A 56731-nucleotide genomic window follows, 5' to 3' on the forward strand; every position below is an offset into this window, starting at 1 on the left:
CGGCGGCTTGTCAGTCGTTGTTCCCGGTCAGTGGAGGCGCATTATAGGGAGTTCTCGGCGGGCCGCAACCCCTAATTTCAATATTTTTTCCGACCGTTGAATGTTTGACCAAAACGCCGTTAAAGCGGCAGTTTTTTCAACGATTTAAAGCCGTAGCCCTGCAAAACGGGCAATAAAGCGTCAGTATCTTCATTTAACGCCATGCAATACGCCAGATTCTCTTCCTGGCTCGAAACCAGATTTTCCTGCGTCGAGATGAGCCAGGCGGTACGGCGGGCTATCGCCGCACCGGAATCCACCAGCCGGGTGCCTTCCGGCAACACCTGCATCAGCTCTTCCGCTAATAGAGGGAAATGGGTGCAGCCCAGCACGACGGTATCCGGCGGCTCACGCATGCTCAGCCACGGATGCAGGATCTTCTTCAGCACCGGCAGCGGCACGGCTTCGCCGTGCAGCTTGGCTTCCGCCAGCTCCACCAGCTCCGAAGAACCCAACAGTTCAATCTTGCAGTCGGTGGCAAAACGGGAAATCAGTTCGTGGGTGTAGCTGCGCTGTACGGTTCCGCGGGTCGCCAACAGGCCGACAATGCCGTTAACGGTAAGACGGGCGGCCGGTTTGATGGCGGGCACCACGCCCACGACCGGGAAGCTGAAACGCTCGCGCAGGGCCGGCAAGGAAACAGTGCTGGCGGTGTTGCAGGCAATGACGACAATCGCCAGAGGATGACGCTGCTGCACCGCGCCAACTATCTCCAGCACGCGCTCAACGATAAACTCTTCGGACTTCTCGCCGTAGGGGAACGCCACGTTGTCGAAAGCGTATATATAGTGGAGATCCGGCAGCAACTGCCGAATCTCCTGATATACCGACAACCCGCCGACGCCGGAATCGAAAACCAGCACCGTCGGGCGAGGTGTGGCGGTGCTGTTAGAAGGTATAGCTTCCAGTGAGGTAGTATTCTCTTCCTGGAGTAGCGTAGCCATAGGCCGTCTCATAATCTTTATCAAACAGGTTGGCAATTCTACCACGAACTGTCAGATGAGATGTGACCGGATACGAAACTGCGAGATCCCACAGACTCACGCCGCCAAGTTTAACGCTTTGTTCCGGATAGGTACTGTAATCCTTGTCATAACGTTGACCCAGATATTGATAAGTCACCGCCCAGTCAAAGTCATACAGCTGCCAGTCCAGCTCATATTTCACCTGCTGCTTGGCGCGCCGCAGCAGCACTTCATTGGTCTTGGCGTTGCGAGGATCGACATAGTCATAACCAATCTGATGCGTCAATGGGCCGGTATCAAACGAGGCCGTAGCTTCAATCCCTTTGATGGTCGCCTTACCCACGTTGTAATAGACGTAGTTGGTTTCCCCCGTGGAATCGATCAAATTGTCGATGTCGTTGCGATAACCGGAGATGCGCCAGGTCACCGGGCCGGTCAGCCCTTCAAAGCCACCTTCCCACTGCTTGCTTTCTTCCGGTTTCAGATCGGTGTTGTTACCGAAGTTGCCGTATAGCTGGCTCATATTCGGTGCTTTGAACGCCGTGCCATACGACGCGATAAAACGGTATCCCTCGACGAACTCCCAGGCCGCGCTGGTTTGCCAGGTGCCATGCCAGCCAAACTCGGAATGATCGTCACCTCGAACCGCGCCTTCCAGCGTTACCGGGCCAACCAGTTGCTGCGCGGTCAGATAAATGCCTGCATCACGTTGGCTTTTTTCACCCTTCACGGTGGTGGAATCCGGTTTGATTTTCTGTTGCTGCCAGTCGACGCCAGAGCTTACGGTACCCTGTCCAACCTGCAGCGTATTGCCCCACTGCAGGTTGTACTGTTCGGAATCCACCAGGCTGGCCGAGCTGTCATGCATGCCGAGGCGAGGATCGTAATCGTAATCCTTGCTATGGCTGTAGCTGCCAATCACTTGTGTTGCGTAAATGCCTTCTTTATAGCGCAATCCGGTATCCCAGGTTTGGCTATACAGTTTGCGCGTATCCAGCAGAGAGCTGGTCGGTGAGGAATAATAACTATCATACGCCGTGCGGTTGTCGTAACCATACCCGCGCACAAAACCGCTGACCGATTCGCTGAACTGGTGCTCAAGCGCACCATACAGCAACTTACTCATAAAGCCATCGCGATCCTGTTGGCTTTGCATGCCGGTGCTGCCGTAGGCCACCACGTCATACCCTTTGGTGTAGGTGTAGTCACCCGCCACCGTCGCCACGGTGCTGTCGCCCAACTGCTGTTGAGTCGACGCGTCATAGGATTGGTAGCCGTTGGAGCCGACGCCGGCTGAGAGCGTAGTACCGTTCTTTTCGCGGGTAGTAATAATGTTGACCACGCCGCCGATGGCGTCGGAACCGTATACCGCCGAGCGCGGGCCGCGGATGTATTCGACTTTCTGCACCAACGAAATCGGGATTTGGCTCAGGTCAGAAGAGCCGCTGACGCCCGCCTGATTAAGGCGAATGCCGTCAATTAGCACCAGCACGTGGCTGGAGTTGGTGCCGCGAATAAACAGCGAGCTCTTTTGCCCCAACCCGCCGTTTTGGCCAACGTCCACGCCCGGCAAACGGCGCATCACGTCGGTCAGGCTCTTGGCCTGCCAGCGATCGATATCGTTACGGGTGACGACGGAGGTCGGCGCCAGCACGGAAGAAACCGGCTGCGGGAAACGGTTGGCGGTCACCACCAGGTTATCGCCATTCGTGGCTGTAGTGTTGTCTTGCGCCCATCCAGAAAAAGCCGTGACGGAGGAGACCACCGCCAGCAGCGTATTTTTTGTAATTGTCATGAGAAAAGCATCCAAACTTAATTGGCGGATGCCGCAGGATCATGGCCGGTAGTTCGCGACGGCCACGGATATTGCGACGTAACACCGGCAGGTCTTCGGGCTTGGGATTTGCGGGCCGCGGGGCGCGACCGGCAACGGGCGATGACTTCCCATCCTGCAGTGGACAGTGTCTGCGTCAAAACGCTATCGCCGTGACTTCCCCTTACCGCTGCGCGTCAGCTCCGGATTCACACCGGATTCCCTTTTCACTCGCTGCTTGAGGCCGGACGGCAATGCTACGATCAATGCAAATAGATGTCTAGACTGCTACTAATGTTACAAATAATAAACGCGACAAAACTGGACTTCACGGGCTGATTCCCTACAATCCCCGCTGATCAAATTTGCCTGACGAGAAGAAACACATGACGCCCGAGAATTTGCCTATTGAACGTTACGATGACCAACTGGCGGAGAAAGTCGCCCGCCTGAAGACGTTGATGTCACCGTTCGCGGCGCCCGAGCCGGAAGTGTTCCGCTCGCCAGTCGACCACTACCGCATGCGCGCCGAATTCCGCATCTGGCACGACGCGGAAGACATGTATCACATCATGTTCGATCAGCAGACCAAGCAGCGTATTCGCGTCGATCAATTCCCGGCCGCCAGCGAACTGATCAACCGCCTGATGAGCGCCCTGATCGCCGCGCTGAAACCGGAGCCGATCCTGCGCCACAAGCTGTTCCAGATCGATTATCTGTCGACGCAAAGCGGTAAAATCATCGCCTCGCTGCTGTACCACCGCAAGCTGGATGACGCTTGGCAGCAGCGCGCCGAGCAACTGCGCGACGAGCTGCGGGCGCAGGGTTTTGACCTGCAGCTGATCGGCCGAGCGTCGAAGACCAAGATCATGCTCGACCAGGATTATGTTGACGAAGTGCTGCCGGTCGCCGGCCGCGATATGATCTACCGCCAGGTGGAAAACAGCTTTACTCAACCCAACGCGGCCATGAACGTGCAGATGCTGGAATGGGCGCTGGCGGTCACCGCCGGTTCCAAAGGCGATTTACTGGAGCTGTACTGCGGCAACGGCAACTTCTCGCTGGCGTTGGCGCGCAATTTCGAGCGCGTGCTGGCGACCGAGATCGCCAAGCCGTCGGTGGCGGCGGCGCAGTACAACATCGCCGCCAACCATATCGACAACGTGCAGATCATCCGCATGGCGGCGGAAGACTTCACCCAGGCGATGAACGGAGTACGCGAATTCAACCGGTTGAAAGGCATCGATCTGAGCGGCTACAACTGCGAGACGATTTTCGTCGATCCGCCGCGCAGCGGGCTGGACGCGGAAACGGTGAAGATGGTGCAGGCTTACCCGCGCATTCTGTATATTTCATGCAATCCGGAAACGCTGTGCGCCAACCTGGAAACGCTGCAGGCCACGCACCGGGTCAGCCGCCTGGCGCTGTTCGACCAGTTCCCGTATACCCATCACATGGAATGCGGCGTGTTGCTGGAAAAACACCGCTGATATGACAGGGGCGCCATGATGGCGCCCCGTTTCATTGCGGCTCTTGAGTCGGCGCATCCAGCGCCTTGCGCGCCTTTAGCTTGACCCCGATCCACAGCACCAGCGCCACACAGATCACCGACGGCAGGAAGTTGGAGCCGATCTGCGGGTATTCGGCGCGCACGATGGCGCTGTACATCAACAGCCCCAGCAGGAAGCAGGCCGCCGCCAGCTTCGGCATGCCGTCCGGCATGGCGCGGTTCAGGTAACGCTGATGCAGACAGTACACCGCCAGCACCAACGCAATCAGCGGGAAGATCGAAAACGGCACCACCGAGCTGAACAGCGCGGCAAAGGAACCGTTGATCGAAAGGCCGGCAATCAACGCCAGCAGTAAGGTGCCATTTTCACGGCCTGGTTTTTCCATCATTTTTTACCTTTTTTATACGTGGGACACAGAAGCTTTTTCTTGTTCGCGACGATACCAGTAATACGCCCCTTTGGAGATCATCCGCAGCTGCAGCACCAGCCGTTCTTCCAGCTGCTGCCGCTGCTCGACGTCGATATCCAGCGCTTCCGCGCCGGCGCTGAACACGATGGTGACCATCGCTTCCGCCTGCGCTTCGGTAAAGCTGCGCGGCATGTGGTTTTCCAACTCGAGGTAGTCCGCCAGTTCGGCGATGAAATGCTGGATCTCGCGCGCCACCGCCGCACGAAATGCCGCCGACGTGCCGGAGCGCTCGCGCAGCAGCAGGCGGAAGGCGTTCGGGTTGTTGCCGATAAATTCCATAAAGGTGGACACCGAGGTGCGGATCACGCTGCCGCCCTTGGCGATGCGTTGGCGCGCCTGGCGCATCAACTGACGCAGCATCAGGCCGCTTTCGTCCACCATGGTCAGCCCCAGCTCGTCCACATCGCGGAAATGGCGATAAAACGACGTGGGCGCGATGCCCGCCTCGCGTGAAACTTCCCGCAGGCTCAGGCTGGCGAAGCTGCGTTCGGCGCTCAGCTGGCTGAATGCGGCTTCGATCAGGGAACGACGAGTCCGTTCTTTTTGTTGTGCTCTGACGCCCATATGCATATCCGGATAGGTTCCATTCTCTCAGTCTAACGCCCTAGACTCGGCAATATAGCAAATTTTATTGCAACAGCATTTATACTAACGCGCTCTATCACACTTCCGCCCTGAGCCGATTGTGCTTTGACTCAAAAAGCCTAATGGTGATTGGGTGAGCAGCGCTATGATGTTAAGATACCGTTGTAATCTTGTATAAAAAAACAGGTCTCTCCTACATGCAACAGCACTATCAATTTGATGCCATAGTGATTGGCTCGGGCCCTGGTGGTGAAGGTGCCGCCATGGGGCTGGTGAAACAGGGCGCCCGTGTGGCCGTTATCGAACGGTACAACAACGTAGGCGGCGGATGTACCCATTGGGGCACCATTCCTTCCAAAGCCCTCCGCCACGCCGTCAGCCGCATTATCGAATTCAACCAGAACCCGCTTTACAACAATTCGCGCACGCTTAGCGCGACCTTCCCTGACATTTTACGCCACGCCGATAACGTCATCAGCCAGCAGACCCGCATGCGCCAAGGGTTCTATGAGCGGAATCAGTGCAAGCTGTTCGCCGGCGACGCGCGCTTCATCGACGCCAACACCGTCAGCGTCAGCTACATGGACGGCACCCAGGACACCATCCGCGCCGACCACATCGTGATCGCCTGCGGCTCGCGCCCTTACCATCCGGCCAGCGTCGATTTCAATCACCCGCGCATCTACGACAGCGACTCCATTCTCGAGCTGAGCCATGAACCGCGCCACGTGATCATTTACGGCGCCGGGGTGATCGGCTGCGAATATGCGTCCATCTTCCGCGGCCTGAACGTCAAGGTGGATCTGATCAACACCCGCGATCGGCTGCTGGCGTTCCTCGATCAGGAGATGTCGGATTCGCTCTCTTACCACTTCTGGAACAACGGCGTGGTGATCCGCCACAACGAAGAATTCGAGAAGATCGAAGGCACCGAAGACGGCGTGATCGTGCACCTGAAGTCCGGCAAGAAGGTGAAAGCGGACTGCCTGCTGTACGCCAACGGCCGTACCGGCAACACCGATTCGTTGGGGTTGGAGAACGTTGGTCTGGAGTCGGACAGCCGCGGGCTGCTGAAAGTGAACAGCATGTATCAAACCGCGCTGTCGCACATTTATGCGGTCGGTGACGTGATCGGCTATCCGAGCCTGGCTTCCGCCGCCTACGATCAGGGCCGCATCGCCGCGCAAGCGATCGCCTCCGGCGAAGCCAGCGGTCACTTAATCGAAGATATCCCGACCGGCATCTACACCATTCCGGAAATCAGCTCCGTCGGCAAAACCGAGCAGGAACTGACCGCGATGAAGGTGCCGTATGAAGTGGGCCGCGCCCAGTTCAAGCATCTGGCGCGCGCGCAGATAGCCGGGATGAACGTCGGCAGCCTGAAAATCCTGTTCCATCGCGACACCCTGCAGATCCTTGGGATCCACTGCTTCGGCGAGCGTGCGGCGGAGATCATCCACATCGGCCAGGCGATCATGGAACAGAAAGGTGAAGGCAATACCATCGAGTATTTCGTTAATACGACCTTCAACTATCCGACCATGGCCGAAGCCTACCGGGTGGCGGCGCTTAACGGCTTAAACCGCCTGTTTTAACGCGCTGTCGATGTAGCCCTGCATGTGCTCGCGGATCGCTTCGGCCAACTGCTCATAACGGCTGCGCAGTGGGGAACCGGGGCGATACACCAACGCGATGGTGCGCTTCGGTTCCGGCTTGTAGCAATCCAGATAGCACACGCCGTCGCGTTCGCGCTGCGGCGGCACCGCCAGTGACGGCAGCAGGGTAATGCCGCTGCCGGCAGCGACCATATTGCGCAACGTTTCCAGACTGGTGGCGCGGAAGTGAGTATCTTCGTCCGCGCCCGCCTGGAAGCAGAAGCCCATCGCCTGATCGCGCAGGCAGTGGCCATCTTCCAGCATCAGCAGTTTCTCTCCCGCTAAATCCGGCATCGCCACGCGCTCGCGCTGCGCCCACGGGTGATCGGAATACACCGCCAGCTTCATCGGCTCATCGAACAGAGGCACTTCAATAAACGCCTCGGTCTCCTTCACCAGCGCCAGAATGGCGCAGTCCAGTTTGCCGCTGTCGAGCTGCGCCAGAAGTTGATGGGTTTGCGCTTCGTGCAGATACATTTCCAGCTTCGGAAAAGTTTTGTGCAGCGTCGGGATGATCTGCGGCAGCAGATAAGGCCCCACGGTCGGGATCAGGCCGATGTGCAGCGGCCCGGACATGGCTTCGCCCTGTTGGCTGGCCATCTCCTTCAACACTTTCACTTCGCGCAGCACGGTACGCGCCTGCTCCACCAGCAACAGGCCCGCCTGGGTGAACAGCACCTTGCGGCTGGTGCGTTCGAGCAGCATGACGCCCAACTCGTCTTCCAGCTTGCGGATCTGCCCGCTGAGCGTCGGCTGGCTCACATGGCATGAATCGGCCGCGCGGCGGAAGTGCCGGTGCTCGGCCAAGGCGACCAGATACTCTAAATCACGAATGTTCATTGTTTCCCTCCAATCCATGATAGCTCATGGCGATAGATAAGATAGCAATGAGCGATTAGATCTATCAAGCCCCAACGACAATAATGTGTCCCAACGAAGCGATATTGCGCTAAATACCAAAAATTACTTTTCCTAATTAAGGGGTTAATCAATGTTTACCAGTCAAGAAGGCAAGAAAGTTCCGCAGGTTACTTTCCACACCCGTCAGGGCGACCAATGGATTGATGTGACCACTGATGACCTGTTCAAAAACAAAACCGTTATCGTATTCTCGCTGCCGGGCGCGTTCACGCCGACCTGCTCTTCGAGCCATCTGCCGCGCTACAACGAGCTGTCCAGCGTGTTCAAACAGCACGGCGTCGACGGCATTCTGTGCGTCTCGGTGAACGACACCTTCGTGATGAACGCCTGGAAAGCCGACCAACATGCAGAAAACATCACCTTCGTGCCGGACGGCAACGGTGAATTCACCAAGGGCATGAACATGCTGGTCGAGAAAGCGGATCTGGGCTTTGGCCCGCGTTCATGGCGTTACTCGATGCTGGTGCGCGACGGCGTGGTCGAGAAAATGTTCGTCGAACCGAACAAGCCGGGCGACCCGTTTGAAGTGTCCGACGCCGATACCATGCTGAAATACCTGGCACCGGAATTCAAAGTGCAGGAATCGGTCTCCCTGTTCACCAAACCGGGCTGCCCGTTCTGCGCCAAAGCCAAGCAGATGCTGCAAGAGCGCGGCATTCAGTATGAAGAGATCGTACTAGGCAAAGACGCCACCACCGTCAGCCTGCGCGCCGTCAGCGGCCGCGCCACGGTGCCGCAGGTGTTCATCGGCGGCCGTCACATCGGCGGCAGCGACGATCTGGAAACTTTCCTGTCAGCTTAATAAGTAATAACAAAGCCAACGTGAACTTTGGCGGGCTACGGCCCGCCCTTTTTTTACCTTTCAGGAGCGGATATGAAACTGTTGAACGTTGATGTCGCGGTCATCGGCGGCGGCACCGCAGGGCTCGGCGCCTATCGCGCGGCCAAACTGTCTACCCCCAGCGTGGTGATGATCGAAGGCGGGCCTTACGGCACCACCTGTGCGCGCGTTGGCTGCATGCCATCCAAGTTATTGATAGCCGCCGCCGAAGCGGTGCATCAAATCGAACGTGCGCCTGGTTTTGGCGTGCATCCAACCGGCAAGACGCGCATCGACGGGCGCGAGGTGATGGATCGCGTCAAGCGCGAACGCGATCGCTTCGTCGGCTTCGTGCTGGAAGGCGTGGACGAGATCCCGGCCGCCGACAAAATTCAGGGCTATGCCCGCTTTATCGACGACAACACGCTGCAGGTCGATGACCATACACGCATCGTGGCACAGCGCATCGTGATCGCCACCGGTTCTCGTCCCAGTTGGCCGGCGCCGTGGAACGAGCTGGGCGACCGCCTGGTCGTCAACGACGATCTGTTCAATTGGGATGATTTGCCGCAGTCCGTAGCGGTATTCGGCCCCGGCGTCATTGGGCTGGAACTGGGGCAAGCGCTGCACCGCCTCGGCGTCGACACCAAGGTCTTTGGCATCGGTGGCGCCGTCGGGCCGCTGACCGACAGCGCCGTGCGCGACTACGCCGCCAAAGCGCTGGGGGACGAGTTCTATCTCGATGCCGACGTGAAGGTAGAGATGATGCAGCGCGAGGGCGATAAAGTATTTATCCGCTATCAAGATCTGCAGGGCCAACCGCAAGAGATCCTGGTGGACTACGTGCTGGCCGCTACCGGCCGCCGCCCCAATGTCGATCGGCTGGGCCTCGAGAACACCGGCCTGCAGCTCGACGCCCGAGGCGTGCCGCTGGCCGACCGCCTGACGATGCAAACCAGCGTGCCGCATATCTTCATCGCCGGCGACGCCAGCAATCAGCTGCCGCTGCTGCATGAAGCCAGCGATCAGGCGCGTATCGCCGGCGCCAACGCCGGCAGTTTCCCGGAGATCAATCCGGGCCTGCGCCGCAGCGCGATTTCGGTGGTGTTTTCCGATCCGCAGATCGCCATGGTCGGCTCAACCTTCCGCGAGCTGAGCGAGAAGTTTAGCGCCTGCGGCTGCTTTGAAGTGGGCAAAGTCTCGTTTGAGAATCAGGGGCGCTCACGGGTGATGCTGCGCAACAAGGGCATTCTGCACGTTTACGGCGAGCAAGGCACCGGCCGTTTCCTCGGTGCGGAAATAATCGGCCCGGACGCCGAACACATTGCGCATCTGTTGGCCTGGGCGCACCAGCAGCAGATGACCGTCGATCAGATGCTGGACATGCCGTTCTATCATCCAGTGATCGAAGAAGGCTTGCGCACCGCGCTGCGCGACCTGCAGGCGAAGCTCAAACTCGGCGCGGCCGAAATCGAGCGCTGCCAGCGCTGCCCGGGCGAATAACCCCTCATTCTCCATTCATACCCACCGGGCCTTCAGGCCCGGTTTTTTTGCGCAGCACTTTCCACATTTGCCTCCCTCCTCTTGCCTCACGCCCCTCCTGCACGCATTTTTTATGCTTTGGCATTGAAGTGATATCAATAATGACACTGAAATGGAGGGCAGAACCAGAATGGAGGAAGAGCATGGAAAAGCATGAACACTATACCTATCGCATCACCTGGTCAGCGGAAGATCGTGAATATGTCGGGCTGTGCGCCGAATTCCCCTCTCTGTCCTGGCTGGCCGCCACGCGTACTGGCGCACTGGAGGGCATCGAAAGAGTGGTGAGCGAAACGATCGCCGATATGCTGGCGCAAGGCGAAACGCCGCCGCAGGCGCTGGCGGAAAAGAACTTCAGCGGCAAACTGGTACTGCGCATGACGCCGGAACAGCATCGCCGGCTGGCGATTGGCGCGATGGAGGAAGGCGTGAGCCTGAACCGTTATCTGTGCGCCCGCCTGGCGGGGTAGAGGTTCAAGGGCGGCGCCAGGCCGCCCTTGTCGTCGTCAAGCCAAACGCTGTTTCGCTGCGGCGATTGCCGCGGCGACCTGCTGCGGCGCAACGCCGCCTTTGGCCGCACGTTTGTCCAGGCAGGATTGCAACGCCAGGATCGGGTAGACATCGTCAGCGATCGTCGCGCTGAACTGCTGCAAATCCGCCAGCGGCAGCGCTTCCAGCGGTTTGCCCTGGCGAATCGCTTCTACCACTGCCTCACCGACGATATGGTGCGCTTCGCGGAACGGCACGCCCTTGGCGACCAGGTAATCCGCCAGCTCGGTGGCGTTGGCATAGCCCTGCTCCGCCGCTTCCTGGCAGCGCGGGCGCTTCACCTGAATGCCGTCCAGCACCAGCGCCGCCATCTGCAGGCAGTCCATCCAGGTGTCGAGCGCGTCGAACAACCCTTCTTTGTCTTCCTGCATGTCTTTGTTGTACGCCAGCGGCAGGCCTTTCAGCGTCATCATCATGCCGGTCAGCGCGCCCTGTACGCGGCCGCACTTGCCGCGGATCAGCTCCAGCGCGTCCGGGTTTTTCTTCTGCGGCATCAACGAAGAGCCGGAGGTCACGCGATCGGACAGCTCGACAAACGCCGCCTCGCCGCTGTTGAAGAAGATCAGATCTTCGGCGAAGCGCGACAGGTGCACCATGCTGATGGCGGCGTTGGACAACAGCTCCAGCACGTGGTCGCGATCGGATACGCTGTCCAGGCTGTTGCGGGTCGCCGAGGCGAAGCCCAGCCAGCCGGCCAGCTGCTCGCGATCGATAGGATAAGCGGTGCCGGCCAGCGCGCCGCTGCCCAGCGGGCTGACGTCCAGCCGTTTCAGGGTGTCCTGCAGACGGCTTTCATCGCGCGCCAGCATCTCGACATAGGCCAGGCACCAGTGCGCGAAAGTCACCGGCTGCGCGCGTTGCAGGTGGGTATACCCCGGCATCACCGCATCCTGGTTGGCCTCGGCGGTCTCCACCAGCGCCTGCTGCAGCTGGACGATCGCCTGATGCAGATCGCCGATCTGCTGTTTGCACCACAGCTTCAGATCGGTCGCCACCTGATCGTTGCGGCTGCGGCCGGTGTGCAGCTTCTTGCCCAAATCGCCGACCTTCTCGATCAGCTTCTGCTCCACCCAGCTGTGGATGTCTTCGGCATCGCTTTGCACGATCGCCAAAGGATCGGCCTGGACTTCCGTCAGCAAGGCATTCAGCGCCTGCTCCAGCTGCTGTTGCTCCGTTGCCGTCAACACGTTAACGGTCACCAGCGCCTTCGACCAGGCCACCGAGCCCACGATATCTTGCTCCGCCAGGCGATAATCGAACCGCAGCGAATCGTTGAGTTGTTTGAACCGCTGATCCGCCGCCTGAGTGAACCGTCCGCCCCAAAGTGCCATACCTTTACTCCTGAATTTTTATGCGAAAGGGCGCAGCATGCTGCGCCCTTGCAGAGTCACGCCAATCGGTTATTTATTCTTTTTCTCGTTCAACGCGCGGATGCGTGAAGACAGAGAGAACAGGCGGATAAAGCCGCCCGCGTGGCTGTGATCGTAAACTTCGTCTTCGCCGAAGGTGGCGAACTCTTCGGAGTACAGGCTGTTGGCGGATTTTTTCTGGGTCGCCGTCACCTGGCCTTTGTACAGCTGCAGTACCACTTCACCGTTCACCTCTTCAGCCAATGCTTCGGCAGAGGCCTGCAGCGAGCGGCGCAGCGGCGCGAACCAACGGCCGTCGTACACCACATAGGACATCTCCAGGCCCAGCTGCTCGCGCCATTTGAAGCTGTCGCGATCCAGCACCAGCTGCTCGATGGCGCGCAGCGCCGCCACCATGATGGTGCCCCCTGGGGTCTCATAGCAGCCGCGGGATTTGATGCCCACCAGACGGTTTTCCACGATGTCGATACGGCCGACGCCGTGCTTGGCGCCCAGCGCGTTCAGGGTTTCCAGGCACTGGTACGGCGACAGTGCTTTACCGTTAACCGCCACAACGCGGCCTTTCTCAACGGTGACGGTCACCTGCTCAGGCTGATCCGGCGCTTCCTGCGGATCGACGGTCCATACCCAGCAATCCTTGTTCGGCGCATTCCACGGGCTTTCCAGCACGCCGCCTTCGGTGGAAATGTGCCAGGCGTTCTCATCGCGGCTGTAGATTTTCTCCAGCGATGCGGTGGTCGGGATATTGCGCTCTTTCAGGTAATCCAGCAGCGCTTCACGGGAACGCAGGTTCCACTCACGCCACGGCGCTACCACTTTCAGCTGCGGCGCCAGCGCGGTGTAGGTGGTTTCGAAACGCACCTGATCGTTGCCTTTGCCGGTCGCGCCGTGGCACAGCGCGTCTGCGCCCACTTTCAACGCCAGCTCGACCTGCGCCTTGGCGATGATCGGCCGCGCCATCGAGGTGCCCAGCAGGTAGCTGCCCTCGTACAGGGCGCCGGTCTGCAGCACCGGATAAACGTAATCGCGGATAAATTCTTCACGCAGATCGACCACGTGACATTCAGAGGCACCGGACTGCAGGGCTTTTTGCTCCACGCCTTCCAGATCGCTGCGCTCCTGGCCGATGTCCGCCACGAACGCCACCACTTCACAGCCGCCGTAGTTCTCTTTCAGCCATGGAATGATGGCCGAGGTATCCAGGCCGCCGGAGTACGCCAGAACGATTTTTTTGATGCCTTGGTTTTGCATGATCTATTCCTTTCTAATTCTAAAATTAAGCGAGGATCCGGGTGCCAATCGACACGCCGTTAAACAAAGCAGGAAGCTGATCGGCATGGCGCCAGCTGGCGATATCCACCGGGCGGCCGAGGGTGCGGGCGGCGTCGAGTGCCGCATTCACCTTCACCACCATACCATCGGTGATGATGCCTTGCGCGATCAGTTGTTCCGCTTTTTGCGCCGTCATTTCCGCAATGCGTTGGCCCTTGCCGTCGAGGATGCCGCTGACGTCCGACAGCAGGATCAGATCCGCCCCCAGCGTCGCCGCCAGCGCCGTCGCCGCCTGATCGGCGTTCACGTTCATTAACTGCCCTTCGGCGGTGATGCCGATGGAGCTGATAACCGGCAGGTAGCCGGCGCCCAGCAGGGTATTAAGCAGCGCGGGCGAACCGGGCTGCGCGTTGCCGACGTGGCCCAATGCCGGATCGAGCTGGGTCACGACTGCGCTGCCGCCGTCCGCCAGGCTCAGGCCAACGGCGTTGATTTGGTGTTTAATCGCCCACGCCAGCAGCGTTTTGTTGGCGGTGCCGGCCAGCGCGCCGGTGATGATGTCGATCTGATCGGCCGGCGTGACGCGCAGGCCGTTCTTTTTCACCACCGGTAAAGCGAGCTGCTTCATCAGCTCGTCCACCACGCAGCCGCCGCCGTGCACGATCACCAGCGGACGCTGATGCTGCTGCCGGTAGCTGTCCAACGCGGTAAACAGACGCTCCAGCGCTTCTTCACTGTCTAATAACACGCCACCTAACTTGATAATTAACGGGTTCATTGCTGTTTACTCACGCTGGTTTAAAGGAGTGATTGGGTTTCCGGGAAGCCGAAACGGATATTCAGGCATTGCACCGCCTGCGCCGCCGCGCCTTTCAGCAGGTTATCTTCCGCCGCCACGGCGATCAGATGCTCGCCCTGCACCGCAAAACCGATGTCGCAGAACGGCAGCCCCACCACCGCTTTCAGCGCCGGCACGCCCTGGTCGTACAGCCGCACCAGCGGCTTGTCGTCATAGGCGGCATGATAGGCGGCGGCCACGTCCTGCGCGGTTACGCCGGCTTTCAGGCGGCAGGTGATGGTTTCAAGAATGCCGCGCGGGAAATTGCCCAGGTGCGGCGTAAAGATGACCGGCACGCCCAGGTGCGCGGCGATCTCCGGCTGGTGCCGGTGAGTGAAAATACCGTACGGCTGCAGGCTCACTTCGCAGAAACTGGTGGTCATGCTGGCCTTGCGCCCGGCGCCGCTGACGCCGCTGGTGGCGTTGATCACCGGCCACTGATCCAGATTCAGCAGCTGTTTTTCGATCAACGGTTTCAGCGTCAGCTGCGCCGCCGTCGGGTAACAGCCCGGCACCGCGATCAGCTGTGCCTGTTTAATCTTGTCGCTCTGCCACTCCGCCAGGCCGTACACCGCCTGCTCCAGCAGGGCGCCATGCTGATGCTCGAAACCGTAGTACTGGGTATAAAAACCGGCGTCCTGCACGCGGAAGGCGCCGGACAGATCGAACACCACGCAGCCCGCCGCCAGGAAAGCCGGTGCGATATCGTGGCTGACTTCATGGGCGGTGGCGAGGAACACTACATCGATGCCCTGCGCCGCCTTGGCGACGTCGGTCAACGGCTGCAGCGGCAGATCGACGATGCCTTTCAACTGGGGATGGAGATCGGAAAGCAACTTTCCTGCATCTGCACTTTGCGCTGAAACCGCTAAAGCGGTTATGTTCATGTGTGGGTGGCGATTCAGGTAAGCCGTGAGCTCCGCTCCGGCGTAACCGCTGGCACCAACGATCAGCGTATTCAACATGTGGCCTTTCACCTTCTAAACTGACGTGCGGTCGCTTGCGACCCAGGTAACAGGGCTAGCCAGCGTTGTTGCGCCGTTCACCCACGGAGCCAGGCGTTGATGCTTTTATAAACATCCGGGCATCGGGTTCCCTTACGCTTCGGCTTACTGTATTTTTATTCAAAATAAATGCATGAATATTGATACTATCCTAACCAAAGGCTGTCAACAGTGAAGATGAAATTACCTCCATTTATTGAGCTGTACCGGGCGTTGATCGCCACTCCGTCAATCAGCGCCACCGATGCCGGCCTCGATCAGAGCAATGAGGCGTTAATCAACTTGCTGGCCGGATGGTTTGCCGACCTGGGCTTCCGCGTCGACGTGCAGCCGGTGCCGGAGTCGCGCCACAAATTCAACCTGCTGGCCAGCATCGGCGAAGGCAGCGGCGGCCTGCTGCTGGCCGGCCACACCGATACGGTGCCTTACGACGAAGGCCGCTGGACGCGCGATCCCTTCACCCTGACCGAGCACGACAACAAGCTCTACGGGCTGGGCACCGCCGACATGAAAGGCTTCTTCGCCTTTATTCTGGATGCGGTGCGCGATATCGACGCGAGCAAGCTGACCAAGCCGCTGTACATTTTAGCCACCGCAGATGAAGAAACGACGATGGCCGGCGCGCGTTATTTCGCCGCCTCCACCGCCATTCGGCCGGATTTCGCCATCATCGGCGAGCCGACCTCGCTGCAGCCGGTGCGCGCGCACAAGGGCCACATGGCCAACGCCATTCGCATCGTCGGCCAGTCCGGCCACTCCAGCGATCCGGCGCGCGGCGTCAACGCCATCGATCTGATGCACGAGTCCATCGGCCGCCTGATGGAGCTGCGCAAGACCCTGCAGGAGCGCTACAACAACCCGGCGTTCGCCGTGCCTTATCCCACCATGAACTTCGGCCATATCAGCGGCGGTGACGCGGCCAACCGCATCTGCGCCTGCTGCGAACTGCACCTGGATATCCGCCCGCTGCCCGGCATGACGCTCGACAACATCAACGAACTGATGCATCAGGCGCTGGAGCCGGTAAGCCAACGCTGGCCGGGCCGCCTGACCATCGAAGAGCTGCACGCGTCGGTGCCGGGCTACGAATGCCCGACCGACCACCGCATGGTGGCGGTGATCGAGGAGCTGCTGGGCACCCGCACGCAGGTGGTCAACTACTGCACCGAAGCGCCGTTCGTGCAACAGGTATGCCCGACCCTGGTGCTCGGCCCCGGCTCCATCGATCAGGCCCACCAGCCGGACGAGTACATCGACACCGCGTTTATCGAACCGACGCGCAAACTGTTGGGTCAGCTGGTCAATCACTTTTGCCGGCAATAAACCCGACATTTAACAGGGGAAATGCTTTATGCTTCCCCTAACTCAAAATAAGTAGAAAACGGCGAAATAAGCCGTGCTGATAACCGACGCGCCGTAATTAAATTTCAGAAAATGCGCCGATTTTGATGTTTTTTTGCTAAAAATAGTGTCAATTGACGATTGGACAGGAACGCGATGTGATCAGGCAGGCGGTCTGCGCCTGACGCGTGAAATTTATTTACAAGATAAAAATCATACAGAACTGGGTCAGGGGTTATATGAACGAACAATATTCGGCAATGCGCAGTAATGTCAGTATGCTCGGCAAATTGCTCGGCGATACCATCAAAGAAGCGCTGGGTGAGCATATTCTCGATCGCGTTGAGACCATCCGTAAGCTTTCCAAATCCTCACGCGCCGGCAACGAAGCGCATCGCCAGGAGCTGCTCTCCACCCTGCAGAACCTGTCCAACGACGAGCTGCTGCCGGTGGCGCGCGCCTTCAGCCAGTTCCTCAACCTGACCAACGTCGCCGAGCAGTACCACAGCATTTCGCCCAACGGCGAGGCCGCCAGCAACCCGGAAGCGCTGGCTCAACTGTTCAGCCGTCTCAAAGACAAAAAGCTCAGCGACAAAGAGCTTCAGCACGCGGTATCGCAACTCTCCATCGAGCTGGTGCTGACGGCGCACCCGACGGAGATCACCCGTCGCACCCTGATCCACAAGCTGGTGGAGGTCAACACCTGCCTCAGCCAGCTCGATCACAACGATCTGGCCGACTACGAGCGTAACAAGATCATGCGCCGCCTGCGCCAGCTGGTGGCCCAGTCGTGGCACACCGATGAAATTCGCAAACACCGCCCTTCCCCGATCGACGAAGCCAAATGGGGCTTTGCGGTGGTGGAAAACAGCCTGTGGGAAGGCGTGCCGGCGTTCCTGCGCGAATTCAACGAACAGCTGGAAAACTCCATCGATTACAGCCTGCCGGTGGAAGCGGTGCCGGTGCGCTTCACCTCCTGGATGGGCGGCGACCGCGACGGCAACCCGAACGTGACCGCCGAAATTACCCGCCATGTGCTGCTGCTCAGCCGCTGGAAAGCCTGCGACCTGTTCACCCGCGACATCCAGGTGCTGGTCTCTGAGCTGTCGATGACCGAATGTACCCCGGAGCTGCGCGCCCGCGCCGGCGGCGATGAGGTGCAGGAACCGTACCGCGAAATCATGAAGCAGCTGCGCAGCCAGCTGATGAGTTCCCAGGCTTATCTGGAAGGTCGCCTGAAGGGCGAGCGCGTGCTGAAACCGCACGACCTGCTGGTGAACAACGAGCAGCTGTGGGAGCCGCTGTATGCCTGCTACCAGTCGCTGCAGGCCTGCGGCATGGGCATCATCGCCAATGGTCAACTGCTGGATACCCTGCGCCGCGTGCGCTGCTTCGGCGTGCCGTTGGTGCGCATCGACGTGCGTCAGGAGAGCACCCGCCATACCGAAGCCATCGCCGAGCTGACCCGCTATCTGGGGCTGGGCGACTATGAAAGCTGGTCGGAAGCCGATAAACAGGCGTTCCTGATCCGCGAACTGAACTCCAAACGCCCGCTGGTGCCGCTGAAGTGGCAACCGAGCGCCGACACGCAGGAAGTGCTGGAAACCTGCCGGGTGATCGCCGAAGCGCCGCAGGGCTCGATCGCCGCCTACGTGATTTCGATGGCGCGCACGCCTTCCGACGTGCTGGCGGTGCACCTGCTGCTGAAAGAGGCCGGCTGCCCGTTCGCTCTGCCGGTCGCCCCGCTGTTCGAAACCCTCGACGACCTGAACAACGCCGACGACGTGATGACCCAGTTGCTTAACATCGACTGGTATCGCGGCTTCATCCAGGGCAAACAGATGGTGATGATCGGCTATTCCGACTCGGCGAAAGACGCCGGCGTGATGGCGGCTTCCTGGGCGCAGTACCGCGCGCAGGACGCGCTGATCAAAACCTGTGAAAAGGCCGGCGTGGCGCTGACGCTGTTCCACGGCCGCGGCGGTTCCATCGGCCGCGGCGGCGCTCCGGCGCATGCGGCGCTGCTGTCGCAGCCGCCGGGCAGCCTGAAGGGCGGCCTGCGCGTCACCGAACAGGGCGAGATGATCCGCTTCAAGTTCGGCCTGCCGGAAGTCACCATCAGCAGCCTGGCGCTGTATGCCGGCGCGATCCTCGAGGCCAACCTGCTGCCGCCGCCGGAACCGAAGAAAGAATGGCGGGCGCTGATGGACGACCTGTCCGAGACCTCCTGCCGGATGTATCGCGGCTACGTGCGTGAAAACCCGGACTTCGTGCCTTACTTCCGCGCGGCCACGCCGGAGCTGGAGCTGGGCAAACTGCCGCTGGGTTCACGCCCGGCCAAGCGCAAGCCAAACGGCGGCGTGGAGAGCCTGCGCGCCATTCCGTGGATCTTCGCCTGGACGCAGAACCGCCTGATGCTGCCGGCCTGGCTCGGCGCTGGCGCCGGATTGCAGGAAGCGGTGAAAGCCGGCAAGCAGGCGGAGCTGGAGGCGATGTGTCGCGATTGGCCGTTCTTCTCCACCCGCATCGCCATGCTGGAAATGGTGTTCGCCAAGGCCGACCTGTGGCTGGCGGAATACTACGATCAGCGCCTGGTGGATAAATCGTTGTGGCCGCTGGGCCAACAGCTGCGCGATCAGCTGGAAAGCGACATCAAGGTAGTGCTGACCATCGCCAACGATGCGCACCTGATGGAAGACCTGCCGTGGATCGCCGAATCCATCGCGCTGCGCAACGTCTATACCGACCCGCTGAACGTCTTGCAGGCCGAGCTGCTGCACCGTTCGCGTCAGCAGGAGCAGCCGGACGCCCGCGTGGAGCAGGCGCTGATGGTCACCATCGCCGGCGTCGCCGCCGGGATGCGCAACACCGGCTAGTGAGCCTCATCGCGGCCCCGTTTATCGGGGCCGTTTTTTATGCCTTCCCCCACAAAAAAAGAGCGCCGCGGTAAAGCGACGCCCTTTTTCAATGAAACAAGCCCGTCAGGCGGCGGCCACCGGGCGCACGCCCAGCGTGTGGCAGATGGCGTAGCTCATCTCGGCGCGGTTCAGGGTATAGAAGTGGAAATCTTTCACCCCTTCGCGGCTGAGGATCTTCACCATGTCCATGGCGATGTTGGCGCCGACCATTTTGCGGGTCTCCGCATCGTCGTCCAGCCCTTCGAACATGCTGGTCATCCAGCTCGGCACCCGCACGTTGGTCATGGTGGCGAAGCGCTGCAGCTGCTTGAAGTTGGACACCGGCAGAATGCCCGGCACGATTTCCACGTCGATACCGGCGGCGACGCAGCGGTCGCGAAAGCGCAGGTAGCTCTCGACGTCGAAGAAGAACTGAGTGATGGCGCGACTGGCGCCGGCGTCGATCTTGCGTTTCAGGTTAATCAAATCGGCCTGGGCGCTCTTCGCCTCCGGGTGCACTTCCGGGTAGGCGGCGACGGAAATGTCGAAGTCGCCCACGTCTTTCAGCAGCGCCACCAGATCGGTCGCGTACATGTCCGGCTTGCCGCCGCCCGGCGGCAGATCGCCGCGCAGCGCCACGATATGGCGGATGCCGCTGTTCCAGTAATCGGTCGCGATGTCGCGCAGCTGCGCCGGGCTGGCATCGATGCAGGTCAGGTGCGGCGCCGCCTCCAGGCCGGTGCGTTCCTTGATCCCTTTGATGATGCTGTGGGTGCGATCGCGCTCGCCGGAGTTGGCGCCGTAGGTGACGGAAACGAATTTAGGCTTGAGGATGCTCAGACGATCGATCGACTGCCACAGGGTCTCTTCCATCTCGCTGGTGCGTGGCGGGAAGAACTCGAATGATACGTTAATCTGGCCGTTCAACTCCGCCAGACTCTGATTCAGCGCTTCCCGCTGGTTTGCGTGGAAAAAACTCATACCCTGCTCACCTCTTATCGATCACTGTTTTTATTTCATCTTGATGAGCGTCTATACGTTTAGACGTCTAGATAGAAAATGCCGCATGTTGGCTAAAGAGTCAACAGGAAAATGAGGGGAATAAGATGATTAATCCTCACCCGCTCAACGAGGGAATTTCATGATCGCGACAAAGATAAGTATGGCAGGAAAAGCCAAGGGGCGCGGTGAACCCGCGCCCGCAGAGGATTAAAGCAGCTGCGCCAATCGGTTAAGGTCTGACTGGATCGCGCCGGCGGTGACGTCGCGGCCGGCGCCCGGCCCGCGGATCACCAGCGGATTATCGCGATACCAGCGGCTTTCGATGGCGAACACGTTGTCGCACGGCAGCAGCGAGGCCAGAGGATGCTCAGGGCGCACCGCCTCCACGCCGACCCGCGCCTTGCCGTTGGCGTCGAAACGCGCCACGTGGCGCAGCACCAGGCCCATTTCGCTGGCGGCCTCAAAGCGCTGCTGCATCTGCTGGTTCAGCGCCTCACCGTTCTCGAAGAACTGATCGACAGAGCCCAGCTCGCAGCCCGCCGGCACCAGCGACTCGACCCGCACCTGGTTCGGTTCGATGTCGTAGCCCGCTTCGCGCGCCAGGATCACCAGCTTGCGCATCACGTCCTGGCCGGAGAGATCGACCCGCGGATCCGGTTCGGTCAGCCCCTGCTGCCAGGCCTGATCCACCAGCTCGGTGAACGGCACCGTGCCGTCATACTGCAGGAACAGCCAGGAGAGCGTGCCGGAGAAGATGCCGCTGATCGCCAGAATGCTGTCGCCGCTGTCGCGCAGATCGCGCACCGTGTGGTTGACCGGCAGGCCGGCGCCGACGGTGGCGTTATACAGCCAGTGGCGGCCGGTTTTGGCGAAGGCGTCGCGAATTTGGCGATAGCTGTCGCTGCACGAGGCCCCCGCCAACTTGTTGGCGCTGATCACGTGGAAACCGTAGCTGGCGAAATCCAGATACTGCCCGGCCAGCTCTTCGCTGGCGGTCACGTCAAGCACCACCAGATCGTCGAACGGGTGCGCGCGCATCCACAGGAACAGCGATTCTTCATCCAGCTCCTGCGCTTCGTCCTCAAAGAATGCCAGCGCGCGGCTGGCGTCCAGCCCGTCATAGTTCAGCAGGCTGCGGCGGCTGTCCACCACCCCCGTCAGGATAAATTCGAAGCCGCTGCGCGCGGAGATATTGGTCTGCTCACGGGCGAACAGCTCCAGCCAGCGCGAGCCGATATTGCCCTTGCCGAACAGCACCAGACCGATGCGCTTCTCGGCGCGGAACAGGCTTTGGTGCAGCCCCTGGATCAGCAGCGCGGTCGGCCCCTGGCGCAATACCGCCACCAGGCTGATGCCATCTTCCGCCTGCCAGATGAACTCGACCGGCTGATCTTTCAACTGCTGATAGAAACGGTGGCTGTGCAGCGGGTTCTTGCACACCCCGGCGCCGACCATCGCCACCAGCGCCAACCCTTCACGCAGGCGCAGCTCGCCTGGCAGCGCCGCGGCCTGCAGCGTCGCCAGCGCGCTGTTGACCACCTCGGAGGTGTAACACAGCTGCACCAGGTTGCGGTCAGGGTGGATGCCCACCGCCAGCGGTTTTATCTGCGCGCGCTTGAGCACCAGATCCAACTCTTTCTGCGCCAGTTTGAAGTCATGTTGAGCGGCGACGTGCAGTTCAATCAGGCACACATCGTCGTGGCTGGTGACAATCTTGGCGCCGGTGCCGGACGCCAATACGCGCTCAATGCGCGTCGAGCCCTGCTCCGGCTGATAGCTGCAGCGCAGCTGAAGATCGATATCGCTGCCGGAGACCGGCTGCAGGGTGCGGGTGTGCAACACCGGCGCCGCCAGGCGCGCCAGCTCGCTGGCTTCGTCCAGACGCAGCAGCGGCAGCAGGCAGGCGTCTTTCACCTTGCGCGGATCGGCGCTGTAAACCCCGGCCACGTCGCTCCAGATGGTGACGCGCGCGGCGCCGGCCAGCGCGCCGACCTGAGTGGCGGAGTAGTCGCTGCCGTTACGCCCCAACAGCACGGTTTCCCCGGCGTCGTTGCGCGAAATGAACCCGGTCACCACCAGGCGTTTACCCGGGTGTTGGGCCATCAATTGTTGCAACAGCGGGTAAGAACGGCCTTCATCCACCTGCGGCTGCGCGGCGCGCTCGGCGCGCAGGAAGTCACGCGCATCCAGCCAGGCCGCCTGCATGTCCAGGTGGTTGAGCACCGCCGCCATCAGGCGCGCCGACCAAATCTCGCCGTGCCCGACCACTTCGGCGTAGCACACCTCGTCGACGTTGCCGTCCAGCAGCGCCGCCAGACGTTCCAGATCCTGAATGAACTCGGCGATCAGCGGCTCTGCGCTTTCCGGCGGCAGCAGGCCGCTGATAAGATCGCTGTGATAACGACGCAACGTCTGCTGCACCTGGTGCGCAGACAGGCGATCGCTCTGGCTGAGCTTCAGCCAGTTGATCAACTGGTTGGTGGTACTGCCGGCGGCCGATACCACCATCATGTCGCCCGGCTGGCTGTATTCCGCCATAATCCCGGCCACACGCAGATAACACTTCACATCCGCCAGACTGCTGCCGCCAAACTTGTGCAGTTGACGCCCGCTCACCGGCCCTGCTACAGCAATTGCATTCATGCTTACCTCGTTGCCGCCGCCTGGAAAGCGCGTTCCAGATCGGCAATCAAATCTTCACTGTCTTCAATACCCACGGAAATGCGCAGCAGGCTCTCGGAGATGCCGGCCGCTGCCCGCGCCTCCGCCGCCATGCCGGCGTGAGTCATGGTCGCTGCATGCGAGATCAGGCTTTCTACGCCGCCCAACGATTCTGCCAGAGTAAACAGCTCAAGGGCAGAGAGAAAACGGCGCAGCACCGCTTCATCGCCGTCCAGTTCAAAACTCAGCATCGCGCCGAAACCGCGCTGCTGACGACGGGCGATCTCATGCCCCGGATTCTCCGGCAGGGAGGGATGATACAGCTTTTTCACCAGCGGTTGCTGCTGTAAATAGTCAACAATCGCTTCAGCGTTTTGTTGCGCCGCCTTGATGCGCGGCGACAGCGTGCGCATGCCGCGCAGCAACAGATAACTGTCGAACGCGCCGCCGGTCACGCCAATGTTGTTCGCCCACCAGGCCAGCTCGACCGCCAGCTCGGGATCTTTGGCAATCACCGCCCCGGCCACCACGTCCGAATGCCCGTTCAGGTATTTGGTGCAAGAATGGACCACCAGATCGGCACCGAGTTCGATCGGCTGTTGCAGGGCCGGGCTGAGGAAGGTGTTGTCCACCACCGTCAACGCGCCCGCCGCATGCGCGGCAGCGCAGATCGCCGCGATGTCCACCACCCGCAGCAGCGGATTGCTGGGGCTTTCTATCAGCACCAGCTTCGGCTTCTGCGCCAGCGCCTGCTGCAGGGCTTCTTCATTACCCTGATCGACGAACAGCACGCGATAGGCGCCGCGCTTGCTCAGGCTGTCGAACAGCCGATAGCTGCCGCCGTAGCAGTCGTGCGGCGCCACCAGCAGATCGCCGGGCTTCAACAACACGGTGGTCACCAGATGGATCGCCGACATCCCGCTGCCGGTCATCACCGCGCCGGCGCCGCCTTCCAGCTCCGCCAACGCGCGCTGCACTACGTCGCGCGTCGGGTTGCCGCGTCGCGAGTAGTCATGGGCTCGGGGTTGGTTGAAGTCGGTAAAGTTATAGGTGCTGGACAAATGAATCGGCGGGACAACGCAGCCGTACTGTTCGTCGTCGTTCAGGCCGCTGCGTACGGCAATCGTGGCTGGTTTACGCGTCATGGGCTCGCTCGGCTCTCGGTTCGGTGGATGAGGCCTAAAGAGTAATCGCAGGATTGATAGACGTCAATACATCTGGACATCTAAACTTCTTTGCGTATAGATTGAGCAATGACACAATACCCGCTAAAATTATGCCGATATGACATGACGATAAGATGTTAAGCGGCAATGCCTGGCCGAAGCGGGGCATTCAGTGACCCTGGTCGCGTAAAATTGACATTTATTTAGTGAGAACAGTGAAGATCGGGCATAATTGGCCGGTTTTTAGAATTTTGTAATTTTTCTGACAAAGTTAAGGTGTCCCATGGCTGAGTGGAACGGCGAGTATGTCAGCCCTTACGCTGAACACGGTAAAAAAAGCGAGCAAGTCAAAAAGATCACGGTATCCATTCCGCTGAAGGTCCTGAAAATCCTTACCGACGAACGGACCCGTCGCCAGGTGAACAACCTGCGCCACGCCACCAACAGCGAACTGCTGTGCGAAGCGTTTCTGCATGCCTTTACCGGCCAGCCGCTGCCGAACGATGAAGACCTGCGCAAAGAGCGCAGCGATGAAATCCCGGAAGCCGCAAAAGCGTTGATGCGCGAACTGGGTGTCGATCCCGATACCTGGGAATATTGAGAACCGCCCGGCGAACGCCGGCGGCAGAAAAGAAAAAAGGCGCCCAGGGCGCCTTTTTCATCGGTCGATAAGAAATCTTATTTCTTAGCGCCTGGTACGCTGAAACGCTTGTTGAAGCGGTCAACGCGGCCACCGGTAGCAACGTCACGCTGCTTGCCAGTGTAGAACGGGTGGCATGCGCCACAAACGTCCAGGTTCAGATCGTGGCCCACGGTGGAGCGGATCTTCATCACGTTACCGCAAGAGCAGTTAGCAGTAACTTCTTCGTATTTTGGGTGGATACCTTGTTTCATGGGAAACCTCAGTTAAGGCCGTGTCGCTATCCAGCCCTGTTTCGCCAGACACCACACGTGGTTGATAATAGAATTTTGGTATCGAATTATACCAAAGGCGGCAAATTATACAGCATTAGCCGGGGCGCGCAATCGGAACCGTACATTTGCCGATGCGCCGTGTAAACTGATGCCCACTTTTTTTCAATTTGGATGAGATCATGCCCGTCGTACACGTTGCTTTGCCGGTCCCCCTCGCCCGCACCTTCGACTATCTGCTGCCGCCCGGCATGCAGCCGGTGGCCGGCGCGCGCGTGGGCGTGCCCTGGGGCAAGCAGCATGCAATCGGCATCGTCACCGGCTGCAGCGACACCAGCGAACTGCCGCTGGACAAGCTCAAACCGATCGACAGCGTGATCGACACCGAGTCGCTGTTCTCTCCCAGCCTGTGGCGCATCCTGCGCTGGGCCAGCGATTACTATCACTATCCCATCGGTGAAGTGCTGTTCCATGCGCTGCCGATCCTGCTGCGCCAAGGCAAACCGGCCGAGGCCGCGCCGCTGTGGCAGTGGTTCGCCACCGAAGAGGGGCGCGCCACGCCGCCCGAAAGCCTGAAACGCGCGCCGAAACAGCAGCAGGCGCTGGCGGCGCTGTTGCAACGCCCGGTCTATCGCCATCAAGTCAGCCAGCTTGAGCTGACGGAAAGCGCTCTACAGGCGCTGCGCGCCAAAGGGCTGATCGACCTGCGTGCTCAGGTCGCGGCCACGCAGGACTGGCGCCCCAATTTCGCGGTGCTTGGCGAGCGGCTGCGGCTGAATACCGAACAGGCCACCGCCGTCGGGGCGATCAGAAGCGAGGATGAGCAGTTCGCCGCCTGGCTGCTGGCCGGGGTCACCGGCTCCGGCAAGACCGAGGTGTATCTCAGCGTGCTGGAGAACGTGTTGGCCAAAGGCCGGCAGGCGCTGGTGCTGGTGCCGGAAATCGGCCTGACGCCACAAACCATCGCCCGCTTTCGCGAGCGCTTCAACGCGCCGGTGGACGTGCTGCACTCCGGACTGAACGACAGCGAACGGCTGGCGGTTTGGCTGCGCGCGCGCAGCGGCGAAGCCGCGATCGTCATCGGCACCCGCTCGGCGCTGTTCACGCCGTTCCGGCAACTGGGCGTAATCATCATCGACGAAGAGCACGACAGCTCTTATAAACAGCAGGAAGGCTGGCGCTACCATGCCCGCGATCTGGCGGTGTTTCGCGCCCGGGAAGAGGACATCCCGATGGTGATGGGCTCCGCCACGCCGGCACTGGAAACGCTGCACAACGTGCAGCTGGGCAAATATCGCCAGTTAAAGCTCACCCAGCGCGCGGGCAACGCCAAACCGGCGGCGCAGCATCTGATCGATCTGAAAGGTTTGCCGCTGAAGGTCGGCCTGTCGCAGCCGCTTTTGAAAAGCATGCAGCACCATTTAAAAGCCGGCAATCAGGTGATGCTGTTCCTCAACCGCCGCGGCTATGCCCCGGCGCTGTTGTGCCACGAATGCGGCTGGATCGCCGAGTGCCAGCGCTGCGATCACTATTACACCTTCCACCAGCATCAGCGCCAGCTGCGCTGCCACCACTGCGACAGCCAGCGGCCGGTGCCGCACCAATGCCCGCAGTGCGGCTCCACCCACCTGGTATCAGTCGGCGTCGGCACCGAGCAGCTGGAGCAGGAGCTGGCGCCGCTGTTCCCCGACACGCCGATCACCCGCATCGATCGCGACACCACCAGCCGTAAAGGGGCGCTGGAGCAGCACCTGGCGGATATTCATCGCGGCGAAGCGCGCATTCTGATCGGCACGCAGATGCTGGCCAAGGGCCACCATTTTCCCGACGTCACGCTGGTGGCGTTGCTGGACGTGGACGGCGCGTTGTTCTCCGCCGACTTCCGCTCCGCCGAGCGTTTCGCTCAGCTCTATACCCAGGTCTCCGGGCGCGCGGGCCGAGCGGGCAAACAGGGTGAAGTGCTGCTGCAAACCCACCACCCGGAGCACCCGTTATTGCAGGTGCTGCTGCAACAAGGTTACGACGCCTTCGCCAAACAGACGCTGGCGGAGCGCAGCAGCGTGTTTCTGCCGCCCTACACCAGCCACATCATCGTGCGCGCCGAAGATCACGATAACCAACAGGCCCCGCTGTTCCTGCAGCAGCTGCGCAACCTGCTGGAAGCCAGCCCGCTGAAGGACGATTCGCTGTGGGTGATGGGCCCGGTGCCGGCGCTGCAATCCAAACGCGGCGGCCGTTTCCGCTGGCAGCTGCTGCTGCAGCACCCGACGCGGCGCGTCCTGCAACAGCTGATGAAAAGCTCGCTGCCGCTGATCGGCACCCTGCCGCAAACACGCAAGGTGAAATGGACGCTGGATGTCGATCCGATCGACAGCTGATCCCGGAAAAGTCCGATTTAGCTGCCGCAGTGCAAACGTTTACCCTTGAAATTGCGAGCGAACGCTAAAAAACCTTCTCAGGTCACATTTTTTATGCAAATTAGGTAACAAAGGCGGGGCGTATTCTGTTTAGAATGTCTGCGAGGGCAAATTTTGTCGCCACATCGCAGCGCGACGGAGTGCCCGAACGCGAGTGGCGCTCAATGACAACAATCTCGCCACCGCATGCCGGACATTGTGAGCAAACAGCAGTAGTGGCGTCGGCATGGGGCTGACGCAAGGAGAAAGGCGTTGGAACACAAGAAAGAGTTATCCATGGCGACCATGAAAGACGTCGCCGAAATGGCGGGCGTTTCAACGGCTACCGTATCGCGTGCGCTGATGAACCCGGAAAAGGTGTCAACGCCAACGCGCCAGAAAGTGGAACAGGCCGTGCTGGCCGTAGGTTATTCTCCTCATGCTCTGTCACGCAATATCAAACGCAACGAATCCCGCACCATCCTGGTGATCGTGCCCGACATCTGCGATCCGTTTTTCGCCGATGTGATCCAGGGGATCGAACAGACCGCGGCCCAACAAGGTTATCTGGTGCTGATCGGCGACTGCGCGCAGCAAAATCAGCAAGAGCGCACCTTCGTCAATCTGATCATCACCAAACAGATCGACGGTATGCTGCTGCTGGGCTCCAACCTGCCGTTTGACGCCAGCAAGGAAGAGCAGCGCAACCTGCCGCCGATGGTGATGGCCAACGAGTTTGCCCCTGAGCTGGAACTGCCGACGGTGCACATCGACAACCTGACCGCCGCCTTTGAAGCCGTGCATTATTTGCATCAATTGGGCCACCGGCAGATCGCCTGCGTCGCCGGGCCGGAACAGATGCCGCTGAGCCATTATCGGCTGCAGGGTTACGTTCAAGCGCTACGTCGTAATGGCATTACCGTCGAAAGCAGCTATATTACCCGGGGTGATTTTACCTACGAAGCCGGCGCGCAAGCGCTGACGGCGCTGATGGCTCAGCCGAAACCGCCGACGGCGGTGTTCTGCCACAGCGACGTCATGGCGATCGGCGTGCTGTCCCAGGCGAAGAAAATGGGGTTGCGGGTACCGCAGGATCTGTCGATCGTCGGCTTTGACGACCTCAAGCTGGCGCAGTATTGCGATCCGCCGCTGACCACGGTGGCGCAGCCGCGCTTCCAGATCGGCCAACAGGCGATGTTGCTGCTGCTGGAGCAGTTGAACGGCCAGACGGTGGCCAGCGGCTCCCGGCTATTGGACAGTGAATTGATTATCAGAGGCAGCACCGCTGCTCCGAAACGCTAGTCAAATATTTTAGGGTTCAGTAACATGACGGACTTATCCTCTCATCAGGACACAGCGGAATAATAGTGGCACAAAAAGACTATGTAAGCCGTGGGCGCGCAGCAGGAGCTAAGCGCAAAACCCCCAGCCGTAAAAAACGCAGTTCTCCGAAGGTTTCCAAAACCGTGCTGGCGTTAGCCGTCGCGTTGCTGGTTGTCTTTGTCGGTGGCCTCTATTTCATTACGCACAACAAGCCGGAAGACGCGCCGTTGTTGCCTGCGCACACCACTCGCCCAGGCAACGGCCTGCCGCCGAAGCCCGAAGAGCGCTGGCGCTATATCAAAGAGCTGGAAAACCGCCAGATCGGCGTACAAACCCCGACCGAACCGACGGCAGGCGGCGAGCTCAATTCCAAAACTCAGCTGACCGCCGAACAACGGCAACTGCTGGAGCAGATGCAGGCCGACATGCAGCAGCGCCCGACGCAGTTGAACGAAGTGCCGTATAACGATCCGGGCCAGGCCAACGCGCGCAGCAATCGCCAGCAGCAGCAGATGCAACAACAGCAAATGCAGCAGCAGCCGGTACAGCAACCGCAGCAGGTCACTCAGCCGCCGCGCAACCCGTTCAACAACGGGGCCACCACCGCGCCGGTGCAGCAGCACCAGCAGCCGAAGCCGGCCACCCAGCAACCGGTGCAGGTGAAACAGCCTGAGCCGAAGCCGCAACCGAAGCCGGAGCCCAAACCGGAAGTGAAACAGGAAACGGCCAAGCAGGACACCAAACCGGAATCGAAACAGAAGTGGATGGTGCAATGCGGTTCGTTCCGCGCCACCGATCAGGCTGAATCCGTGCGTGCGCGCCTGGCGTTCGAGGGCATCGAGAGCCGCATCACCACCGGCGGCGGCTGGAATCGCGTAGTGCTCGGCCCCTACAGCAGCCGCGCCGCAGCGGACAAAACCCTTTCGCGCCTGAAGGGCGTCGGCATGTCGAGTTGCATTCCCCTCTCCGTTGGGGGTTGAAAAGCGTCAATCCCCCCCCATCTATACTCTCAATATGCCTCGTAGCGTCTGCGAAAGCAGGCGCTGCGGGGACTTCTTTCCGTCTTTAACGAGGGTCTGCTCGTGACAACAATTGTAAGCGTACGCCGCAACGGCCAGGTCGTCATCGGTGGTGATGGCCAGGCAACCCTGGGTAATACGGTGATGAAGGGTAACGTCAAGAAAGTGCGTCGCCTGTATAACGACAAAGTGATCGCCGGTTTCGCCGGTGGCACCGCTGACGCCTTCACGCTGTTTGAACTGTTTGAACGCAAACTGGAAATGCATCAGGGCCACCTGGTGAAAGCCGCCGTCGAGCTGGCGAAAGACTGGCGCACCGACCGCATGCTGCGCAAGCTCGAAGCGCTGCTGGCGGTCGCCGATGAAACCGCCTCGCTGATCATCACCGGCAACGGCGATGTGGTGCAGCCGGAAAACGATCTGATCGCCATCGGTTCCGGCGGCCCGTACGCCCAGGCTGCCGCCCGCGCCATGTTGGAAAATACCGAACTGAGCGCCCGCGACATCGTTGAGAAATCCCTCAACATCGCCGGCGACATCTGTATTTACACCAACCATTTCCACACCATTGAAGAATTGCCTTCCAAAGCGTAAGGATCGAATACCATGTCTGAAATGACCCCGCGCGAGATCGTCAGCGAACTGGACAGCTATATCATTGGCCAAAACAAGGCCAAACGCGCTGTCGCCATTGCCCTGCGCAACCGCTGGCGCCGGATGCAGCTCAACGAGATGCTGCGTCACGAAGTGACCCCGAAAAACATTCTGATGATCGGCCCGACCGGCGTCGGTAAAACCGAAATCGCCCGCCGTCTGGCGAAGCTGGCCAACGCGCCGTTCATCAAGGTTGAAGCCACCAAGTTCACCGAAGTGGGCTATGTGGGCAAAGAAGTGGACTCCATCATCCGCGATCTGACCGATGCCGCCATCAAAATGGTGCGCATGCAGTCGATCGAGAAAAACCGCACCCGCGCCGAAGAGTTGGCCGAAGAGCGCATTCTCGACGTGCTGATCCCGCCGGCCAAAAACAACTGGGGCCAGCCGGAAGAAAATCAGGAACCGTCCGCCGCCCGCCAGGCATTCCGCAAGAAACTGCGCGAAGGCCAGCTGGATGACAAAGAGATCGAAATCGATCTGGCCGCCGCGCCGATGGGCGTGGAAATCATGGCGCCTCCTGGCATGGAAGAGATGACCAACCAGCTGCAGTCGATGTTCCAGAACCTCGGCGGCCAGAAGCAAAAACCGCGCAAGCTGAAGATCAAAGAAGCCTTCAAGCTGCTGGTGGAAGAAGAAGCCGCCAAGCTGGTGAATCCGGAAGAGCTGAAAGAGCAGGCGATCGAAGCGGTTGAGCAGCACGGCATCGTGTTTATCGATGAGATCGACAAAATCTGTAAGCGCGGCGGCCAAAGCTCCGGCCCGGATGTCTCGCGCGAAGGCGTGCAGCGCGATCTGCTGCCGCTGGTGGAAGGCTGCACCGTGTCCACCAAGCACGGCATGGTGAAGACCGACCACATCCTGTTCATCGCTTCCGGCGCGTTCCAGACCGCCAATCCGTCGGATCTGATCCCGGAACTGCAGGGCCGTCTGCCGATCCGCGTTGAGCTGCAGGCGCTGACCACCGAAGACTTCGAGCGCATCCTGACCGAGCCGAGCGCGTCGCTGACCGAGCAGTACAAAGCGCTGATGGGCACCGAAGGCGTCAACATCGAGTTCACCGCCGACGGCATCCGCCGCATCGCCGAAGCCGCGTGGCAGGTCAACGAAAGCACCGAGAACATCGGCGCGCGTCGTCTGCACACAGTGCTGGAGCGTCTGATGGAAGATATTTCCTACGATGCGAGTGAAATTAATGGCCAATCCATTACAATTGATGCGGATTACGTGCGCAGTCATCTGGATGAACTGGTGGCGGATGAAGATTTGAGTCGTTTTATCCTATAATCGCTCAATCATTGTCTTGTCAGTCATCTGTGTGGGAGGCATTGCCTCCCACAATTATTTCTAACGGACACAGAAGCGAAACATGAGCTCATCAACCTCCACCACCCCGATTTCCGCCTGGCTGGAAAGTCTACGCCCCCGCACCCTGCCGCTGGCCTTTGCCTCCATCGTGGTCGGCTCGGCAATCGCCGCCTGGCACGGTAGCCTGAAACCGGAAGTAGCGCTCCTGGCGCTGTTGACCGCCGGCCTGCTGCAGATCCTCTCCAACCTGGCGAACGACTACGGCGATGCGGTCAAAGGCAGCGACAAAGAAGATCGCATCGGGCCATTGCGCGGCATGCAGAAAGGCATGATCACCCAGGCGCAGATGAAACGGGCGCTGGTGGTGACGGTGGTGCTGATCGCCCTCGCCGGCTGTTCGCTGATCGCCGTCGCCTGTGAGCAACCCAGCGACGTGGTGGGTTTCCTGGTGCTGGGCGGGCTGTCCATCGTGGCGGCCATCACCTACACCGTCGGCAACAAGCCCTACGGATATTTGGGGCTGGGCGATATCTCGGTGCTGGTGTTCTTCGGCTGGCTGAGCGTGGCCGGCACCTACTATCTGCAGACGCACACCTTCGACAGCGTCGTGATGCTGCCGGCCACCGCCTGCGGCCTGCTGGCGACGGCGGTGCTCAACATCAACAATCTGCGCGATATCGAAAGCGATCGCGAAAACGGCAAGAATACGCTGGCAGTGCGTCTCGGCCCGCACAAGGCGCGCATTTACCACGCCCTGCTGCTCGGCGGCGCGGTGCTGTGTTTCGCGCTGTTCACGCTGTTCAACCTCCACAGCCCGTGGGGTTGGCTGTTCGTGCTGGCGATCCCGCTGCTGGTGCGCCACGGCCTGCGCGTGCTGCGCGATCCGACGCCGGTCGGCATGCGGCCGATGCTGGAACACATGGTCAAAGCGGCGTTGCTGGCCAACCTGCTGTTCGCCATCGGCGTGGCGCTCAGTTAAAAACTGATGATTTTGCCAACAGGGCGAATAAAGGGATATACTGAACATTCCAGCGGCAAACAGACGTAAAATCCTATGAAATACGATACTTCCGAACTTTGCGACATCTATCATGAAGAGGTGAACGTTGTTGAACCTCTGTTCTCCAATTTTGGCGGGCGTACTTCATTTGGCGGGCAGATCACCACGGTGAAATGCTTTGAGGATAACGGCCTGTTGTTCGATCTGCTTGAAGAAAACGGTCGCGGCCGCGTGCTGTTGGTCGACGGCGGCGGTTCGGTACGCCGGGCGCTGATCAACGCCGAACTGGCGCGCCTGGCCGCCCAGAACGAATGGGAAGGCATCGTGGTGTACGGCGCGGTGCGCCAGGTGGACGATCTGGAAGAGCTCGACATCGGCATTCAGGCGATGGCGGCGATCCCGGCGGGTGCCGTAAGCGAAGGCGTGGGCGAAAGCGATATCCGCGTCAACTTCGGTGGCGTCACCTTCTTCTCAGGCGACCACCTGTATGCCGACAATACCGGCATCATCCTCTCCGAAGACCCGCTCGACATCGAGTGATTTTCGGACATGAAAAAGGGCGCCTCAGGCGCCCTTTTCGTTGCTGCATGGCGTAAGGAATCAAACCTCTTCCATTTTGCCCAGCAGCGCGCGCAGGCGATCTTGCCATACGTGCTGTTCTTCTTTCAGCTGTTGGTTTTCACGCACCAGCGCTTCGTGGTTGCCGGAGGCAGCCTGAACTTCCTGCGACAGAGAGTTGTTTTTGTCTTTCAGCTCTTCAATTTCCATCTGCAACAAGGTGATGGTATCAATCGCCTGCTGTACTTTTGCTTCCAGTTTCTCAAATACTTCAAATGACATGCTTCAGTCCCCTCATGATAGCAAGGCGTACATCTATAAGTAGCGGCCGCAACGTCGGCTGCAGCTACTGCGAATATTGCATCGCGCTCAGTGACGCGCGCCGTTACGAAAGGCGCGCCGGTCTCGATTCGTTAAAAACGATTGTAAGTAGCCAGTCTCCGCCTGTCTAGCAACATACCGGATCATCGCGCAGTCTGTTGCAATTTTCCTGCCCTCGCCATCAGCAAAAACTGAAAATCCCCATCGCCGCCACCGCGAGTTGTTAACGCCCCTCGCTAAACCACTGGTCAGATCACACTTTTATGGCTCAGAAAGAACACTAAACGACGCGAAATCGCTCAATTTTATGACGCGCCACACACATTTTGATTTCGCTATTTCTCGTTTATGTTCGTTAACGATAAATTTACATCACGTCCTCATTCAATAATTGGACGAGATGAAAAAACTGTGCCCATAGGTCAGATGTATACCTGGCTGAGCCTATAAACCAACAACCGCCGTTTTGCAGGACACCAACATTATGAGCCAAACCACCAGTCCGACATTAAAAGGCCAGTGCATCGCCGAGTTCCTCGGCACGGCGCTGCTGATCTTCTTTGGCGTAGGCTGCGTTGCCGCGCTGAAACTGGCGGGCGCCAGCTTCGGCCAGTGGGAAATCAGCATCATTTGGGGCCTGGGCGTCGCCATGGCCATCTATCTGACCGCCGCGATTTCCGGTGCGCATCTCAACCCGGCGGTCACCCTCGCCCTGTGGCTGTTCGCCTGCTTCGACGGGCGCAAAGTGGTGCCTTACATCATTGCGCAGGTCGCCGGCGCCTTCTGCGCCGCGGCCTTGGTCTACGGGCTGTACTACAATCTGTTCTTCGACTTCGAAGCGGCCCACCACATGGTGCGCGGCAGCAACGAAAGCCTCGAACTGGCCGGCATCTTCTCGACTTACCCTAACGCGCACATCTCCGTCGGCCAGGCCTTCCTGGTAGAAATGGTGATCGCTGCAATCCTGATGTGCCTGATCCTGGCGCTGACCGACGACGGCAACGGCATTCCGCGCGGCCCGCTGGCGCCGCTGCTGATCGGTATTCTGATTGCCGTGATCGGCGCCTCCATGGGACCATTGACCGGCTTTGCGTTGAACCCGGCGCGTGACTTCGGGCCGAAACTGTTCGCCTACCTGGCCGGCTGGGGCAAAGTCGCCTTCACCGGCGCACGCGACATCCCGTACTTCCTGGTGCCGATCTTCGCCCCTATCGTCGGCTGTGGCCTGGGCGCTTTCGGTTACCGCGCGCTGATTGGCCGCCACCTGCCGTGCGACGTCTGCGTGACGGAAGAAGAGCCTGACGCCAAGACCCAGCAGCGTAAAGCGTGATGGGTGCAGTTTTACACGGTTAACAACAGCAGGATAATTACCATGACTGTAGAAAAAAAATACATTGTCGCACTCGACCAAGGGACCACCAGCTCACGTGCCGTCGTGCTCGATCACGACGCCAACATCGTTGCAGTATCGCAGCGCGAATTCCCGCAGATCTATCCAAAGGCCGGCTGGGTTGAGCACGACCCAATGGAGATCTGGGCGTCGCAAAGTTCGACGCTGGTAGAAGTGCTGGCGAAAGCCGACATCAATTCCGATCAGATCGCCGGCATCGGCATCACCAACCAGCGCGAAACCACCATCGTCTGGGAAAAAGAGACCGGCAAGCCGATTTACAACGCCATCGTTTGGCAGTGCCGCCGCACCGCCGACATCTGCGAGAAGCTCAAGCGCGACGGCCTGGAAGAGTACATCCGTCACAACACCGGCCTGGTGGTTGACCCGTACTTCTCCGGCACCAAGGTGAAGTGGATCCTGGACAACGTCGAAGGCGCCCGCGAGCGCGCCAAGCGCGGCGAACTGCTGTTCGGCACCGTGGATACCTGGCTGGTGTGGAAAATGACCCAGGGGCGCGTACACGTCACCGATTACACCAACGCCTCACGCACCATGATGTTCAACATCCACGAACTGGACTGGGACGAGCGCATGCTGGAAGTGCTGGATATCCCGCGCGCCATGCTGCCGAAAGTCCGCCCGTCCTCCGAAGTGTACGGCCAGACCAACATCGGCGGTAAGGGCGGCACGCGTATTCCTATCGCCGGTATCGCCGGTGACCAGCAGGCGGCACTGTACGGCCAGCTGTGCGTTCAACCGGGCATGGCGAAGAACACCTACGGCACCGGCTGCTTCCTGCTGATGAACACCGGCAAAGAAGCGGTGCGTTCGAAAAACGGTCTGCTGACCACCATCGCCTGCGGCCCACGCGGCGAAGTGAACTATGCGCTGGAAGGCGCGGTGTTCATCGGCGGTGCGTCTATCCAGTGGCTGCGCGACGAGCTGAAACTGATCAGCGACGCCGCCGACTCCGAATATTTCGCCACCAAGGTGAAAGACAGCAACGGCGTCTATGTGGTGCCGGCCTTCACCGGCCTGGGCGCGCCCTACTGGGATCCGTATGCCCGCGGCGCCATCTTCGGCCTGACCCGTGGTGCCAACAGCAACCACATCATCCGCGCCACGCTGGAATCCATCGCCTTCCAGACCCGTGACGTGCTGGACGCCATGCAGGCCGACGCCAACACCCGCCTGCAATCGCTGCGCGTGGACGGCGGCGCGGTCGCCAACAACTTCCTGATGCAGTTCCAGTCCGATATTCTCGGCACCCGCGTAGAACGCCCTGAAGTGCGTGAATCGACGGCGCTGGGCGCGGCGTTCCTGGCGGGCCTGGCCATCGGCTACTGGAACGATCTGGATGAAGTGAAGAGCAAAGCGGTGGTTGAGCGTGAATTCCGCCCAAGCATCGAAACCACCGAACGCAACTACCGCTACAGCGGCTGGAAAAAAGCGGTGGCTCGCGCTCAGGCATGGGAAGATCACGAGTAATCCCGAAGCTGCCGTTTCGCCAACAAGCGCTGCCTGCGGGCGGCGCTTTTTTTTGCCCCGCCCTGCCGCCACCGCGCTGTGATAGACTTTGTCGATATTTTCCTCCCTTTCTCACAGACAGGTTTGCCATGAAACGTGAATTAGCCATCGAATTCTCCCGCGTTACCGAAGCCGCCGCGCTGGCGGGCTACAAATGGCTGGGGCGCGGCGACAAGAACGCCGCCGACGGCGCGGCGGTCCACGCCATGCGCATCATGCTCAACAAAGTGGATATCGATGGGCGCATCGTGATCGGCGAAGGCGAGATCGACGAAGCGCCGATGTTGTATATCGGCGAGCAGGTCGGTACCGGCCAGGGCGACGCGGTCGACATCGCGGTCGATCCGATCGAAGGCACCCGCATGACCGCCATGGGCCAGTCCAATGCACTGGCGGTATTGGCGGTGGGCGATCGCGGCACCTTCCTGCACGCGCCGGACATGTACATGGAGAAGCTGGTGATCGGCCCGGCGGCGCGCGGCGCCATCGATCTCAACCGGCCATTGGCCGAGAACCTGCAGAACGTCGCCGAACGACTGGGCAAACCACTGTCGCAGCTGACGGTGATCGTATTGGCCAAACCGCGCCACGACGGCGTCATCGCGCAGATGCAGCAATTGGGCGTGCGAGTATTCGCCATTCCTGACGGCGACGTAGCGGCCTCCATTCTCACCTGCATGCCGGAAAGTGAGGTCGATGTGATGTACGGCATCGGCGGCGCGCCGGAAGGGGTGATCTCAGCCGCGGTGATCCGCGCGCTGGACGGTGACATGCAGGCGCGTTTGCTGCCGCGTCATGAGGTGAAAGGCGACAGCGCCGAAAACCGCCGCATCGGCGAACAGGAGTTGGCCCGCTGCCGGGAGATGGGTATCGAAGCCGGCCAGGCGCTGCGTCTGGATCAGATGGCGCGCAACGACAACGTGATCTTCTCCGCCACCGGCATCACCAAGGGCGATTTGCTGGAAGGCATCAGCCGCCAGGGCAACATGGCCACCACCGAAACGTTGCTGATCCGCGGCAAGTCGCGCACCATCCGCCGTATTCGTTCGACCCACTATCTGGATCGCAAAGACCCGGCGCTGCACGAGTTTCTGCTGTAACGAAACAGGGCGCCGAATGGCGCCCTGATGATTGATGACAAACCTCATGCCCTTGCCGTGTTGGCAGAGAACAGCGAATAAAAAACAAGGAAAATCAATTTATTGATTTTCGGCTGATAACCACAAAGGGGAGAAAAACCCCGCTTTTTCTCCCCTTTGTCAACGGTATGAGGGCGCCGAATGGCGCCCTGTCGTTATGCGGTATGCCCCTGATGCTGCATACGATTGGACAACGGCCACCAGCACAGCAGGATCAGCAGCGCCATTGCGAACATCAGCAAGCCGAGGCTGAACTGCCCGGTTTGCGGCAACATGGCGGACAGCCAAGTTGCCAGACCGGACCCCATGTTCTGCATCCCGCCCACCAGTGCGCCCGCCGCGCCGGCCAGGTAAGGGAACGGCTCCATCGCCCCGGTGGTCGCCAGCGGGAACAGCATGCCGGCGCCGAAGAAGAACAACGCGGCCGGCACGATCAGCGTCCAGATGTTCATCACGCCGAACCAGCCCGGGATCCACATCATCGCCCCCGCCAGCAGGCAGCTAATCACCGAATGCCACATCAGCGTGTGGAAGGTCTTGCCGTCGCGCCCGGCGTACCAGGCGCCGAAAAACGCCGCCGGGATCGGCAGAATGAACAGGATGCTGACGGTCAGCCCACTCAGCCCCAACACGCCACCCATCAACACGCCACAGCTGGCCTCGAATACCGCAATCCCCGCCAGCGCGCCGATCAGCATCACCAGATAGCAGCTGAAGGTGCTGTCACCCAGCAGCTGGCGGAAACTGGCCAGCATGCGGCGTTTTTCCGTTTGCACCGGGCGGGTTTCCGGCAGCCAGCGGAACATGGCGAAGGCGACGCAGGCGCACAGCGCCAGCAGGAAGGCGTAGCAGGCGCGCCAGCCGAACACCATCGCCAATGCGCCGCCGATCACCGGCGCCAGCAGCGGGCTAACCAAAATCCCCATGTTCAACAGGCTGTTGGCGTAGCGCAGGGCGGTGCCGGCATACAGATCGCGCGGCATGGTGCGCGCCATCACGCCCGCCACGCCGGTGCCCATGCCCTGAATCGCGCTGGCGGCAACCAGCATCGTCAGGTTGGTGGACAGCAGCGCGCCCAGCGCACCGACCAGGAAGATCATCATGCCGGTCAGGATCACCGGGCGGCGCCCGATACGATCCGATATCGGCCCGTAAATCAGCTGGGAGAAACCGTAGGTCAGCAGATACGCCGCCATCACCCGTTGCACGGCGCCGGTGCGAACCGACAGATCGTGGGCGATATCAGCAATAACGGGAACATAAATGGTTTGCGCCATCTGGCCGACGGCGACCAACAGGATAAGCATCACCAGCAGGTGAAAATTCTCTAGTTTTCTCATTATCTTCGTTAACGTTTCAACTCGTCACAGCGTCCCGGTATGGCCGTTGCAGCAGCCAGAACGGCGAGCAGCCCTCTATGGCGGCATAAACTAATCAAATCTGATTTTTTTAGCGAGTTTCAGGCAGATATTGATCCAGGTCACACTGGCAGCAAACCCGACCAGGCTCGTAAATTAAACTGTACGTCTAACGCTTTGGAGTTAAAAATAGCGCCCTTGCAGTAGCCGCGCTTTAGCATTTAATCGATAATTATTTTCATCAACTTGAAATAAAATAACACCATAGGGATTTGGTTCATGAAAACACCTGAGCTGATTTTATTGCAGTTAAAGGCTCTCGGCCCGCACTCGGCCAAAATGCTGGCGGAGCGTCTGGACATCACGCCGATGGGCATCCGACAACATCTGCAATCCCTGGAAAAACGTGAGTTGGTTTGTTACGAAGAAGCGCGCAGCAAGGTCGGCCGCCCGACGCGCTACTGGTCGCTGACAGCGCGAGGGCACGCTTTTGCGGCCGCCGATCAGGAACGGCTGCGGGCATCCGCGCTGCGGCTGTTTGGCGGCGCCGGCGTGGAACCGTTGCTGAACGCGCGCGAAGAGCAGCTTTATCTGCGTTATGCCGAAGAGCTGTCTGCCGAGCGCAGCCACCAAGAGCGGTTAGCCCGATTGGTGCGTCTGCGGCAACATGATGGTTACATGGCTGAATTGCTCGATCATCCGCACGGTGCGCTGTTGGTGGAAAACCACTGTCCGATCGGCGTGGCCGGTTCCAACTGCAGCAGCCTGTGCAATTCCGAGCTGCAGCTGTTTCACCGCCTGTTCGGCAACGACTACCGGATAGAGCGCACCACGCACGCCATTTCCGGCTCACGACATTGTGCTTATTTGATTCGACCACGGGAGCTTTAGAGTATGGCTGAATGGGTAAACGGCAAGGTTACGCAGGTAAAACAATGGACCGACGGGCTGTTCAGCCTGGTGGTCAATGCCCCCATCGATCCTTTCACCGCCGGGCAATTCGCCAAACTGGCGCTGGAGATCGACGGCGAACGAGTGCAACGCGCCTACTCCTACGTCAATGCCCCCGATGACGCCAACCTGGAGTTCTATCTGGTGACGGTGCCGGAAGGCAAACTGAGCCCGCGCCTCAATCAGCTGCGGCCAGGTTCGGATGTCATGGTGACTAAAGAAGCGGCCGGATTCTTCGTGCTGGATGAGGTGCCCGACTGCGACACGCTGTGGATGCTGGCGACCGGCACCGCCATCGGCCCCTATTTATCGATTCTGCAGCAAGGCGTCGGCCTGGAACGCTTTAACAACCTGGTGCTGGTGCACGCCGCGCGTTTTGCGCGCGATCTGAGCTACCTGCCGCTGATGCAGCAACTGCAGCAACGCTACAACGGCAAGCTGCGCATCCAGACCGTCGTCAGCCGTGAAGAGACGCCCGGTTCACTGACCGGCCGCGTGCCGGCGCTGATCGAGGACGGCCGGCTGGAAGCGGCGATCGGCTTGACCATCGACGCCGAAACCAGCCACGTGATGCTGTGCGGCAACCCGCAGATGGTGCGGGACACCCAGCAAACGCTGAAAGACCACCGCCAAATGCGCAAGCACCTGCGCCGCAAACCGGGCCACATCACCAGCGAGCACTACTGGTAACCCGAGGATCAGCGGAACTTCACCGGTTCGGCTTCCGGGCCGAACCGATTGTCTCCCGGCGTGCCGACGAAGGCGCCCAGATCGATAGTCATCATCACGATAATCAGCGTCGGGATGAAACGCCCGACGCCCCATTGCCAGATCGGCGCCAGCATTTGCCAGTTGCCCGCCGCCAGCATCCACGCCAGGATCAGCAGCAACGCCCACCAGCCGGCCTTGTTGCGATCGTGCAGACGTTTGACCAGCACCGCCGCCGTCGGCCAGAGCAGCGCCACGATAAAGAAGGCGATGGATTGGATGGCGATCAATTGATAATTGGCCAGCGTAAACGCCGCCGCCATCAGCACCAACCACAGCCCCATCCAGATCCAGAAGTCGCGCCGCCCGATGCGGCCCTTAAAAGAAAAACACCACTGTTGTAACGTCATCGATTCCTGCGCTCTAAGCCTGCCCATATTCTGCGCCGCAGTGTAACATAGGCGCTGCCGGGCCGAGTTTTCCGCCTTGCATAACGCGGCGCGCCGCACAGCTTTCTCGTCAGCGAACCGATAATGGCGTGGGATCTTTGACAAGGCCTGCGGGTTATCGCTTTAATCGGAGCCATCTTTGTCCTTGATGCCATACGCCATGCTGAGAAAAACCCTCGCCATCGCCTGCCTGCTGCAGGCCGCCGCCAGCGCCTGGGCCGAACCGCCCGCCGCCGAAGCGAAACCGACCGCGCCTTACCTGCTGGCCGGGGCGCCGACCTTCGATCTGACGGTGGTCAAATTCCGCGAGAAATACAATCGCGACAACCCCAAGCTGCCGATTGGCGAATTCCGCGCCATTCCCGCCGCCGAAGACGATTCGCCGCTGCTGACGCGCGCCGCCAGTAAACTCAACGAAAACCTGTACGCCTCCACCGCACTGGAGAAAGGTACCGGTAAAATCAAAACGTTGCAGATCACGCATCTGCCGCTGCAGCAGGCCAATGAAGAAAAAGCCGCGCGCGCCATCGCCATCAACTACATGGCGGCGCTGATGCGTCAGTTCGAACCGGCGCTGACGGTGGAACAGAGCCAGAACAAGGTGAACAGCCTGCTGGAAAAAGGCAAAGGATCGCGTTTTTACCAACAGCAGGTCGGCGCCATTCGCTATGTCGTCTCGGACAACGGCGATAAAGGCGTCACCTTCGCGGTTGAACCGATTAAGCTGGCGCTTTCCGAGCCGTAACGGCGCGGCATTTAATGACGAAAAGCAAAGCCTTCGCGCTTAATGATCTCTATACTGTTGGGCAGGTAAACTGCCGGTCCGGCAGTTGTCATTTCGACTCTCGCGTTCCCTAGTTGGAGGAAAAAACATGCGTCATCCATTAGTTATGGGTAACTGGAAGCTTAACGGCAGCACTCACATGGTCAACGAACTGATCGCCGGTCTGCGCAATGAGCTGAGCAGCGTTGACGGCTGTGGCGTCGCCATCGCCCCGCCGGTGATGTATCTGGATCAGGCCAAGCACGCGCTGGCCGGCAGCCGCATCGCGCTGGGCGCGCAGAACGTGGACGTTAACCTGTCCGGCGCCTTCACCGGTGAAGTTTCCGCCAACATGCTGAAAGACGTCGGCGCCCAGTACATCATCATCGGCCACTCCGAGCGTCGCACCTACCACAAAGAAAGCGACGAAGTCATCGCCGAGAAATTCGCCGTGCTGAAAGAAGCCGGCCTGATCCCGGTGCTGTGCATCGGTGAAACCGAAGCGGAAAACGCCGCGGGCAAAACCGAAGAAGTGTGCGCGCGCCAGATCGACGCCGTGCTGAAAACGCTGGGCGCACCGGCGATGAAAGGCACCGTGATCGCCTATGAGCCAGTCTGGGCCATCGGTACCGGCAAGTCCGCTACCCCTGCGCAGGCGCAGGCCGTGCACAAATTTATCCGTGATCACATCGCCAAGCACGATGCCGCGGTTGCCGCTGAAATCATCATCCAGTACGGCGGTTCGGTGAACGACAAGAACGCCGCGGAGCTGTTCTCTCAGCCGGACATCGACGGCGCGCTGGTTGGCGGCGCCTCGCTGAAAGCCGACGCTTTCGCCGTGATCGTCAAAGCCGCTGCCGCAGCGAAAAAAGCCTGATTGCCTTAGGCTTGCCATAAAAAAACCCCGGCTTGCCGGGGTTTTTTATTGCCGCTCAACCGGCATCAGCGTTTGCTGATCTCATCGAACACGCCGCCGGTGGCGAAGTGCACCTTCTGCGCTTCGGTCCAGCCGCCGAAGGTGTCATCCACGGTGAACAGCTTCAGCTGCGGGAACTGCCCGGCAAACTTGGCCGCCACCGCCACATCGCGCGGACGGTAATAGTGCTGCGCCGCGATGGTCTGCCCTTCCGGCGAATACAGATACTTCAGATAGGCGGTCGCCACGTCGCGGGTACCACGCTTATCAACCACCTTATCCACCACCGACACCGTCGGTTCGGCCAGGATCGATTCGCTCGGCGTAATAATCTCGAACTTGTCTTTGCCCAGCTCTTTCTCCGCCAGCAGCGCTTCGTTTTCCCAGGCGATCAGCACGTCGCCGATGCCGCGCTCAACGAAGGTGTTGGTCGAGCCGCGCGCGCCGGAATCCAGCACTTCGACGTTCTTGTACAGGTTTTTGACGAAGTCCTGCGCCTTGGCCTTATCGTTGTTGTTGTGGTGCAACGCGTAGCCCCAGGCGGCCAGGTAGTTCCAACGGGCACCGCCGGAGGTTTTCGGGTTCGGGGTGATCACCGACACGCCCGGCTTGAGCAAATCGGGCCAGTCGTGAATTTGTTTCGGGTTGCCTTTGCGCACCAGGAAGACGATGGTCGAGGTGTAAGGCGCCGAATTGTCCGGCAGGCGTTTGATCCAGTCTTTCTCGATGCGCCCGCGTTCGGCGATGGCGTCGACGTCATAGGCCAGCGCCAGCGTCACCACGTCGGCCTCGATGCCGTTGATCACCGAGGTCGCCTGTTTGCCGGAGCCGCCGTGCGACTGGCGCACCGTCACCTTGTCGCCGGTTTCCGCCTGATAGTGCTTACTGAACGCTGTGTTGTAAGCCTGATAGAACTCACGCGTCGGATCGTATGACACGTTCAGCAATTGAATATCCTTCGCCATGGCGCCGGACGCCAACAGCACCAATGTCAGACCTACACCCCATTTACGCATCGACAGGCTCTCCCAGAAAATTAAGCGCAACCTCAATCGGTTGATTTAGCATCAGAGCCTGCCAGAAACTGTCTCGGCAATTAAAGAATAAAAAATTGTGGGATAGATGATTCCGGAATATATCGCCGACGGGCATAAAAAAGCCCCCGCGAGCGGAGGCTTTTTTGTCGTGCGGTGAGCGGCGTATCAGTACAGTTTTTTCGCCGTTTCCAGCCAGTCGCCCTTGAACGGACGCTTCATGTTTTCGATCGCGTCGATGATGTCGTGGTGCACCATTTTTTCGTTCTGGATACCGACGCAGCGGCCGCCGTAGCCCTGCAGCAGCAGCTCGATGGCGTAGGCGCCCATGCGCGAGGCCAGGATGCGGTCATAAGCGACCGGCGAACCGCCGCGCTGAATGTGGCCCAGCACGGTGGCGCGGGTTTCACGCTTGGTTTCCTGCTCGATGTGGCGCGCCAGCTCATCGATGTCGCAGATGTGCTCGGTGATCGCCACGATGGCGTGTTTTTTACCCTTGGCGATACCGGCCTTGATTTCGCAGACCAGGTCTTCGCGGTTGAATTCGATTTCAGGCAGCACGATGAATTCGCAGCCGCCGGCAATCGCCGCCGCCAGCGTCAGATCGCCGCAGTAACGGCCCATCACTTCCACGATGGAGATACGCTGGTGCGAAGAGGAGGTATCGCGCAGGCGGTCGATCGCTTCCACCACGGTTTCCAGCGCAGTGAAGTAACCAATGGTGTAGTCGGTGCCGGCAACGTCGTTATCGATGGTGCCCGGCAGGCCGATGCACGGAAAACCTTCTTCCGTCAGTCGCTTGGCGCCCATGTAGGAACCGTCGCCGCCGATAACCACCAGCGCGTCGATGCCGCGATTCTTCAGGTTTTCAATCGCCTTGGCGCGCACGTTCTCATCCCTGAATTCCGGGAAGCGGGCCGAGCCGAGGAAGGTGCCGCCGCGGTTGATCATGTCAGACACGCTATAGCGGTCCAGCTGCTCCATGCGATCTTCGTACAAGCCAAGGTAGCCATCGTAAATACCAAAAACTTCCAGACCTTCTGAAAGCGCAGAACGCACAACGCCGCGGATTGCAGCGTTCATACCCGGCGAATCACCGCCGCTCGTCAGTACACCGATTTTCTTGATCATGACTACCTCTGAACTGTGTAGATGCAATTTCTTAAGAATTCTGTCTCCGCCGATCGTCTTGGAACCTCTCCGGCTGCAGAAAACCAGCTTTACGGCTTATTGCTGGATATTATATCAAAAACACCCAGCTGAATTGATTCAAGTCACGCAATATAACGGTAAAAACACCGCATGGCACGCTGAGCTAACTCAGATATTCATGATAATACTTCGATCTGTGCCTCTATCTGATTATAGCTCCCAATGCCCCCGCCTACCCGGCGGCACCACGGAGCACGGATCCAGGTGAATGATGACGTCTGCCCCCGCAAAACGGTGCCGCAACGCCTGTTCCACCTGATCGGCCAACCGATGCGCCTCGCGCAGCGGCAGCGTGTCGTCCATCTCCAGATGCAGCTGGATGAAACGCGTCGGCCCCGACTGCCGCGTGCGCAGATCGTGCGCGCCTTTCACCCCGGGCCAGGAAGAAACCACTTCGATAATCGCCTGGCGCTCGTCATCCGGCAACGCCCTATCCAACAACGACTGCACCGCTTCATAGCCCATGCGCAGTGCGCTATAGAGGATGTAAACGCCGATGCCCAGCGCGAACAGCGCATCCGCCCGCTGGAAGCCGTACCAGCTTAGCCCAAGAGCGATAAGAATAGCACCATTCATCATGACATCTGACTGATAATGCAGCATATCTGCGCGCACTGCCTGACTGCGCGTTTTTCTGACCACCCAGCGTTGATAAGTCACCAAAACCAGGGTGCTGACCAGCGCTATCACCGTCACGACGACGCCGATGCCGGGATCGCGCAGCGTTTGCGGCGCATACAGATGCTGAAAGCCGGTGAGGAACAGAAACAGGGCGGAACCGGAAATAAACATGCTTTGCGCCAGCGCCGCCAGCGACTCCGCTTTGCCGTGGCCGAAAGTGTGTTCGGCATCGGCCGGCTGCAGCGAATAGCGTACCACCAGCAGGTTGGTCAGCGATGCCGCGATATCGACCAGCGAATCCACCAGCGCCGCCAACAGACTGACCGAACCGGTGTGATACCAGGCGACGATTTTAATCAACAGCAGCGACGACGCCAGCGCGGTAGCGGCCAACGCAGCGGACTTCACCAGGCGTGCATAGCGCTGTTCCATTATGGGGGCCCCGGTCAAAAGGTGTGGCGCTCAATATAGCGAAATGCCGGATAAAAAAAACCCCGCCATCATGGCGGGGAAGACAGGGATGGTGTCTATGGCAAGGAAAAACAGGGGACTACTCAGTCGTACTTCACTTCTGGGCAGAAGCTTGTTGCAAACCAGAAATTTGTTGCTCCATCTGCTGCATACGCTGCTGATGTTTCTGGTCTAAAACACTTTTTTGCTCTGGCGTCAGCAGGTTATACATTTGGTTGCGCACCCGGGCCATTTCCACCTGGCGCTTGACCTGCTGTTGGGCCATCTTTTCCGCCTGGGCATACACGGCGGCTTCATCAAATTTCTCTGCGGTCACCAGTTTATGCATGGCTTCCATTTCAGCTACATTGACACCAGGCAGATCATGCCGGGCCTGGCGCATCAAATCGCGCATTTGTTGGCGCTGCTGTTCGCTGAGGCTGACACCGTCAAACATGTGGTGCTGGCCGGGTATTCGGGTCATCGCGTCGTTGCCGGGAGGTTGGGCTGCATCCGGTATAGTGTCGGCAGCGAAGGCAGCGGTCGAACCAATTGCCAGCAGTGATGCCATAACTAATGCGGTCGCCTTACGCATTTCAACTCCTCAAGCTTTCTCACTTTGCGAATCAACGAGGAGCAGTGTACCGCTACACCTGAAAACCTGCGTCAGTGCATGTAAAACTACGTAAAGTCATGGAATGGCAACAGTTGATGACGTATTTTGCGTCTGGAGGTAAATCATAATGAACAAGATTCTGTTAGTTGACGACGACCGCGAGTTGACCTCGCTGTTAAAAGAACTGCTTGAAATGGAAGGTTTTAATATCGTCGTCGCGCACGATGGCGAGCAGGCGTTGTCGCTGCTGGACAGCTCCGTCGATCTGCTGCTGCTCGACATCATGATGCCGAAGAAAAACGGCATCGATACGCTGAAAGAACTGCGCCAGCATCACCAGACGCCGGTCATCATGCTGACCGCGCGCGGCAGCGAGCTGGACCGCGTGCTGGGCCTGGAGCTGGGCGCCGATGATTACCTGCCGAAACCCTTCAACGATCGCGAACTGGTCGCGCGTATCCGCGCCATTCTGCGCCGTTCCAACTGGAGCGAACAGCAACAGCAGGTCGACAGCGGCGCCCCGACGCTGGATGTCGATGGCCTGCAGCTGAACCCCGGCCGCCAGGAGGCCAGCTTCGACGGCCAGGTGCTGGATCTGACCGGCACCGAATTCACCCTGCTGTACCTGCTGGCGCAGCATCTTGGCCAGGTGGTGTCGCGCGAACTGCTGAGCCAGGAAGTGTTAGGCAAACGCCTGACCCCGTTCGATCGCGCCATCGACATGCACATATCCAACCTGCGGCGTAAGCTGCCGGATCGCAAAGACGGGCATCCGTGGTTCAAAACCCTGCGCGGGCGCGGTTATTTGATGGTATCTGCAACATGATCAATAGTTTGACGGCACGCATCTTCGCCATTTTCTGGTTCACGTTAGCCCTGGTGCTAATGCTGGTGCTGATGGTGCCCAAGCTCGACTCCCGCCAAATGACCTCGCTGCTCGACAGCGAGCAGCGGCAGGGGTTGATGCTGGAACAACACGTCGAGGCCGAACTGCAAAACGATCCGGCCAACGATCTGATGTGGTGGCGCCGCCTGTTCCGCGCCATCGACAAATGGGCGCCGCCGGGCCAGCGCCTGCTGCTGGTCACCAGCGAAGGCCGAGTGATCGGCGCGCAGCGCAACGAAATGCAGATCGTCCGCAATTTCATCGGCCAATCCGATAACTCGGATCATCCGAAGAAGAAAAAGTACGGTCGCGTCGAGCTGGTGGGGCCGTTCGCAGTGCGAGACGGCGAAGACAACTACCAGCTGTACCTGATCCGCCCCGCCAACAGCCCGCAATCCGATTTCATCAACCTGATGTTCGACCGGCCGCTGCTGCTGCTGATCGTCACCATGCTGATCAGTGCCCCGCTGCTGTTGTGGTTGGCCTGGAGTCTGGCGAAACCGGCGCGCAAGCTGAAGAACGCCGCCGATGACGTGGCGCGCGGCAACCTGAAGCAGCACCCGGAGCTGGAGGCCGGCCCGCAGGAATTCCTGGCCACCGGCGCCAGTTTCAACCAGATGGTCAGCGCGCTGGAACGCATGATGAACGCCCAGCAACGGCTGATATCGGACATCTCGCACGAGCTGCGCACGCCGCTGACGCGCCTGCAGCTGGCCACCGCGCTGATGCGCCGCCGTCACGGTGAAGGCCACGAGCTGGCGCGCATCGAAACCGAAGCGCAGCGGCTGGATTCGATGATCAACGATCTGCTGGCGCTGTCGCGCGGACAGCAGAAGGGCGAACTGGCGCGCGAACAGCTGAAGGCCAACGAACTGTGGGCCGACGTGCTGGACAACGCCCGTTTCGAAGCGGAACAGATGGGCAAACAATTGGAGATCGTCGCACCGCCCGGCCCGTGGACGCTGTTCGGCAACGCGAGTGCGCTCGACAGCGCGTTGGAAAACATCGTGCGCAACGCCCTGCGTTATTCGCATACCCGCATCGCCGTGGCGTTCAGCGCCGACAATCAGGGCGTAACCATTGAAGTGGATGACGACGGCCCCGGCGTCAGCGCCGAAGATCGCGAGCAGATTTTCCGTCCGTTCTACCGTACCGATGAAGCGCGCGACCGCGAGTCCGGCGGCACCGGCCTCGGCCTGGCTATCGTCGAGGCAGCGGTCAACCAGCATCGCGGCTGGGTGAAGGCGGAAGACAGCCCACTGGGCGGGCTGAGGCTGGTGCTGTGGCTGCCGCTGCATCATCAACGCCTATCGGCTAAGACAGAACAGTAAGAGTTTGCTATCCTGCGCCCCTCGTTCACGAGGGGCCTGCAACATGCTGAACATCGTTTTATTTGAACCTGAAATCCCACCCAACACCGGCAATATCATCCGCCTGTGCGCCAATACCGGCTTTAATCTGCACCTGATCGAACCGCTGGGTTTTCCGTGGGACGACAAGCGCCTGCGCCGCGCCGGGCTGGACTACCATGAGTTCACCCGCGTCCGCCGTCATGCCGACTACGCCGCCTTCCTCGCCGCCGAAAATCCGCAGCGGCTGTTCGCCCTCACGACCAAGGGTACCCCGGCGCACAGCGCCGTCAGCTATCAGGCCGGCGACTACCTGCTGTTCGGCCCGGAAACCCGCGGGTTGCCCGCCGATATCCTTGATGCGCTGCCTGCGCAGCAAAAAATCCGCATCCCGATGCAGGCGCAAAGCCGCAGCATGAACCTGTCGAATGCCGTCGCGGTGGTGGTTTATGAGGCCTGGCGGCAGCTGGACTATGCCGGCGCGTTGATCAAGGCGTAATCCGCGACGACGCGCCATACTGGAAGTGGCATCGCTGCGATGCTCTTTCCAGGAACGGTACATGGCTTTCGTCGAAGATATTGTCACCCAGCTTCGTCGGCTCGAGCTGGCGCTGAACGCGGCGCTGTTGCGGCTGCAGCAAGCGCCTGACAGCGAAGCGCTGCACGACTTGCGCGTCTGTCTGCGGCGCATTCGCAGCCTGTTGCGCCCTTTGCGCGGCAGCCCCGGCGCAACGCGGCTCGATCGGGCCGCCGCCGAGTTAGGCAGGCTCACGACGCAGCTGCGCGATCTCGAGGTGCTGATCGCCGAACTGGTGCGCCATCGCCTGGATTGGCAGGCGAACGCGCGCCAGAGCGATTTTCAGGCCCGCTGCCGCCAACTGCTCGCCCATCCGCAGCTCATCGATTTTCCTTCGCTGCTGCATGCCTGGCCGCGCCGCTTTCGAAGCACTGCGCGGCCCGCCGCCAAACACCGTCTGAATCGACGCCTGCAGCGCCAGCAACGACAACTGCACCGGGCGTTGGCCGATACCGGCTACGATCGCCACCGCCTGCGGCTGCTGATCAAACGCCTGCGCTACGCGGCCGAAGCCTATCCGCAACGCCTCCCCCTCTCTCCCTGCGCAGCGGCAAGTCTGAAAGCGGCGCAAAACGCCCTCGGCGAGTGGCACGACCGAGAAGTCTGGTGCCTGCAGGCCGAACACCAGGCGGATCTCTGGCCATTGTTGCCCCAGTGGCAAGCCGAGCAACGCCAGGCACTGGCCAGAGCGGATGCCGTACTCGCCGCCTTATCACCGGCGCTAGCGGCGAAAACCGGCGGCGTATCACGATCCTGATAAAAGTCCGCGACAGGGCACGCCCGGCCCCGAAAACGCCCGCTGCGGCGCAGATAATGCGCTATGTTTTTTAAGGGTAATCACCACTCATCATAGGAAAGCATATGAAGAAACCACGCTTGAGCGTTGCCATGGCGGTTATGGCAGCGGGCCTGTTGCTGGCGGGCTGTTCGTCCAAAGTCACCCAGACATCTCAATATTCGGGCTTCTTGTCCGATTACAGCAAACTGCAGGAAACCACCTCGCCAAGCGGCCATAAAACGCTTCGCTGGATAGACCCAAGCTACAAGGAATCCAACTATCGCGGCCTCTACTTCCAACCGGTGGTCTATTTCCCGGCGGAGAAACCCACGGCGCGAGTCAGCCAGGAAACGCTGAACAAGATTAAGGCGTATGCGACCCAGCGAATTAAAACTGCGCTGCAGAACCGCTTTACCATTCTGCCAAGCCCGGCTGGCTCGCGCGTACTGGTGGCCAAGCTCGCCATCACTGCCGTTTCAGCCGAAAACGAAGACATGAAGTTCTATGAAGTGGTGCCTGTCGCCGCCGTGGTCGCCAGCACCATGGCCGCCACCGGCCACCGGACGCAAAACACCACGCTGTATATCGAAGGTGAGTTGATCGATCAGGATACCGGTAAAACGGTGATGGAAGTGGTGCGCAAGGCCTACGGCAAAACCGTCAGCAACGACAGCTCACCGGTCACGGCGGAAGACGTCAAGGCGGCGATCGACGACATCGTCACCGATATCACCAACTTCCCGAAACAGGGCTGAACGCGGTTTGAAAAACACAGGGGGAGCCGAAGCTCCCCCTGAATGGCTCAGCCAGCGGCGCTCAAATGCCGTCGCCGTACTCGAAACCGTGATTGGTGCCGTTGAAGTATTGGTCCATGTCCATCGACGGCGTATCGCTCTCCGGCCGCCCGACGATGCGCGCCGGCACCCCGGCGGCGGTGGTGTGCGGCGGTATCGCCTGCAAGACCACCGAGCCCGCGCCGATCTTCGCGCCCTTGCCCACTTCGATATTGCCGAGAATTTTGGCGCCGGCGCCAATCATCACCCCTTCGCGGATTTTCGGGTGACGGTCGCCGCTGGTTTTACCGGTACCGCCCAGAGTGACCGACTGCAGGATAGAGACGTTGTTTTCCACCACCGCCGTTTCACCGATCACGATGCCGGTAGCGTGGTCGAGCATGATGCCGCAGCCGATGGTCGCCGCCGGGTGGATATCCACGCCGAAGGCGACGGAAATTTGATTTTGCAGGTAGATAGCCAGCGCTTGCCGACCTTGCTGCCACAGCCAGTGGCCGATGCGGTAAGCCTGCAGCGCATGGAACCCTTTCAGGTAAAGCAGCGGCGTGGAGTACTTATCGACCGCCGGGTCGCGCAGCCGCACCGCGAGGATATCGCGCGCCGCCGAAACGATCATCTGGTTGTCGGACTTATAGGCCTCTTCCACCACCTCGCGTACCGCAATCGCGGGCATGATCGGTGTCGCCAGCTTGTTGGCCAGCATATAGCTGAGCGCGCTGCCCAGATTCTCGTGCTTGAGCAACGTCGCATGGAAAAAGCTGGCCAGCATCGGTTCACAATCAGCCAGTGCTCGCGCTTCTGATTTAATGCTGTTCCAGACCTGTTCCAACTCTTCTGACGACATCACATTCCCCTCTGCCTTGCCAAACGGGCCGCTTCACACGGTAGCGCGAAGCGGCCCAGGTCATTTGCGGGGTCAGCATGCTGCCCCGGCATATCGTTTTATGTCACACGCTGGGCTTTTCGTCCTTTCGGGCGCGCCCCAGCAGGCTCAGCGCCGCTTCGCGGGCGTCTTTATGGCAGTAAAGCACCTGATAAATCTGTTCGGTGATCGGCATTTCCACGCCGTGCCGCTGCGCCAGCGCCAACACCTCTTTGGTATTGCGATAGCCCTCGACCACCTGACCGATGCTGTCCTGCGCTTCCTGCACGCCTTTGCCCTGCCCCAGCATAATGCCGAAGCGGCGGTTGCGCGATTGGTTGTCCGTGCAGGTTAGCACCAGATCCCCCAGCCCCGCCATGCCCATGAACGTCGAAGGATCGGCGCCCAGCGCAGAACCCAGACGGCTCATTTCCGCCAGCCCGCGTGTAATCAACGCGGTACGAGCGTTGGCGCCGAAACCGATGCCGTCGGACATGCCGGCGCCGATGGCGATCACGTTCTTCACCGCGCCGCCAAGCTGCACGCCGATGAAATCGGGGTTGCTGTAGACGCGGAAGCTCTTGCCGCAGTGCAGCAGCCGTTGCAGATCGTCGGCGAACTGCGCATCGGTCGCCGCCAGCGCGATCGCCGTCGGCAGGCCGGCGGCCAGCTCTTTGGCGAACGTCGGCCCGGAGAGCACCGCCAGCGGGATCGCCTCGCCCAACGCTTCACGCGCCACGTCCTGCAGCAAGCGGCCGGTTTCCGCCTCCAGCCCTTTGGTGGCCCATACGATGCGGGCGTCCGGGCGCAGATGCGGCTTCAGCTGGCGCAGCACGTCGCCGAACACGTGGCTCGGCACCACCACCAGCACGTCGCGGCTGGCGGCCAGCGCACGCGCCAAATCGGCTTCAAGCAACAGCGTATCGGGGAAAGGAACGTCGGGCAGAAACGCCTGATTGCAGCGATCGTGCTGCAACGTTTGAATTTGCGCGGGGTTATGTCCCCACAACACCACGGGATGGCCGTTACGCGCCAGCGTAATGGCCAATGCGGTGCCGTACGAGCCGGCACCGATGACAGTCATTGAAGCATTGACGGTGTTCATCAGGCATCCTGATGTGGTGCGGCACCTTCGCCTTCCGCCTGCTGCTGCAGATAGTTCATGAACAGCGCGTCAAAGTTGACCGGTGCCAGGTTCAGCTGCGGGAAGGTACCGCGGGAAACCAGGCTGGTGATGCACTCGCGCGCATACGGGAACAGGATGTTCGGGCAGTACGCGCCCAGGCAATGCGCCAGCTGCGTGCCTTCGATGCCTGCTACCGAGAAGATGCCCGCCTGCTGCACTTCGCACAGGAACGCGGTCTCTTCGCCCAGGGTCGCCGTCACGGTTACGCGCAGTACCACTTCATACACTTCGTCAGCCAGCTGGCTGGACGCGGTATCCAGATCAAGTTTAACTTCCGGCTGCCATTCCTGCTGGAAAACCTGCGGCGCGTTCGGCGCTTCGAAGGAGATGTCCTTGGTATAAATACGTTGGATCTGGAAAGCCATTTCAGTGCTGTTTTGTTCTGACATGTGAGTAATACCCTTGGTTAAACGTCCTTATTGACACTCGATGAACCGGCAAGCGGCTTAAAGCAGCGGATCCAGGCCGCCGCGAGCATCGAGTTCATATAAATCATCACAGCCGCCGATATGCCGGCCGTCGATGAAAATCTGCGGCACGGTGGTGCGCCCGCTGCGCTCGATCATCACTTCGCGCTTGGCGCTATCGCCGTCGATGGCGATCTCGTTAAACGCCGCGCCCTTGCTGTTCAGCAGCGCCTTGGCGCGATGGCAGAACGGGCAGGTCGCTTTGGTGTAGATATCAATGTTAGCCATGGATTGCCACCTCAAATAGGTTAAACGGTTACTTACCGCGCACCAGCGGCAGGTTTTCTCCGCTCCAGCCGGCAATGCCGTCTTTCAGCATAGTCACCTTTTCAAAACCGGCCTTGCTCAGGTTCTCCGCCGGCTCGCGGGAGGCGGTGCCGTTGGCGCACACGACGATGATCGGCTGCGCTTTGTGTTTTTCCAGCTCGCCCAGGCTGCCGTTTTTGATTTCGCTGGCGGTCAGGTTGATGGCGTTGGCCAGGTGACCACGGCGGAAATCGTCGCGGCTGCGGGTGTCGACCACCACGGCTTCTTCTTTGTTGATCAGGCGAATAGCTTCACCGCGGGCGATCTCTTTGACCTTGGAGAAACGGCTTTTGAACGTCATGACGATCACGGCGACCAGCAGAGCGATCCAAGCCAGGCTCAGAATAGGGTGTCTGCTTACGAATGGCATAATTTCTTGCAGCATGGGGTGTAACAACTCCCGTCAGTTAAGGGATAAATAAGTCAAGGTTCCAGAGTATACCTGCCGAGTGCGGCAAATACAGCCAATAAGCAAGCGCGATTGTAGAAACTGCGGGCTGCGCTGAGAAATTCCCGACGTCAGAGCATAAAAGCCCGCGCGATTCGCCGCAACCTTGATCTCTTTGGGCTATTTATCGCCGGCGGCGGTGTAAAATCAGCCGGTTTTTCGAGGGCGAATAGTCATGCTTGCGGCGGGCGCATGGCTATTCGCAGCTTAAAAAGTTCATAAGAGGTCAATGCAATGTCGAGCAACAAAAAACCGATGGTACTGGTGATCCTGGACGGTTACGGCCACCGTGAAGAGCGGGAGGACAACGCGATCCTGAACGCCGGCACCCCGGTGATGGATCGCCTGTGGAAGGAGCAGCCGCATACGCTGATCGCCGCTTCCGGGCTGGATGTCGGCCTGCCCGACGGGCAAATGGGCAACTCCGAAGTCGGTCATGTCAACCTGGGCGCCGGGCGCATCGTGTATCAGGATCTGACCCGGCTGGACAAAGCGATCGCCGACGGCGACTTCTTCGCCAACCCGGTGCTGACTGCCGCCGTCGACAAGGCAGTGGCGGCCGGCAAGGCGGTGCATATCATGGGCCTGCTGTCGCCGGGCGGCGTGCACAGCCACGACGAGCACATCCTGGCCATGATCAAGCTGGCCGCCCAGCGCGGCGCCAAAGCCATCTATCTGCACGCCTTCCTCGACGGGCGCGACACCCCGCCACGCAGCGCCGAAGCCTCGCTGCAACGCTGCCGCGATGCCTTCGCCGCGCTGGGCGTCGGGCGCATCGCTTCGCTGATCGGGCGTTATTACGCGATGGACCGCGACAACCGCTGGGATCGCGTGCAGCTGGCCTATGACCTGCTGACCGCGGCCAAAGGCGACTACCTGGCCGACGATGCGGCTGCCGGCTTGCAGGCCGCCTATGAACGCGGTGAAAACGACGAGTTCGTCAGACCGACCGTCATTCGCGCCGCCGGTGAGGCCGATGCCGCGATGCAGGACGGCGACGCGTTGATCTTCATGAACTTCCGCGCCGACCGCGCGCGCCAGATCACCCGCGCCTTCGTGAACGCGGATTTTGACGGTTTCCCGCGCGCCAAGCGGGTGCAGTTCGGCGATTTCGTGATGCTGACCGAGTACGCTGCCGACATCGCGACCGCCTGCGCCTATCCGCCGGCGTCGCTGGCCAACACCTTCGGCGAATGGCTGATGAAGCACGACAAAACCCAGCTGCGCATCTCGGAAACCGAAAAATACGCCCACGTCACCTTCTTCTATAACGGCGGCGTGGAAGCGCCGTTCAAGGGCGAAGACCGCGTGCTGGTCAATTCGCCGAAGGTCGCCACCTACGATCTGCAGCCGGAGATGAGCGCCGCCGAGCTGACCGACAAGCTGCTGAGCGCCATCCGCAGCGGCAAATACGACGCCATTATCTGCAACTACCCGAACGGCGACATGGTGGGGCATACCGGCGTGTATGAAGCGGCGGTCAAAGCGGTGGAAACGCTGGACGCGTGCATCGCTCAGGTGGTTGACGCCGTGCGCGACGTCGACGGCCAGCTGCTGATCACCGCCGATCACGGCAACGCCGAACAGATGCGCGATCCGGCCACCGGGCAGGCGCACACCGCCCACACCAGCCTGCCGGTGCCGCTGATTTACGTCGGCAAACCGGCGCGGGCGGTCGAAGGCGGCAAGCTTTCGGACATCGCGCCAACCCTGCTAACACTGATGGGAATGGAAATCCCGCAAGAGATGACTGGTAAGCCGCTGTTCATCGTGGAATAATCCTTCTCCATGAGGGAGAAGGCGTTTTTTGCACTATCAAGGGTAACCCGAAGCGCAAACGCAGGCAGCCGACCGCTGCCTGAACGCACCGCGCCAAGGACGTTCACCGCCATGTGCGCCAGCGTATTTTGCGCTGGCGTCTTGCTGTTGCCGCTCGCCGGCCAGGCGGCGGAAGACAATAAATCCCAGCTGAAAGACATCCAGCAGAGCATCGCCGAGAAAGAAAAAGCGGTGAAGCAGCAGCAACAGCA

At 60.1% G+C, this 56731-nt stretch carries 54 protein-coding genes and 1 riboswitch (1 of these 55 cut by a window edge); of the genes, 29 read left to right on the top strand and 25 right to left on the bottom strand.

Annotated elements, in window-relative coordinates:
- Positions 1-119 precede the first annotated feature (119 nt).
- Both murI and btuB read right to left on the bottom strand, forming a co-directional pair.
- Positions 120-983, bottom strand: coding sequence for a glutamate racemase (gene murI, locus ACRAWE_RS23065; RefSeq protein ID WP_025921004.1), 864 nt, complete (start codon positions 981-983; stop codon positions 120-122).
- Positions 928-2799: a TonB-dependent vitamin B12 receptor BtuB gene (gene btuB / locus ACRAWE_RS23070; protein ID WP_432525937.1), complete on the bottom strand. Its 1872-nt coding sequence runs from the start codon at positions 2797-2799 to the stop codon at positions 928-930. Before btuB ends, murI begins: the two co-directional genes overlap by 56 nt.
- Positions 2800-2868: 69 nt before the next feature.
- A riboswitch (cobalamin riboswitch) is annotated at positions 2869-3081 on the bottom strand.
- 122 nt (positions 3082-3203) lie between these two features.
- On the opposite strand from btuB, the gene trmA reads away from it, so the two are divergent.
- Complete coding sequence (gene trmA / locus ACRAWE_RS23075) at positions 3204-4307, top strand: tRNA (uridine(54)-C5)-methyltransferase TrmA (RefSeq protein WP_015379401.1); 1104 nt, start codon at positions 3204-3206, stop codon at positions 4305-4307.
- Positions 4308-4338: 31 nt separating this feature from the next.
- On the opposite strand, the gene ACRAWE_RS23080 is transcribed toward trmA, so the two are convergent.
- Positions 4339-4713, bottom strand: a complete 375-nt coding sequence (locus ACRAWE_RS23080) for a YijD family membrane protein (protein ID WP_085337677.1) — start codon at positions 4711-4713, stop codon at positions 4339-4341.
- Between the two features lie 15 nt (positions 4714-4728).
- Positions 4729-5361: an HTH-type transcriptional repressor FabR gene (gene fabR / locus ACRAWE_RS23085; RefSeq protein ID WP_004931044.1), complete on the bottom strand. Its 633-nt coding sequence runs from the start codon at positions 5359-5361 to the stop codon at positions 4729-4731.
- A 218-nt stretch (positions 5362-5579) separates the two neighbouring features.
- On the opposite strand from fabR, the gene sthA reads away from it, so the two are divergent.
- Positions 5580-6977: a Si-specific NAD(P)(+) transhydrogenase gene (gene sthA / locus ACRAWE_RS23090; protein WP_004931047.1), complete on the top strand. Its 1398-nt coding sequence runs from the start codon at positions 5580-5582 to the stop codon at positions 6975-6977.
- On the opposite strand, the gene oxyR is transcribed toward sthA, so the two are convergent.
- Entirely contained in the window at positions 6960-7877 is a 918-nt protein-coding gene (gene oxyR / locus ACRAWE_RS23095; RefSeq protein ID WP_015379402.1) for a DNA-binding transcriptional regulator OxyR, read from the bottom strand. The genes sthA and oxyR overlap by 18 nt on opposite strands.
- 151 nt (positions 7878-8028) lie before the next feature.
- Here oxyR and ACRAWE_RS23100 point away from each other — a divergent pair, with 151 nt between their 5' ends.
- The 3 genes from ACRAWE_RS23100 to ACRAWE_RS23110 all read left to right on the top strand — a co-directional run bounded on the left by ACRAWE_RS23100 (position 8029) and on the right by ACRAWE_RS23110 (position 10790).
- A complete protein-coding gene (locus ACRAWE_RS23100; RefSeq protein ID WP_019452251.1) occupies positions 8029-8760 on the top strand; it encodes a glutathione peroxidase in 732 nt (243 codons plus the stop codon).
- A 72-nt stretch (positions 8761-8832) separates the two neighbouring features.
- The gene (locus ACRAWE_RS23105) at positions 8833-10281 is read left to right on the top strand and encodes a dihydrolipoyl dehydrogenase (protein ID WP_432525938.1); all 1449 of its coding nucleotides are present in this window, start codon (positions 8833-8835) and stop codon (positions 10279-10281) included.
- Positions 10282-10463: 182 nt separating this feature from the next.
- A complete protein-coding gene (locus tag ACRAWE_RS23110; protein ID WP_015379405.1) occupies positions 10464-10790 on the top strand; it encodes a type II toxin-antitoxin system HicB family antitoxin in 327 nt (108 codons plus the stop codon).
- A gap of 36 nt (positions 10791-10826) precedes the next feature.
- On the opposite strand, the gene argH is transcribed toward ACRAWE_RS23110, so the two are convergent.
- The 4 genes from argH to argC form a co-directional block, all read right to left on the bottom strand.
- Positions 10827-12200 carry an argininosuccinate lyase gene (argH, locus tag ACRAWE_RS23115; RefSeq protein WP_015379406.1) on the bottom strand — a complete coding sequence of 458 codons (1374 nt, stop codon included), beginning with the start codon at positions 12198-12200 and terminating at the stop codon, positions 10827-10829.
- Positions 12201-12269: 69 nt separating this feature from the next.
- A complete protein-coding gene (locus ACRAWE_RS23120) occupies positions 12270-13490 on the bottom strand; it encodes an argininosuccinate synthase (protein ID WP_004931061.1) in 1221 nt (406 codons plus the stop codon).
- 25 nt (positions 13491-13515) lie between these two features.
- Positions 13516-14289, bottom strand: a complete 774-nt coding sequence (gene argB, locus ACRAWE_RS23125) for an acetylglutamate kinase (RefSeq protein ID WP_015379408.1) — start codon at positions 14287-14289, stop codon at positions 13516-13518.
- 20 nt (positions 14290-14309) lie between these two features.
- Positions 14310-15314: an N-acetyl-gamma-glutamyl-phosphate reductase gene (gene argC, locus ACRAWE_RS23130; RefSeq protein ID WP_432525939.1), complete on the bottom strand. Its 1005-nt coding sequence runs from the start codon at positions 15312-15314 to the stop codon at positions 14310-14312.
- 216 nt (positions 15315-15530) lie between these two features.
- Here argC and argE point away from each other — a divergent pair, with 216 nt between their 5' ends.
- Together argE and ppc are read left to right on the top strand one after the other, a co-directional pair.
- Positions 15531-16676 (top strand): acetylornithine deacetylase, encoded by a 1146-nt coding sequence (gene argE, locus ACRAWE_RS23135; RefSeq protein WP_015379410.1) that lies wholly within the window; start codon positions 15531-15533, stop codon positions 16674-16676.
- A gap of 257 nt (positions 16677-16933) precedes the next feature.
- The gene (gene ppc, locus ACRAWE_RS23140; protein WP_004931070.1) at positions 16934-19570 is read left to right on the top strand and encodes a phosphoenolpyruvate carboxylase; all 2637 of its coding nucleotides are present in this window, start codon (positions 16934-16936) and stop codon (positions 19568-19570) included.
- Between the two features lie 105 nt (positions 19571-19675).
- Here ppc and metF read toward each other — a convergent pair whose 3' ends face one another.
- The 3 genes from metF to metB all read right to left on the bottom strand — a co-directional run bounded on the left by metF (position 19676) and on the right by metB (position 24399).
- Positions 19676-20572 (bottom strand): methylenetetrahydrofolate reductase, encoded by an 897-nt coding sequence (metF, locus tag ACRAWE_RS23145; RefSeq protein ID WP_004931071.1) that lies wholly within the window; start codon positions 20570-20572, stop codon positions 19676-19678.
- A 228-nt stretch (positions 20573-20800) separates the two neighbouring features.
- A complete protein-coding gene (locus tag ACRAWE_RS23150) occupies positions 20801-23236 on the bottom strand; it encodes a bifunctional aspartate kinase/homoserine dehydrogenase II (RefSeq protein ID WP_432525940.1) in 2436 nt (811 codons plus the stop codon).
- Between the two features lie 2 nt (positions 23237-23238).
- Positions 23239-24399 (bottom strand): cystathionine gamma-synthase, encoded by a 1161-nt coding sequence (gene metB, locus ACRAWE_RS23155; protein ID WP_015379413.1) that lies wholly within the window; start codon positions 24397-24399, stop codon positions 23239-23241.
- Between the two features lie 304 nt (positions 24400-24703).
- On the opposite strand from metB, the gene metJ reads away from it, so the two are divergent.
- Positions 24704-25021 (top strand): met regulon transcriptional regulator MetJ, encoded by a 318-nt coding sequence (metJ, locus tag ACRAWE_RS23160; protein WP_004931076.1) that lies wholly within the window; start codon positions 24704-24706, stop codon positions 25019-25021.
- Positions 25022-25098: 77 nt separating this feature from the next.
- Here metJ and rpmE read toward each other — a convergent pair whose 3' ends face one another.
- Positions 25099-25314, bottom strand: coding sequence for a 50S ribosomal protein L31 (rpmE, locus tag ACRAWE_RS23165; RefSeq protein ID WP_004931078.1), 216 nt, complete (start codon positions 25312-25314; stop codon positions 25099-25101).
- 200 nt (positions 25315-25514) lie between these two features.
- On the opposite strand from rpmE, the gene priA reads away from it, so the two are divergent.
- The 7 genes from priA to rraA all read left to right on the top strand — a co-directional run bounded on the left by priA (position 25515) and on the right by rraA (position 33572).
- Entirely contained in the window at positions 25515-27710 is a 2196-nt protein-coding gene (priA, locus tag ACRAWE_RS23170; RefSeq protein WP_432525941.1) for a primosomal protein N', read from the top strand.
- A 291-nt stretch (positions 27711-28001) separates the two neighbouring features.
- Positions 28002-29030 carry a DNA-binding transcriptional regulator CytR gene (gene cytR, locus ACRAWE_RS23175; protein ID WP_004931082.1) on the top strand — a complete coding sequence of 343 codons (1029 nt, stop codon included), beginning with the start codon at positions 28002-28004 and terminating at the stop codon, positions 29028-29030.
- Positions 29031-29095: 65 nt separating this feature from the next.
- Positions 29096-30031, top strand: coding sequence for a cell division protein FtsN (gene ftsN / locus ACRAWE_RS23180; protein ID WP_432525942.1), 936 nt, complete (start codon positions 29096-29098; stop codon positions 30029-30031).
- A 102-nt stretch (positions 30032-30133) separates the two neighbouring features.
- The gene (gene hslV / locus ACRAWE_RS23185; protein WP_004931085.1) at positions 30134-30664 is read left to right on the top strand and encodes an ATP-dependent protease subunit HslV; all 531 of its coding nucleotides are present in this window, start codon (positions 30134-30136) and stop codon (positions 30662-30664) included.
- Between the two features lie 12 nt (positions 30665-30676).
- Positions 30677-32011 carry an HslU--HslV peptidase ATPase subunit gene (gene hslU / locus ACRAWE_RS23190; RefSeq protein WP_004931086.1) on the top strand — a complete coding sequence of 445 codons (1335 nt, stop codon included), beginning with the start codon at positions 30677-30679 and terminating at the stop codon, positions 32009-32011.
- 82 nt (positions 32012-32093) lie between these two features.
- A complete protein-coding gene (locus ACRAWE_RS23195) occupies positions 32094-33011 on the top strand; it encodes a 1,4-dihydroxy-2-naphthoate polyprenyltransferase (protein ID WP_015379416.1) in 918 nt (305 codons plus the stop codon).
- 75 nt (positions 33012-33086) lie between these two features.
- Positions 33087-33572 carry a ribonuclease E activity regulator RraA gene (rraA, locus tag ACRAWE_RS23200; RefSeq protein WP_004931090.1) on the top strand — a complete coding sequence of 162 codons (486 nt, stop codon included), beginning with the start codon at positions 33087-33089 and terminating at the stop codon, positions 33570-33572.
- Positions 33573-33632: 60 nt separating this feature from the next.
- Here rraA and zapB read toward each other — a convergent pair whose 3' ends face one another.
- On the bottom strand, positions 33633-33872 hold the full coding sequence (gene zapB, locus ACRAWE_RS23205; RefSeq protein WP_004931092.1) for a septal ring assembly protein ZapB: 240 nt from the start codon (positions 33870-33872) through the stop codon (positions 33633-33635).
- Positions 33873-34395: 523 nt separating this feature from the next.
- Between zapB and ACRAWE_RS23210 the strand changes: the two genes are divergently transcribed.
- From ACRAWE_RS23210 to glpX, 3 genes are all read left to right on the top strand, one after another.
- Positions 34396-35241: an MIP/aquaporin family protein gene (locus tag ACRAWE_RS23210; protein WP_015379417.1), complete on the top strand. Its 846-nt coding sequence runs from the start codon at positions 34396-34398 to the stop codon at positions 35239-35241.
- Between the two features lie 42 nt (positions 35242-35283).
- Complete coding sequence (gene glpK, locus ACRAWE_RS23215; RefSeq protein WP_004931097.1) at positions 35284-36792, top strand: glycerol kinase GlpK; 1509 nt, start codon at positions 35284-35286, stop codon at positions 36790-36792.
- 128 nt (positions 36793-36920) lie between these two features.
- A complete protein-coding gene (gene glpX / locus ACRAWE_RS23220; protein ID WP_432525943.1) occupies positions 36921-37931 on the top strand; it encodes a class II fructose-bisphosphatase in 1011 nt (336 codons plus the stop codon).
- A 194-nt stretch (positions 37932-38125) separates the two neighbouring features.
- Here glpX and emrD read toward each other — a convergent pair whose 3' ends face one another.
- Positions 38126-39310 (bottom strand): multidrug efflux MFS transporter EmrD, encoded by a 1185-nt coding sequence (emrD, locus tag ACRAWE_RS23225; protein ID WP_004931102.1) that lies wholly within the window; start codon positions 39308-39310, stop codon positions 38126-38128.
- Between the two features lie 297 nt (positions 39311-39607).
- Between emrD and ACRAWE_RS23230 the strand changes: the two genes are divergently transcribed.
- The gene (locus tag ACRAWE_RS23230) at positions 39608-40219 is read left to right on the top strand and encodes a helix-turn-helix transcriptional regulator (RefSeq protein WP_004931104.1); all 612 of its coding nucleotides are present in this window, start codon (positions 39608-39610) and stop codon (positions 40217-40219) included.
- A 3-nt stretch (positions 40220-40222) separates the two neighbouring features.
- Positions 40223-40969 carry a ferredoxin--NADP(+) reductase gene (fpr, locus tag ACRAWE_RS23235; RefSeq protein WP_004931107.1) on the top strand — a complete coding sequence of 249 codons (747 nt, stop codon included), beginning with the start codon at positions 40223-40225 and terminating at the stop codon, positions 40967-40969.
- Between the two features lie 8 nt (positions 40970-40977).
- Here fpr and ACRAWE_RS23240 read toward each other — a convergent pair whose 3' ends face one another.
- Complete coding sequence (locus tag ACRAWE_RS23240) at positions 40978-41397, bottom strand: DUF805 domain-containing protein (RefSeq protein WP_004931108.1); 420 nt, start codon at positions 41395-41397, stop codon at positions 40978-40980.
- A gap of 199 nt (positions 41398-41596) precedes the next feature.
- Between ACRAWE_RS23240 and ACRAWE_RS23245 the strand changes: the two genes are divergently transcribed.
- Together ACRAWE_RS23245 and tpiA are read left to right on the top strand one after the other, a co-directional pair.
- Entirely contained in the window at positions 41597-42181 is a 585-nt protein-coding gene (locus ACRAWE_RS23245; protein ID WP_021504458.1) for a DUF1454 family protein, read from the top strand.
- Positions 42182-42308: 127 nt separating this feature from the next.
- On the top strand, positions 42309-43076 hold the full coding sequence (gene tpiA / locus ACRAWE_RS23250; protein ID WP_004931113.1) for a triose-phosphate isomerase: 768 nt from the start codon (positions 42309-42311) through the stop codon (positions 43074-43076).
- A gap of 65 nt (positions 43077-43141) precedes the next feature.
- On the opposite strand, the gene ACRAWE_RS23255 is transcribed toward tpiA, so the two are convergent.
- The 4 genes from ACRAWE_RS23255 to cpxP form a co-directional block, all read right to left on the bottom strand.
- Positions 43142-44131 (bottom strand): sulfate ABC transporter substrate-binding protein, encoded by a 990-nt coding sequence (locus ACRAWE_RS23255; protein WP_432525944.1) that lies wholly within the window; start codon positions 44129-44131, stop codon positions 43142-43144.
- A 186-nt stretch (positions 44132-44317) separates the two neighbouring features.
- Positions 44318-45280 carry a 6-phosphofructokinase gene (gene pfkA, locus ACRAWE_RS23260; protein WP_004931116.1) on the bottom strand — a complete coding sequence of 321 codons (963 nt, stop codon included), beginning with the start codon at positions 45278-45280 and terminating at the stop codon, positions 44318-44320.
- Between the two features lie 231 nt (positions 45281-45511).
- Positions 45512-46414 (bottom strand): CDF family cation-efflux transporter FieF, encoded by a 903-nt coding sequence (gene fieF / locus ACRAWE_RS23265; RefSeq protein ID WP_063918328.1) that lies wholly within the window; start codon positions 46412-46414, stop codon positions 45512-45514.
- 133 nt (positions 46415-46547) lie between these two features.
- Positions 46548-47027 (bottom strand): cell-envelope stress modulator CpxP, encoded by a 480-nt coding sequence (cpxP, locus tag ACRAWE_RS23270; protein WP_063918327.1) that lies wholly within the window; start codon positions 47025-47027, stop codon positions 46548-46550.
- A gap of 148 nt (positions 47028-47175) precedes the next feature.
- On the opposite strand from cpxP, the gene cpxR reads away from it, so the two are divergent.
- The 5 genes from cpxR to ACRAWE_RS23295 all read left to right on the top strand — a co-directional run bounded on the left by cpxR (position 47176) and on the right by ACRAWE_RS23295 (position 51393).
- Positions 47176-47874 carry an envelope stress response regulator transcription factor CpxR gene (gene cpxR / locus ACRAWE_RS23275; RefSeq protein WP_004931124.1) on the top strand — a complete coding sequence of 233 codons (699 nt, stop codon included), beginning with the start codon at positions 47176-47178 and terminating at the stop codon, positions 47872-47874.
- Positions 47871-49265 carry an envelope stress sensor histidine kinase CpxA gene (cpxA, locus tag ACRAWE_RS23280; protein WP_019452223.1) on the top strand — a complete coding sequence of 465 codons (1395 nt, stop codon included), beginning with the start codon at positions 47871-47873 and terminating at the stop codon, positions 49263-49265. Before cpxR ends, cpxA begins: the two co-directional genes overlap by 4 nt.
- A gap of 43 nt (positions 49266-49308) precedes the next feature.
- Positions 49309-49782 (top strand): tRNA (uridine(34)/cytosine(34)/5-carboxymethylaminomethyluridine(34)-2'-O)-methyltransferase TrmL, encoded by a 474-nt coding sequence (gene trmL, locus ACRAWE_RS23285; protein WP_019452222.1) that lies wholly within the window; start codon positions 49309-49311, stop codon positions 49780-49782.
- Between the two features lie 61 nt (positions 49783-49843).
- Positions 49844-50617 carry a CHAD domain-containing protein gene (locus ACRAWE_RS23290; protein ID WP_432525945.1) on the top strand — a complete coding sequence of 258 codons (774 nt, stop codon included), beginning with the start codon at positions 49844-49846 and terminating at the stop codon, positions 50615-50617.
- A 104-nt stretch (positions 50618-50721) separates the two neighbouring features.
- Positions 50722-51393 (top strand): DUF3313 domain-containing protein, encoded by a 672-nt coding sequence (locus ACRAWE_RS23295; RefSeq protein WP_211129772.1) that lies wholly within the window; start codon positions 50722-50724, stop codon positions 51391-51393.
- A 61-nt stretch (positions 51394-51454) separates the two neighbouring features.
- On the opposite strand, the gene cysE is transcribed toward ACRAWE_RS23295, so the two are convergent.
- From cysE to ACRAWE_RS23320, 5 genes are all read right to left on the bottom strand, one after another.
- Positions 51455-52276: a serine O-acetyltransferase gene (gene cysE / locus ACRAWE_RS23300; RefSeq protein WP_004931135.1), complete on the bottom strand. Its 822-nt coding sequence runs from the start codon at positions 52274-52276 to the stop codon at positions 51455-51457.
- Between the two features lie 103 nt (positions 52277-52379).
- Positions 52380-53399, bottom strand: coding sequence for an NAD(P)H-dependent glycerol-3-phosphate dehydrogenase (gene gpsA / locus ACRAWE_RS23305; RefSeq protein ID WP_019452219.1), 1020 nt, complete (start codon positions 53397-53399; stop codon positions 52380-52382).
- The gene (secB, locus tag ACRAWE_RS23310) at positions 53399-53869 is read right to left on the bottom strand and encodes a protein-export chaperone SecB (RefSeq protein ID WP_004931139.1); all 471 of its coding nucleotides are present in this window, start codon (positions 53867-53869) and stop codon (positions 53399-53401) included. Before secB ends, gpsA begins: the two co-directional genes overlap by 1 nt.
- A gap of 57 nt (positions 53870-53926) precedes the next feature.
- Positions 53927-54175 carry a glutaredoxin 3 gene (gene grxC / locus ACRAWE_RS23315; RefSeq protein WP_019452217.1) on the bottom strand — a complete coding sequence of 83 codons (249 nt, stop codon included), beginning with the start codon at positions 54173-54175 and terminating at the stop codon, positions 53927-53929.
- Positions 54176-54203: 28 nt separating this feature from the next.
- Positions 54204-54638, bottom strand: coding sequence for a rhodanese-like domain-containing protein (locus tag ACRAWE_RS23320; protein ID WP_015379424.1), 435 nt, complete (start codon positions 54636-54638; stop codon positions 54204-54206).
- A gap of 297 nt (positions 54639-54935) precedes the next feature.
- Between ACRAWE_RS23320 and gpmM the strand changes: the two genes are divergently transcribed.
- Both gpmM and envC read left to right on the top strand, forming a co-directional pair.
- A complete protein-coding gene (gene gpmM, locus ACRAWE_RS23325) occupies positions 54936-56480 on the top strand; it encodes a 2,3-bisphosphoglycerate-independent phosphoglycerate mutase (protein ID WP_432525946.1) in 1545 nt (514 codons plus the stop codon).
- A 9-nt stretch (positions 56481-56489) separates the two neighbouring features.
- A protein-coding gene (gene envC, locus ACRAWE_RS23330) for a murein hydrolase activator EnvC (RefSeq protein WP_432525947.1) crosses the window boundary here: on the top strand, positions 56490-56731 show its beginning. It continues 1093 nt past the right edge of the window; only the first 242 of its 1335 coding nucleotides appear in the window; its start codon is at positions 56490-56492; its stop codon lies off the right edge, out of view.

The sequence above is a fragment of the Serratia sp. BFP-2025 genome (assembly GCF_050880365.1).
In the GTDB taxonomy this organism is placed as follows: domain Bacteria; phylum Pseudomonadota; class Gammaproteobacteria; order Enterobacterales; family Enterobacteriaceae; genus Serratia; species Serratia surfactantfaciens.

Excerpts from the sequence above, each read along its gene's own strand:
- murI (WP_025921004.1), bottom strand. The coding sequence starts at position 983 with ATGGCTACGCTACTCCAGGAAGAGAATACTACCTCACTGGAAGCTATA.
- btuB (WP_432525937.1), bottom strand. The coding sequence starts at position 2,799 with ATGACAATTACAAAAAATACGCTGCTGGCGGTGGTCTCCTCCGTCACG.
- trmA (WP_015379401.1), top strand. The coding sequence starts at position 3,204 with ATGACGCCCGAGAATTTGCCTATTGAACGTTACGATGACCAACTGGCG.
- ACRAWE_RS23080 (WP_085337677.1), bottom strand. The coding sequence starts at position 4,713 with ATGGAAAAACCAGGCCGTGAAAATGGCACCTTACTGCTGGCGTTGATT.
- fabR (WP_004931044.1), bottom strand. The coding sequence starts at position 5,361 with ATGGGCGTCAGAGCACAACAAAAAGAACGGACTCGTCGTTCCCTGATC.
- sthA (WP_004931047.1), top strand. The coding sequence starts at position 5,580 with ATGCAACAGCACTATCAATTTGATGCCATAGTGATTGGCTCGGGCCCT.
- oxyR (WP_015379402.1), bottom strand. The coding sequence starts at position 7,877 with ATGAACATTCGTGATTTAGAGTATCTGGTCGCCTTGGCCGAGCACCGG.
- ACRAWE_RS23100 (WP_019452251.1), top strand. The coding sequence starts at position 8,029 with ATGTTTACCAGTCAAGAAGGCAAGAAAGTTCCGCAGGTTACTTTCCAC.
- ACRAWE_RS23105 (WP_432525938.1), top strand. The coding sequence starts at position 8,833 with ATGAAACTGTTGAACGTTGATGTCGCGGTCATCGGCGGCGGCACCGCA.
- ACRAWE_RS23110 (WP_015379405.1), top strand. The coding sequence starts at position 10,464 with ATGGAAAAGCATGAACACTATACCTATCGCATCACCTGGTCAGCGGAA.
- argH (WP_015379406.1), bottom strand. The coding sequence starts at position 12,200 with ATGGCACTTTGGGGCGGACGGTTCACTCAGGCGGCGGATCAGCGGTTC.
- ACRAWE_RS23120 (WP_004931061.1), bottom strand. The coding sequence starts at position 13,490 with ATGCAAAACCAAGGCATCAAAAAAATCGTTCTGGCGTACTCCGGCGGC.
- argB (WP_015379408.1), bottom strand. The coding sequence starts at position 14,289 with ATGAACCCGTTAATTATCAAGTTAGGTGGCGTGTTATTAGACAGTGAA.
- argC (WP_432525939.1), bottom strand. The coding sequence starts at position 15,314 with ATGTTGAATACGCTGATCGTTGGTGCCAGCGGTTACGCCGGAGCGGAG.
- argE (WP_015379410.1), top strand. The coding sequence starts at position 15,531 with ATGAAATTACCTCCATTTATTGAGCTGTACCGGGCGTTGATCGCCACT.
- ppc (WP_004931070.1), top strand. The coding sequence starts at position 16,934 with ATGAACGAACAATATTCGGCAATGCGCAGTAATGTCAGTATGCTCGGC.
- metF (WP_004931071.1), bottom strand. The coding sequence starts at position 20,572 with ATGAGTTTTTTCCACGCAAACCAGCGGGAAGCGCTGAATCAGAGTCTG.
- ACRAWE_RS23150 (WP_432525940.1), bottom strand. The coding sequence starts at position 23,236 with ATGAATGCAATTGCTGTAGCAGGGCCGGTGAGCGGGCGTCAACTGCAC.
- metB (WP_015379413.1), bottom strand. The coding sequence starts at position 24,399 with ATGACGCGTAAACCAGCCACGATTGCCGTACGCAGCGGCCTGAACGAC.
- metJ (WP_004931076.1), top strand. The coding sequence starts at position 24,704 with ATGGCTGAGTGGAACGGCGAGTATGTCAGCCCTTACGCTGAACACGGT.
- rpmE (WP_004931078.1), bottom strand. The coding sequence starts at position 25,314 with ATGAAACAAGGTATCCACCCAAAATACGAAGAAGTTACTGCTAACTGC.
- priA (WP_432525941.1), top strand. The coding sequence starts at position 25,515 with ATGCCCGTCGTACACGTTGCTTTGCCGGTCCCCCTCGCCCGCACCTTC.
- hslU (WP_004931086.1), top strand. The coding sequence starts at position 30,677 with ATGTCTGAAATGACCCCGCGCGAGATCGTCAGCGAACTGGACAGCTAT.
- ACRAWE_RS23195 (WP_015379416.1), top strand. The coding sequence starts at position 32,094 with ATGAGCTCATCAACCTCCACCACCCCGATTTCCGCCTGGCTGGAAAGT.
- rraA (WP_004931090.1), top strand. The coding sequence starts at position 33,087 with ATGAAATACGATACTTCCGAACTTTGCGACATCTATCATGAAGAGGTG.
- zapB (WP_004931092.1), bottom strand. The coding sequence starts at position 33,872 with ATGTCATTTGAAGTATTTGAGAAACTGGAAGCAAAAGTACAGCAGGCG.
- ACRAWE_RS23210 (WP_015379417.1), top strand. The coding sequence starts at position 34,396 with ATGAGCCAAACCACCAGTCCGACATTAAAAGGCCAGTGCATCGCCGAG.
- glpK (WP_004931097.1), top strand. The coding sequence starts at position 35,284 with ATGACTGTAGAAAAAAAATACATTGTCGCACTCGACCAAGGGACCACC.
- glpX (WP_432525943.1), top strand. The coding sequence starts at position 36,921 with ATGAAACGTGAATTAGCCATCGAATTCTCCCGCGTTACCGAAGCCGCC.
- emrD (WP_004931102.1), bottom strand. The coding sequence starts at position 39,310 with ATGAGAAAACTAGAGAATTTTCACCTGCTGGTGATGCTTATCCTGTTG.
- ACRAWE_RS23230 (WP_004931104.1), top strand. The coding sequence starts at position 39,608 with ATGAAAACACCTGAGCTGATTTTATTGCAGTTAAAGGCTCTCGGCCCG.
- fpr (WP_004931107.1), top strand. The coding sequence starts at position 40,223 with ATGGCTGAATGGGTAAACGGCAAGGTTACGCAGGTAAAACAATGGACC.
- ACRAWE_RS23240 (WP_004931108.1), bottom strand. The coding sequence starts at position 41,397 with ATGACGTTACAACAGTGGTGTTTTTCTTTTAAGGGCCGCATCGGGCGG.
- ACRAWE_RS23245 (WP_021504458.1), top strand. The coding sequence starts at position 41,597 with ATGCTGAGAAAAACCCTCGCCATCGCCTGCCTGCTGCAGGCCGCCGCC.
- tpiA (WP_004931113.1), top strand. The coding sequence starts at position 42,309 with ATGCGTCATCCATTAGTTATGGGTAACTGGAAGCTTAACGGCAGCACT.
- ACRAWE_RS23255 (WP_432525944.1), bottom strand. The coding sequence starts at position 44,131 with ATGCGTAAATGGGGTGTAGGTCTGACATTGGTGCTGTTGGCGTCCGGC.
- pfkA (WP_004931116.1), bottom strand. The coding sequence starts at position 45,280 with ATGATCAAGAAAATCGGTGTACTGACGAGCGGCGGTGATTCGCCGGGT.
- fieF (WP_063918328.1), bottom strand. The coding sequence starts at position 46,414 with ATGGAACAGCGCTATGCACGCCTGGTGAAGTCCGCTGCGTTGGCCGCT.
- cpxP (WP_063918327.1), bottom strand. The coding sequence starts at position 47,027 with ATGCGTAAGGCGACCGCATTAGTTATGGCATCACTGCTGGCAATTGGT.
- cpxR (WP_004931124.1), top strand. The coding sequence starts at position 47,176 with ATGAACAAGATTCTGTTAGTTGACGACGACCGCGAGTTGACCTCGCTG.
- cpxA (WP_019452223.1), top strand. The coding sequence starts at position 47,871 with ATGATCAATAGTTTGACGGCACGCATCTTCGCCATTTTCTGGTTCACG.
- trmL (WP_019452222.1), top strand. The coding sequence starts at position 49,309 with ATGCTGAACATCGTTTTATTTGAACCTGAAATCCCACCCAACACCGGC.
- ACRAWE_RS23290 (WP_432525945.1), top strand. The coding sequence starts at position 49,844 with ATGGCTTTCGTCGAAGATATTGTCACCCAGCTTCGTCGGCTCGAGCTG.
- ACRAWE_RS23295 (WP_211129772.1), top strand. The coding sequence starts at position 50,722 with ATGAAGAAACCACGCTTGAGCGTTGCCATGGCGGTTATGGCAGCGGGC.
- cysE (WP_004931135.1), bottom strand. The coding sequence starts at position 52,276 with ATGTCGTCAGAAGAGTTGGAACAGGTCTGGAACAGCATTAAATCAGAA.
- gpsA (WP_019452219.1), bottom strand. The coding sequence starts at position 53,399 with ATGAACACCGTCAATGCTTCAATGACTGTCATCGGTGCCGGCTCGTAC.
- secB (WP_004931139.1), bottom strand. The coding sequence starts at position 53,869 with ATGTCAGAACAAAACAGCACTGAAATGGCTTTCCAGATCCAACGTATT.
- grxC (WP_019452217.1), bottom strand. The coding sequence starts at position 54,175 with ATGGCTAACATTGATATCTACACCAAAGCGACCTGCCCGTTCTGCCAT.
- ACRAWE_RS23320 (WP_015379424.1), bottom strand. The coding sequence starts at position 54,638 with ATGCTGCAAGAAATTATGCCATTCGTAAGCAGACACCCTATTCTGAGC.
- gpmM (WP_432525946.1), top strand. The coding sequence starts at position 54,936 with ATGTCGAGCAACAAAAAACCGATGGTACTGGTGATCCTGGACGGTTAC.